This is a genomic window from Pseudomonas sp. 32A, from assembly GCF_052682255.1.
This window is the reverse complement of the sequence record NZ_JBQYLY010000001.1, coordinates 1,372,836-1,429,191: the sequence shown is the minus strand read 5'-3', so window position 1 is coordinate 1,429,191 and position 56,356 is coordinate 1,372,836. Positions and strand designations below refer to the sequence as shown.

The 56,356-nt window shown below is 60.5% G+C and carries 54 protein-coding genes (1 of these 54 running past the window's edge); 21 read left to right on the top strand and 33 right to left on the bottom strand.

What is annotated here, in order from left to right; genetic code table 11:
* Positions 1-135: 135 nt before the first annotated feature.
* Complete coding sequence (aqpZ, locus tag ACUN0G_RS06545) at positions 136-834, top strand: aquaporin Z (RefSeq protein WP_445572949.1); 699 nt, start codon at positions 136-138, stop codon at positions 832-834.
* A gap of 54 nt (positions 835-888) precedes the next feature.
* On the opposite strand, the gene ACUN0G_RS06540 is transcribed toward aqpZ, so the two are convergent.
* From ACUN0G_RS06540 to aceK, 9 genes are all read right to left on the bottom strand, one after another.
* Positions 889-1,137 carry a BrnA antitoxin family protein gene (locus tag ACUN0G_RS06540; protein WP_003210705.1) on the bottom strand — a complete coding sequence of 83 codons (249 nt, stop codon included), beginning with the start codon at positions 1,135-1,137 and terminating at the stop codon, positions 889-891.
* The gene (locus ACUN0G_RS06535) at positions 1,115-1,393 is read right to left on the bottom strand and encodes a BrnT family toxin (RefSeq protein ID WP_226475034.1); all 279 of its coding nucleotides are present in this window, start codon (positions 1,391-1,393) and stop codon (positions 1,115-1,117) included. The genes ACUN0G_RS06540 and ACUN0G_RS06535 overlap by 23 nt, the downstream gene beginning before the upstream one ends.
* A 79-nt stretch (positions 1,394-1,472) precedes the next feature.
* Positions 1,473-2,597 (bottom strand): GNAT family N-acetyltransferase, encoded by a 1,125-nt coding sequence (locus ACUN0G_RS06530; RefSeq protein WP_445572948.1) that lies wholly within the window; start codon positions 2,595-2,597, stop codon positions 1,473-1,475.
* A gap of 229 nt (positions 2,598-2,826) precedes the next feature.
* The gene (locus ACUN0G_RS06525) at positions 2,827-4,161 is read right to left on the bottom strand and encodes an OprO/OprP family phosphate-selective porin (protein WP_258344243.1); all 1,335 of its coding nucleotides are present in this window, start codon (positions 4,159-4,161) and stop codon (positions 2,827-2,829) included.
* 339 nt (positions 4,162-4,500) lie between these two features.
* Complete coding sequence (locus ACUN0G_RS06520) at positions 4,501-4,734, bottom strand: anti-sigma factor family protein (RefSeq protein WP_258344241.1); 234 nt, start codon at positions 4,732-4,734, stop codon at positions 4,501-4,503.
* The gene (locus ACUN0G_RS06515; RefSeq protein WP_177122847.1) at positions 4,728-5,342 is read right to left on the bottom strand and encodes an RNA polymerase sigma factor; all 615 of its coding nucleotides are present in this window, start codon (positions 5,340-5,342) and stop codon (positions 4,728-4,730) included. Before ACUN0G_RS06515 ends, ACUN0G_RS06520 begins: the two co-directional genes overlap by 7 nt.
* A gap of 25 nt (positions 5,343-5,367) precedes the next feature.
* Entirely contained in the window at positions 5,368-6,489 is a 1,122-nt protein-coding gene (locus tag ACUN0G_RS06510) for a beta-ketoacyl-ACP synthase III (protein WP_445572947.1), read from the bottom strand.
* Positions 6,490-6,844: 355 nt separating this feature from the next.
* Complete coding sequence (hrpA, locus tag ACUN0G_RS06505) at positions 6,845-10,756, bottom strand: ATP-dependent RNA helicase HrpA (protein WP_445572946.1); 3,912 nt, start codon at positions 10,754-10,756, stop codon at positions 6,845-6,847.
* Between the two features lie 70 nt (positions 10,757-10,826).
* Entirely contained in the window at positions 10,827-12,548 is a 1,722-nt protein-coding gene (aceK, locus tag ACUN0G_RS06500; protein WP_218263647.1) for a bifunctional isocitrate dehydrogenase kinase/phosphatase, read from the bottom strand.
* Between the two features lie 411 nt (positions 12,549-12,959).
* On the opposite strand from aceK, the gene ACUN0G_RS06495 reads away from it, so the two are divergent.
* Together ACUN0G_RS06495 and ACUN0G_RS06490 are read left to right on the top strand one after the other, a co-directional pair.
* A complete protein-coding gene (locus ACUN0G_RS06495) occupies positions 12,960-14,585 on the top strand; it encodes a methyl-accepting chemotaxis protein (RefSeq protein ID WP_445572945.1) in 1,626 nt (541 codons plus the stop codon).
* A 72-nt stretch (positions 14,586-14,657) separates the two neighbouring features.
* Positions 14,658-15,554 carry a DMT family transporter gene (locus tag ACUN0G_RS06490; RefSeq protein ID WP_445572944.1) on the top strand — a complete coding sequence of 299 codons (897 nt, stop codon included), beginning with the start codon at positions 14,658-14,660 and terminating at the stop codon, positions 15,552-15,554.
* Positions 15,555-15,584: 30 nt separating this feature from the next.
* On the opposite strand, the gene ACUN0G_RS06485 is transcribed toward ACUN0G_RS06490, so the two are convergent.
* Positions 15,585-16,445 (bottom strand): DMT family transporter, encoded by an 861-nt coding sequence (locus ACUN0G_RS06485; RefSeq protein ID WP_445572943.1) that lies wholly within the window; start codon positions 16,443-16,445, stop codon positions 15,585-15,587.
* A 548-nt stretch (positions 16,446-16,993) separates the two neighbouring features.
* On the opposite strand from ACUN0G_RS06485, the gene ACUN0G_RS06480 reads away from it, so the two are divergent.
* Complete coding sequence (locus ACUN0G_RS06480; protein WP_148666979.1) at positions 16,994-17,173, top strand: hypothetical protein; 180 nt, start codon at positions 16,994-16,996, stop codon at positions 17,171-17,173.
* A gap of 43 nt (positions 17,174-17,216) precedes the next feature.
* Here the strand turns inward: ACUN0G_RS06480 and ACUN0G_RS06475 are convergent, their stop codons facing one another.
* Complete coding sequence (locus ACUN0G_RS06475) at positions 17,217-18,155, bottom strand: aspartyl/asparaginyl beta-hydroxylase domain-containing protein (protein ID WP_445572942.1); 939 nt, start codon at positions 18,153-18,155, stop codon at positions 17,217-17,219.
* A 186-nt stretch (positions 18,156-18,341) separates the two neighbouring features.
* The gene (gene cysK, locus ACUN0G_RS06470; protein ID WP_421525028.1) at positions 18,342-19,316 is read right to left on the bottom strand and encodes a cysteine synthase A; all 975 of its coding nucleotides are present in this window, start codon (positions 19,314-19,316) and stop codon (positions 18,342-18,344) included.
* A 123-nt stretch (positions 19,317-19,439) separates the two neighbouring features.
* Between cysK and ACUN0G_RS06465 the strand changes: the two genes are divergently transcribed.
* The 3 genes from ACUN0G_RS06465 to ACUN0G_RS06455 all read left to right on the top strand — a co-directional run bounded on the left by ACUN0G_RS06465 (position 19,440) and on the right by ACUN0G_RS06455 (position 22,788).
* Positions 19,440-20,516, top strand: coding sequence for a DUF748 domain-containing protein (locus ACUN0G_RS06465; RefSeq protein ID WP_258344232.1), 1,077 nt, complete (start codon positions 19,440-19,442; stop codon positions 20,514-20,516).
* Positions 20,517-20,752: 236 nt separating this feature from the next.
* Positions 20,753-21,598: an AAA family ATPase gene (locus tag ACUN0G_RS06460; protein WP_003210690.1), complete on the top strand. Its 846-nt coding sequence runs from the start codon at positions 20,753-20,755 to the stop codon at positions 21,596-21,598.
* An 11-nt stretch (positions 21,599-21,609) separates the two neighbouring features.
* Positions 21,610-22,788, top strand: a complete 1,179-nt coding sequence (locus ACUN0G_RS06455; RefSeq protein WP_003210689.1) for a vWA domain-containing protein — start codon at positions 21,610-21,612, stop codon at positions 22,786-22,788.
* Between the two features lie 136 nt (positions 22,789-22,924).
* Here ACUN0G_RS06455 and ACUN0G_RS06450 read toward each other — a convergent pair whose 3' ends face one another.
* From ACUN0G_RS06450 to ACUN0G_RS06440, 3 genes are read right to left on the bottom strand one after another with little or no spacing between them, the layout of a single operon-like run.
* Positions 22,925-23,848, bottom strand: a complete 924-nt coding sequence (locus tag ACUN0G_RS06450; protein WP_445572941.1) for a 5-oxoprolinase subunit C family protein — start codon at positions 23,846-23,848, stop codon at positions 22,925-22,927.
* Positions 23,845-24,549 carry a 5-oxoprolinase subunit PxpB gene (gene pxpB / locus ACUN0G_RS06445; RefSeq protein ID WP_445572940.1) on the bottom strand — a complete coding sequence of 235 codons (705 nt, stop codon included), beginning with the start codon at positions 24,547-24,549 and terminating at the stop codon, positions 23,845-23,847. The genes ACUN0G_RS06450 and pxpB overlap by 4 nt, the downstream gene beginning before the upstream one ends.
* Positions 24,546-25,289: a 5-oxoprolinase subunit PxpA gene (locus ACUN0G_RS06440; protein WP_017479176.1), complete on the bottom strand. Its 744-nt coding sequence runs from the start codon at positions 25,287-25,289 to the stop codon at positions 24,546-24,548. Before ACUN0G_RS06440 ends, pxpB begins: the two co-directional genes overlap by 4 nt.
* 176 nt (positions 25,290-25,465) lie before the next feature.
* On the opposite strand from ACUN0G_RS06440, the gene ACUN0G_RS06435 reads away from it, so the two are divergent.
* Positions 25,466-26,404, top strand: a complete 939-nt coding sequence (locus ACUN0G_RS06435) for a LysR family transcriptional regulator (RefSeq protein ID WP_421525033.1) — start codon at positions 25,466-25,468, stop codon at positions 26,402-26,404.
* Between the two features lie 110 nt (positions 26,405-26,514).
* On the opposite strand, the gene ACUN0G_RS06430 is transcribed toward ACUN0G_RS06435, so the two are convergent.
* Genes ACUN0G_RS06430 through ACUN0G_RS06420 form a run of 3 tightly spaced genes read right to left on the bottom strand, consistent with a single transcriptional unit; the run spans position 26,515 to position 28,352 of the window.
* Positions 26,515-27,057, bottom strand: coding sequence for a DUF2937 family protein (locus ACUN0G_RS06430; protein WP_445572939.1), 543 nt, complete (start codon positions 27,055-27,057; stop codon positions 26,515-26,517).
* Positions 27,058-27,068: 11 nt separating this feature from the next.
* Positions 27,069-27,845: a class II glutamine amidotransferase gene (locus ACUN0G_RS06425; RefSeq protein ID WP_258344225.1), complete on the bottom strand. Its 777-nt coding sequence runs from the start codon at positions 27,843-27,845 to the stop codon at positions 27,069-27,071.
* A gap of 30 nt (positions 27,846-27,875) precedes the next feature.
* Complete coding sequence (locus tag ACUN0G_RS06420) at positions 27,876-28,352, bottom strand: MFS transporter (RefSeq protein WP_421525929.1); 477 nt, start codon at positions 28,350-28,352, stop codon at positions 27,876-27,878.
* Between the two features lie 90 nt (positions 28,353-28,442).
* On the opposite strand from ACUN0G_RS06420, the gene ACUN0G_RS06415 reads away from it, so the two are divergent.
* Both ACUN0G_RS06415 and ACUN0G_RS06410 read left to right on the top strand, forming a co-directional pair.
* The gene (locus ACUN0G_RS06415; protein WP_445572938.1) at positions 28,443-30,497 is read left to right on the top strand and encodes a S9 family peptidase; all 2,055 of its coding nucleotides are present in this window, start codon (positions 28,443-28,445) and stop codon (positions 30,495-30,497) included.
* A gap of 82 nt (positions 30,498-30,579) precedes the next feature.
* The gene (locus ACUN0G_RS06410) at positions 30,580-31,053 is read left to right on the top strand and encodes a cyclic nucleotide-binding domain-containing protein (protein ID WP_421552381.1); all 474 of its coding nucleotides are present in this window, start codon (positions 30,580-30,582) and stop codon (positions 31,051-31,053) included.
* Here the strand turns inward: ACUN0G_RS06410 and ACUN0G_RS06405 are convergent.
* Positions 31,050-31,337, bottom strand: coding sequence for a hypothetical protein (locus ACUN0G_RS06405; RefSeq protein WP_017479183.1), 288 nt, complete (start codon positions 31,335-31,337; stop codon positions 31,050-31,052). The two genes, ACUN0G_RS06410 and ACUN0G_RS06405, sit on opposite strands and share 4 nt — an antisense overlap.
* 78 nt (positions 31,338-31,415) lie before the next feature.
* Here ACUN0G_RS06405 and ACUN0G_RS06400 point away from each other — a divergent pair, with 78 nt between their 5' ends.
* Entirely contained in the window at positions 31,416-32,102 is a 687-nt protein-coding gene (locus tag ACUN0G_RS06400) for a spermidine synthase (protein WP_445572937.1), read from the top strand.
* A gap of 50 nt (positions 32,103-32,152) precedes the next feature.
* Here ACUN0G_RS06400 and ACUN0G_RS06395 read toward each other — a convergent pair whose 3' ends face one another.
* Entirely contained in the window at positions 32,153-33,067 is a 915-nt protein-coding gene (locus ACUN0G_RS06395; protein WP_445572936.1) for a ParB/Srx family N-terminal domain-containing protein, read from the bottom strand.
* Between the two features lie 150 nt (positions 33,068-33,217).
* On the opposite strand from ACUN0G_RS06395, the gene ACUN0G_RS06390 reads away from it, so the two are divergent.
* From ACUN0G_RS06390 to ACUN0G_RS06380, 3 genes are all read left to right on the top strand, one after another.
* Complete coding sequence (locus tag ACUN0G_RS06390; RefSeq protein WP_003210675.1) at positions 33,218-33,592, top strand: YajD family HNH nuclease; 375 nt, start codon at positions 33,218-33,220, stop codon at positions 33,590-33,592.
* A 219-nt stretch (positions 33,593-33,811) separates the two neighbouring features.
* Entirely contained in the window at positions 33,812-34,279 is a 468-nt protein-coding gene (locus tag ACUN0G_RS06385) for an RNA methyltransferase (protein WP_003210674.1), read from the top strand.
* Between the two features lie 69 nt (positions 34,280-34,348).
* On the top strand, positions 34,349-34,699 hold the full coding sequence (locus tag ACUN0G_RS06380) for a YgaP family membrane protein (RefSeq protein ID WP_258344219.1): 351 nt from the start codon (positions 34,349-34,351) through the stop codon (positions 34,697-34,699).
* A 106-nt stretch (positions 34,700-34,805) separates the two neighbouring features.
* Here ACUN0G_RS06380 and ACUN0G_RS06375 read toward each other — a convergent pair whose 3' ends face one another.
* Positions 34,806-36,041 (bottom strand): hypothetical protein, encoded by a 1,236-nt coding sequence (locus ACUN0G_RS06375; protein ID WP_445572935.1) that lies wholly within the window; start codon positions 36,039-36,041, stop codon positions 34,806-34,808.
* 12 nt (positions 36,042-36,053) lie between these two features.
* Entirely contained in the window at positions 36,054-36,503 is a 450-nt protein-coding gene (locus tag ACUN0G_RS06370; RefSeq protein WP_010176530.1) for a YcgN family cysteine cluster protein, read from the bottom strand.
* 153 nt (positions 36,504-36,656) lie between these two features.
* Between ACUN0G_RS06370 and ACUN0G_RS06365 the strand changes: the two genes are divergently transcribed.
* Positions 36,657-37,256, top strand: a complete 600-nt coding sequence (locus ACUN0G_RS06365; RefSeq protein WP_421552385.1) for a nitroreductase family protein — start codon at positions 36,657-36,659, stop codon at positions 37,254-37,256.
* An 80-nt stretch (positions 37,257-37,336) separates the two neighbouring features.
* On the opposite strand, the gene ACUN0G_RS06360 is transcribed toward ACUN0G_RS06365, so the two are convergent.
* The 6 genes from ACUN0G_RS06360 to ACUN0G_RS06335 form a co-directional block, all read right to left on the bottom strand.
* On the bottom strand, positions 37,337-40,810 hold the full coding sequence (locus ACUN0G_RS06360) for an OspG family effector kinase (protein ID WP_445572934.1): 3,474 nt from the start codon (positions 40,808-40,810) through the stop codon (positions 37,337-37,339).
* Positions 40,811-40,932: 122 nt separating this feature from the next.
* Positions 40,933-41,865, bottom strand: coding sequence for a D-2-hydroxyacid dehydrogenase (locus ACUN0G_RS06355; protein WP_445572933.1), 933 nt, complete (start codon positions 41,863-41,865; stop codon positions 40,933-40,935).
* A 115-nt stretch (positions 41,866-41,980) separates the two neighbouring features.
* Positions 41,981-42,274, bottom strand: coding sequence for a YcgL domain-containing protein (locus ACUN0G_RS06350; RefSeq protein WP_003210667.1), 294 nt, complete (start codon positions 42,272-42,274; stop codon positions 41,981-41,983).
* The gene (gene rnd, locus ACUN0G_RS06345) at positions 42,271-43,404 is read right to left on the bottom strand and encodes a ribonuclease D (protein WP_063032544.1); all 1,134 of its coding nucleotides are present in this window, start codon (positions 43,402-43,404) and stop codon (positions 42,271-42,273) included. The genes ACUN0G_RS06350 and rnd overlap by 4 nt, the downstream gene beginning before the upstream one ends.
* A gap of 122 nt (positions 43,405-43,526) precedes the next feature.
* Positions 43,527-44,177: a class I SAM-dependent methyltransferase gene (locus ACUN0G_RS06340; protein WP_445572932.1), complete on the bottom strand. Its 651-nt coding sequence runs from the start codon at positions 44,175-44,177 to the stop codon at positions 43,527-43,529.
* A gap of 144 nt (positions 44,178-44,321) precedes the next feature.
* Positions 44,322-45,695: a glutamine synthetase family protein gene (locus ACUN0G_RS06335; protein WP_445572931.1), complete on the bottom strand. Its 1,374-nt coding sequence runs from the start codon at positions 45,693-45,695 to the stop codon at positions 44,322-44,324.
* 387 nt (positions 45,696-46,082) lie between these two features.
* Between ACUN0G_RS06335 and ACUN0G_RS06330 the strand changes: the two genes are divergently transcribed.
* A complete protein-coding gene (locus ACUN0G_RS06330; RefSeq protein ID WP_421552389.1) occupies positions 46,083-46,859 on the top strand; it encodes a transporter substrate-binding domain-containing protein in 777 nt (258 codons plus the stop codon).
* On the opposite strand, the gene cynR is transcribed toward ACUN0G_RS06330, so the two are convergent.
* A complete protein-coding gene (gene cynR, locus ACUN0G_RS06325; RefSeq protein WP_445572930.1) occupies positions 46,834-47,700 on the bottom strand; it encodes a transcriptional regulator CynR in 867 nt (288 codons plus the stop codon). The genes ACUN0G_RS06330 and cynR overlap by 26 nt on opposite strands.
* A gap of 112 nt (positions 47,701-47,812) precedes the next feature.
* On the opposite strand from cynR, the gene ACUN0G_RS06320 reads away from it, so the two are divergent.
* The 3 genes from ACUN0G_RS06320 to ACUN0G_RS06310 are packed head-to-tail and all read left to right on the top strand — an operon-like array spanning position 47,813 to position 49,849.
* On the top strand, positions 47,813-48,454 hold the full coding sequence (locus ACUN0G_RS06320) for a carbonic anhydrase (protein WP_063032552.1): 642 nt from the start codon (positions 47,813-47,815) through the stop codon (positions 48,452-48,454).
* 29 nt (positions 48,455-48,483) lie between these two features.
* A complete protein-coding gene (gene cynS, locus ACUN0G_RS06315) occupies positions 48,484-48,954 on the top strand; it encodes a cyanase (protein ID WP_003210659.1) in 471 nt (156 codons plus the stop codon).
* Positions 48,955-49,009: 55 nt separating this feature from the next.
* Complete coding sequence (locus ACUN0G_RS06310) at positions 49,010-49,849, top strand: cache domain-containing protein (RefSeq protein WP_445572929.1); 840 nt, start codon at positions 49,010-49,012, stop codon at positions 49,847-49,849.
* 820 nt (positions 49,850-50,669) lie between these two features.
* Here the strand turns inward: ACUN0G_RS06310 and ACUN0G_RS06305 are convergent.
* Both ACUN0G_RS06305 and pobA read right to left on the bottom strand, forming a co-directional pair.
* Positions 50,670-52,181, bottom strand: a complete 1,512-nt coding sequence (locus ACUN0G_RS06305) for an MDR family MFS transporter (RefSeq protein WP_445572928.1) — start codon at positions 52,179-52,181, stop codon at positions 50,670-50,672.
* Positions 52,182-52,254: 73 nt separating this feature from the next.
* Positions 52,255-53,439: a 4-hydroxybenzoate 3-monooxygenase gene (gene pobA / locus ACUN0G_RS06300; RefSeq protein WP_445575525.1), complete on the bottom strand. Its 1,185-nt coding sequence runs from the start codon at positions 53,437-53,439 to the stop codon at positions 52,255-52,257.
* A gap of 189 nt (positions 53,440-53,628) precedes the next feature.
* On the opposite strand from pobA, the gene ACUN0G_RS06295 reads away from it, so the two are divergent.
* Entirely contained in the window at positions 53,629-54,525 is an 897-nt protein-coding gene (locus ACUN0G_RS06295; RefSeq protein ID WP_445572927.1) for a helix-turn-helix domain-containing protein, read from the top strand.
* Here ACUN0G_RS06295 and ACUN0G_RS06290 read toward each other — a convergent pair.
* Together ACUN0G_RS06290 and ACUN0G_RS06285 are read right to left on the bottom strand one after the other, a co-directional pair.
* Positions 54,509-54,685 carry a hypothetical protein gene (locus tag ACUN0G_RS06290; RefSeq protein ID WP_445572926.1) on the bottom strand — a complete coding sequence of 59 codons (177 nt, stop codon included), beginning with the start codon at positions 54,683-54,685 and terminating at the stop codon, positions 54,509-54,511. The genes ACUN0G_RS06295 and ACUN0G_RS06290 overlap by 17 nt on opposite strands.
* Before the next feature lie 100 nt (positions 54,686-54,785).
* A complete protein-coding gene (locus ACUN0G_RS06285) occupies positions 54,786-55,691 on the bottom strand; it encodes a LysR family transcriptional regulator (RefSeq protein ID WP_421524645.1) in 906 nt (301 codons plus the stop codon).
* Between the two features lie 104 nt (positions 55,692-55,795).
* On the opposite strand from ACUN0G_RS06285, the gene ACUN0G_RS06280 reads away from it, so the two are divergent.
* Positions 55,796-56,356: the 5' portion of an MBL fold metallo-hydrolase gene (locus ACUN0G_RS06280; protein ID WP_445572925.1), read on the top strand. The gene runs 312 nt beyond the window's last position; 561 of the gene's 873 nt are visible here — the first part of the coding sequence; it begins with the start codon at positions 55,796-55,798; the stop codon falls past the right edge of the window.

The window sequence follows — 56,356 nt, the reverse complement described above, 5'->3', positions numbered from 1 at the left end:
TTTTCTCTATCCCGCTGGTCTTGCGACACAATCCTGCTGTACTCCAATCAGGCCCCAGGAGGGCCCTGATTTAAGGCAGCAGGGAAGCGTCAAAGACCCGTTAATCAGATAGAGCAATCTACTAAGGATGTGTTCATGTCACTGTTCAAGCGTTCCGTTACGGAAGGACTGGGTACGTTTTGGCTGGTGTTGGGTGGCTGCGGCAGTGCGGTACTGGCCGCATCGTCGCCTGTCGGGATCGGTGTGCTCGGTGTGGCCCTGGCGTTCGGGCTCACGGTGCTGACCATGGCATTCGCCATCGGGCACATCAGTGGGTGCCACCTGAACCCTGCGGTGTCCGTGGGGCTGGTAGTGGGCGGAAGGTTTCCGGCCAGGGAGTTACCGGCGTACATCATCTCCCAGGTCATCGGCGGCATCGTCGCCGCTGCGTTGTTGTACTTCATAGCCAGCGGCAAGCCAGGGTTCGAACTGGCCTCAGGCCTGGCCAGCAACGGCTACGGCGAGCACTCACCCGGTGGTTATTCAATGGCAGCGGGGTTTGTGTGCGAGCTGGTGATGACGGCCATGTTCGTGCTGATCATCCTAGGCGCCACCGACCGCCGTGTGCCGGCAGGTTTCGCGCCGATCGCCATCGGCCTCGCGTTGACACTGATCCACCTGATCTCGATCCCGGTCACCAACACCTCGGTCAACCCGGCCCGCAGTACCGGCCCGGCGCTGATTGTCGGCGGCTGGGCGCTCCAGCAGTTGTGGATGTTCTGGCTGGCGCCGATCCTCGGTGCAGTGATCGGCGGCATTACCTATCGATGGCTCGGCACGGAAAAACCCGCCTGAGCCAAACGGGTTCAGCCCTGCCGGTAAGGCAGGGCTGCCCTCGCCAGTGCTCTATCAGCCTTGATGTGCCTGCATATACTGGCGCAGCAACTGATTGATGCGCGTCTGATAGCCAGTCCCTTGCCCCTTGAACCACTCAAGAACGTCAGCATCCAGACGGATAGTAACTGCCTGCTTGACCGGCACACGCAATTCGGCACGACGGAAGAAGTCTTCTCCCAACTCGGGGATGTCGCTGGTATCAATCTCCCGATCGTCCATCTTAGCCAGGCGCTCCCAGTCAGTTTTCGATGCTTTCGACATAGTATTTGGCCTCCTGTTTGGTTGCTTTTCGGGCGGAAATAATGCGAATTACGTCACCCCGCCTCTCGGTGTATACAACTACACCTACCAGTAATTTTATCCAGCCAATGCTGACCCAGCGTTCTTCGTCATAATCCGTTCGAGTATCACGTTGTGACAATATTGGATGTTGAAAAATATCCGATACGTCGTTGAAGTCTATGCCGTGCTTGCGGATGTTTACTTGGTTTTTGGATTCATCCCACTCAAAACGCATGATGCATCCTGTATTTACTTTTGTACATACACTATAGCGAAATGCTCCCGCCCTCGGCACCTGTCAACCGACCAGTGGTTCAGCCCTGCCGATAAGGCAGGGCTGCTCTCGCCTCCTCGGCATATGCCAGGATCCCCACGCTTTCGCGCTCCAGGAAATCCGCCACGGCGGTCTTCAATCCCGGGTGTCGCAGGTAATGCCAGGAACGCGTGATCACCGGCTCAAACCCGCGAATCAGCTTGTGCTCGCCCTGGGCGCCCGCGTCAAAGCGCTGCAGGCCATGGGCAATCGCGTAATCCATGCCTTGATAGAAGCAAGTCTCGAAATGCAGCCGGTCGAACTCGGCCAGGCAGCCCCAGTAACGCCCATAAAAGCTGTCGCCACCGATCAGGCTGAAGGCCATGGCCACCGGCCGTGAACCTTGCTTGGCCAGCACCACGCGAATCGCCTCGGGCATGCGCTCGGCCAGCAGGCTGAAAAAATTCCGGGTCAGGTACGGCGATTGTCGGCGTATGGCGTAGGTGTTGGCGTAACAGGCGTAGACAAAATCCCACTGCGCCTCGCTCAATTCATGGCCTTGCAGCCACTCGAACTCGATGCCCTGCCCCGCCACTTGCTCACGCTCCTTGCGCATCTGTTTTCGCTTGCGCGAACTCAGGGCGTCGAGGAAATCCTGAAAGTCACGGTAACCCCGGTTTTGCCAATGAAACTGGCAGCCCAGACGTTGCAGCCACCCCGGCTGTTGGGCCAGGGCGGTGTCGGCCAGGGCGTCGGTAAAGTTGATATGGGCGCTGGAAAGGCCTTCGATTTCCAGGTAGCCGGGCAGGCTTTTAAGCAGTTCGAAACCGTCCTCGGCGCTGGCAGCCAATAGACGCGGGCCGCTGACCGGACTGAACGGCACGGCCGTCAACAGTTTCGGATAGTAATCAATGCCGGCACGCTCGCAGGCGTCAGCCCAGCCGTGGTCGAACACGTATTCGCCATAGGAATGCCATTTGCGATAGCTGGGCAACGCGGCGATCAGCCGGCCACCTTCATAGTGCAGCAAATGCTCCGGCTGCCAGCCAGAGTGCGGGCCGATGCTGGCGCTGTCTTCCAGAGCACTGAGGAACGCATGGCGCAGAAACGGCTGGTCAGCGGGGACCAACCCATTCCATTCATCGGGCGCAATCTCGGACAGGTTATTCAAACGTTGTAACGGCATCCCATTCCCCGACGGTCACGGCGTTGTGTAGGAGCGAGCTTGCTCGCGATGGTCGTTAACGATAACGCGACCATTCTGACAGAACGCGGTGATCTCTGGTTCTTCGCGAGCAAGCTCGCGCCTACAGGACTCGGCGCAAAAAAAAGCCCCGCCAAACGGCGGGGCAAACCAAATGAGGAGCGCTTTGACGGATGAAGAAAAAGCGCTTTGGAGCGGTGTTGCAGGTTGCTTAGAACACGTACTGCACGCGGGCCACGATGGCGTCGCCGCTGTCGTCGCCATTGGCGTTCTGGATCTTGTCAGTGCTGACCTTGAGGTAGTTGGCAGAGACCCTCACCGCTTCGTTGGCGTACCAGTTGACACCGATGGTGTTCAGGCTTGCCTTGGCGTCACCCACTTCACGGGTCGCGCTGTTACGCACCACGTTTTTGTCGTCAACGCTGATGTTGTCGTAGCGATAGAACACTTCCCACGCGCCGAACTGCTTGTTCTGCGGCTTGATGGTGTCGAACTTGGCGCCGTCGAGTTTGTAGACCCGGGACTCGCCGGTCAGCGTGTAGGCCACCTGGCCGTAGAAACCCGTGGCCTTCACGTCCTGATAAGCGCTGCTGTCGGCCTTCATCTTGCGGTTCAGGTATTCGGCCTGCAGGGACAGCGGGCCACGAGCGAAGGCAAATTCACCGCCAAAAACCGTGTCGGTGTCGTAGGCGTCGTTCGCGGTCAGGTTGCCGGAGTCCAGCCCTACACCGCCGCCGAAGGTCGCACGGTTGCCGTTGGCCCCGGCATCGTTGCCGCCGTTGGTGGCAACGCCACGAGCGTCCAGGCGAGGACGGATTCGCGAGTCGAACGAAGTGTCCTTCAGGTCACGCACCGCCACGTCCACACCCAGGTGCAAGACGTTGCCGCTGTCGTGCATCGGCGCAAACACGGCACGGCCGTTGAACTGCTTCACGCCTTTGCCGTTCTTGTCGTTGATGTCCTTGGAAGAAACGCTGGAGGACAGGTAGGCCATGTCAGCCACCACGGCGCTGACCTGCAGGCCCATGCCGTTTTCGTGGGAGTTGATCCAGTCGGCGACTTCATAACCGAGGTTACGCTCGATGGCGGTCACCCATTTGGAACTGGTGGCTTTTTCCAGGCCGAAGTCCTGGTCGAAACGACCAGCGCGGATCACCACTGGCTTGAAGCCTACGTACGAGAAGGACGCTTCGTCGAAGTAGCCATCATCGGCATTGCCGGAGTTGTGGGAAAAGTCGTAGTTGATCTGGTATTTCCAGTCCTTGTACACCGTGCCGCCCAATTCGAGGTAGGCGCGTCGGAAGTACGTGGCGTCAGCCGAGTTGCCGTTCTTGGTGTAAAAGCCATCAAACGTACCGTAATCGGCCTGCAAACGACCACCCAGCTTGAAGCTGAAATTCTGGTCGGTGGTTGCAACCTCAAGGCCGCCCTTGGTTTTGACAACGATATCGGCGCCGTCAGTTGTGACAGTACCGGCGAAAGCCTGGGCGGTGACAGCCAGGGCCAAGGCGCTGGCCGCGAAACCGGCGAAGTGCTTACGGATCATCGAAGAATTCCCCTAATTGATGGTCTTGTGCATTGGTAAAACACGCGGTTTAGAGCCGCTGGTGTTGGGGGGCGATCTTGGCGAGGGGATATTTCAGCCGGGTTGCTGGAACATAAAGATTTTGTTACTCGGGAACTTTTTAATAGCTATTCGAAATAAGCCGAAGCCCACGTAAATCAAGGCTCCAGCCCATAAAACTGGTGAAAATGCCAGATGTTGCAAAATGTAAAAAGCCTCATTAAAAATGAATAATTTTTCATGTTGATTATTTTTTGAGCAAAAAAAAGCCCGCATCATTTATCGATGCGGGCTTGGTTTTTGTGTGAAAAGTGACGGGTATTACGGGTCGCGGGAACGCTCGGCGGCCAGACGCTCGGCCAACGCATCAACATCGGCGATGGGCGGCTCGGGCAGGATTTTCAGCGTTGCCTGCATCAAGCGCATCTGCCGGATAAAGCGCCGGCAGTTGGCGCAGAACATCAGGTGATGACGCACCAGCAGACGCTCGCGAAAGGTCAGTTGCCCATCGAGATAGTCACTGGAACGCGCCACTTGTTCTTTACAGGTCAACATTCGCCGGTTTCCTCAAAATGCTCCACCGTGGCGAAGACTTTAAGCCGTGCTCGATGCAGCAGCACACGAACATTGGAGAGCGATAGTGTCAGAAGATTACAAATCTCCTCCAACTCCAGCCCCTGACGTTCGCGCAGCAGCAGTACGCTGCTTTGCAGTTCGGAAAGACTGGCCAGCGTGTGCTCCAGGCAATTACGCAGTTCGTCTTCGGTAAGCAGCGCTTCGGGAGTGTCCTGATGCCAGGCAAACGGCGCGACGGCCCAGTGGCCATCGTCGGGCACGAAGCGATCATCGCCGATGGTGCCGTGGGGTGACGGCAGGTCATCGAGCAGCACTTCCCGGCGGTTCTGCTTGTAACGGCCTTTTGCCGAGTTGGCCGTGATGGTCAGCAGCCAGGTCTTGAGGCTGGAGCGCCCCTCGAACTTCGCCAGGTTGCGCACCACCGACAGCCAGGCGTCCTGGACCACCTCATCGGCATGGCGCTGGCCAACGATGGCATAGGCCACGGCACGCATCGCGCTCTGGTAGGTGGTGACCAACTCCTTGTAGGCCCGCTGCTCACCCTTGAGCAATCGTTCAAGCAGGTGCGCGTCGTCCGCTGCTGCCATTCAAGACCTCGATTTCAAAACATGATCAGCGTCTGCGCAGAATCACGCTACCAATCGAATACCCGGCGCCAAACGAGCTGAGCACGGCCACAGCGCCCTTGGGCAAGTCGTCCTGGTAGGTGTGAAACGCAATCACCGACCCCGCGGAGCTGGTGTTGGCGTAAGTATCGAGGATCACCGGCGCTTCTTCCACTGAAGCCTCACGGCCCAGCAGTTTCTTGACGATCAGGTGGTTCATGCTGAGGTTGGCCTGGTGCAGCCAGAAGCGCTTCACATCGCCGACATTCAGCTGGTTTTCCGAGAGGTGCGTGCCGATCAACTCGGCGACCATCGGGCAGACATCACGGAAGACTTTGCGGCCTTCTTGCACGAACAGCTTGTCTGGGGCACCGATGCCCTCTTCCGCCGCGCGGTTGAGGAAACCGAAGTTGTTGCGGATGTTGTTGGAGAACTTGGTCAGCAGCTTGGTGCTCACCACGTCGAACTGATGCTCGGAAGTGGCCAGGTCGGCCCGCTCGAGAATCACGGCGGTGGCCGCATCGCCAAAGATGAAATGGCTGTCGCGGTCACGGAAGTTCAGGTGGCCGGTGCAGATCTCCGGATTGACCATCAGGATCGCCCGGGCCTGGCCCAGCTGGATGCTGTTGGCGGCGTTCTGGATGCCGAAGGTCGCCGAGGAACAGGCCACGTTCATGTCAAAGCCGAAACCCTGGATGCCCAGCGCTTCCTGGACTTCAATGGCAATCGCCGGGTACGCCCGCTGCAGGTTGGAACAGGCGACGATCACACCGTCGATGTCGGCGGCGGTCTTGCCGGCGCGCTGCAAGGCTTGCTCGGCAGCACCCACGGCCATCTGGCAGAGGATCGACCACTCGTCGTTGGAGCGCTCCGGCAGGCGTGGCGCCATGCGCTGCGGGTCGAGAATGCCGGCCTTGTCCATGACAAAGCGGCTCTTGATGCCCGAGGCCTTTTCGATGAAGGCGGCGCTGGATTCGGTCAGTGCCTCGACGTCGCCGCGTTCGATGGCGGCGGCGTTATCCAGGTTGAACTGTTGCACGTAAGCATTGAAAGACTGCACCAGCTCTTCGTTGGAAATGCTGTTGGCCGGGGTGTACAGGCCTGTGCCGCTGATGACGACGTTATGCACGGTCGTTCCTCTAAATCTGTTCAGGCAGAAGGGTATTGGTACCGTCGTACCAAACCGTAAGTAGTTTTATGCCGCCCAGCGGCCTTCAAACTGGAAACGCTTTATTCCATCGCGCCATGGCTGCACCAGCCCAATTCGACGATCCCGGCATTTATAACCGCGAAGTTTGCCACAACATCGGAAACTTGGCGCCTATCCCGCACAAACACCTTCCCTGTGGCGAGCGAGCTTGCTCGCGCTGGGTCGCGAAGCGGCCCTAATAAAGTTACCCGGGTGTTTCAGAAAGACCTTATAGGGCTGCTTCGCAGCCCAGCGCGAGCAAGCTCGCTCGCCACAGTTGCTTGACGCACGTCGGTCACGCTTCGACCAGGCTCCATTGCTTGCCCAGACGCTTGTCGGAAATCGGCACCTTGGTGCCCAACTGCTGCGCAAACAGCGACACCCGGTATTCCTCCAGCCACCAGCGATACAGCTCCAGCTGAGGGTCGCGCTTGCCTTCCTGGGCGTGCTTGTTCAAGCGATTCTGATACTGACTCCACAGGCCACCCAGCTCGGTGCTCCAGACCCGATCCTTCTGCACCTGGCTCGGCAGCTTCTCCAGGCGCAACTCGATGGCCTTGAGGAAACGCGGCAGCTCCTTGAACCATTGCGCCGGGGTTTCCCGCACAAAACCGGGATACACCAGGTTGCTCAATTGCTGCTTGATGTCATTGAGAGCCACGGCCTGGGCCAGGTCAATCTTGCCTTTGAAGCGTTTTTGCAGGCCATGCCACAGTTTCAGGATGTCGAGGGTCAAGCGCGCCTGGCGCTCGGCATGTTCGGTCCAACTGCCACGCTTGCGCTCGGCCAAGGCGGCCAGGCCGGCACCGTCACGCGGCAGGCTGGCTTCGCCTTCCAGCACGCAGCTGTCGAGGCTGGCCAACAGAATGTCTTCCACCAAGGCTTCGATACGCCCCAGCTCGCGGTACATCAGGCCCAACTCGGTCAGGCCGGGCAACTTGCCCCGCAGGAATTTTGCCGGCTCGGCCAATTGTTGCAGCAGCAAACGTTGCAAGGCCCGACGGTGCTGGAACTCCGCCTCGGCGGCGGTGGAGAAGCGCCCTTCCTTGACCGTACCGTTTTCTTCCACCAATGCCGGATACACCGTCATCGACAGCCCCGCGATGTTTTGCTGGGTTTTCTCGGCCACCGCCGCAAAGACCTTGGCCTCTACCGGCTGTTGGCTTTTCGCGGTCTGCGGTACGGCCAACGCGGCTTGACTGGCTTCAGCGAAACGTGCGGTCAGCTCGGCCAGGTCGCGGCCTTCACCGAGGAACTTGCCTTGGCCGTCGACCACTTCAAGGTTCATCTTCAGGTGGTTTTCCACCTGTTGCGCGGCCTCGGCCCAGGCTTCATCGCTGACCCGTGCCCCGGTCATGCGCAACAATTCGCGCCCCAGCGCCTGGGGCAACGAGCCTTGGCCAAATTCGATGCGTTGCAGGGCTGCCTTGACGAAATCCGGCACCGGCACGAAATTCTTGCGCAGGGCCTTGGGCAAGTTACGCACCAAGGCAATGCACTTGGCCTCGATCACACCCGGCACCAGCCATTCCAGGCGCTCGGGCGGCAAGGCCGGCAACAGCGGCGCCGGCACGCGCAAGGTCACGCCATCCCGGGGATGGTTGGGCTCGAAGTGATAACTCAAGGCCAGGGCCAGGTCGCCCAGGTGCAAGGTGTCCGGGTAATGGGCGGCAGTGACTTCACTGGCCTCGCGGGCCAGCACGTCTTCTTCGCGCATGATCAGCAGTTGCGGGTCTTTCTGGCTGTTGACCTTGTACCAACTGTCGAAGGTCGCAGTCTGGTGGATCTCGGCGGGCAGGCGCGCATCGTAGAAGGCGTACAGGGTTTCCTCGTCCGCCAGGATATCGCGCCGGCGGGCCTTGGCTTCCAGCTCGTCGAGCTGTTCCAGCAGTTGCTGGTTGGCGGTCAGGCAGCGGGCCCGGGACTGAATCTCGCCGCGCACCAGGCCTTCACGGATAAACAGCTCGCGGGACGTCACCGGATCAATCGGCCCGTAATGCACTGGCCGGCGCCCGACGATGATCAACCCGAACAACGTGATCTGCTCAAACGCCACCACTTGGCCGCGCTTCTTCTCCCAATGGGGTTCGAAGTGGTTTTTCTTGATCAGGTGCCCAGCCAATGGCTCGATCCAGTCGGCGTCGATCTTGGCCACCATCCGTGCATACAGCTTGGTGGTTTCCACCAGTTCGGCGGTCATCAGCCACTGCGGGCGCTTCTTGCCGATGCCCGAGGAAGGGTGAATCCAGAAACGCCGCTGACGCGCGCCGAGGTAATCGCCGTCTTCAGTCTTCTGGCCGATCTGACTCAGCAGGCCGGACAGCACCGCCTTGTGCAGTTTCGGGAAATCCGCCGGCTCCTTGTTAACGGTCAACTGCATGTCGCGGCAGATCAGGCTCAACTGGCGGTGGGAATCACGCCACTCCCGCAGGCGCAGGTAATTCAGGAAGTTCTTGCGGCACCAGTTACGCAACGGGCTGGCGGTCAATTCCTGGCGCTGTTCTTCAAAACCACGCCACAGATTCACCAACCCGGCGAAGTCCGAATCCGCGTCCTTCCACTGTGCGTGAGCCTGGTCGGCGGCTTGCTGGCGTTCCGGCGGACGCTCGCGCGGGTCCTGGATCGACATGGCACTGGCGACGATCAGCACTTCCTGCAAGCTGCCAAGCTTGGCCGCCTCCAGCAACATGCGGCCCATGCGTGGGTCCACCGGCAGACGCGCCAACTGGCGGCCCATCGGTGTCAGTTGGCTGTTGCGGTCAACGGCGGACAACTCTTGCAGCAGGTTGAAACCATCGCTGATGGCCTTGCCATCCGGCGGCTCGATAAACGGGAAATCGGTGATCTCGCCCAGGCGCAGATGCAGCATCTGCAGGATCACGGCCGCGAGGTTGGTGCGCAGGATTTCCGGGTCGGTAAATTCCGGACGCCCGATAAAGTCTTCTTCGCTGAACAGGCGCACGCAAATGCCCGGCTCCACCCGCCCGCAGCGGCCTTTGCGCTGGTTGGCGCTGGCCTGGGAAATCGCCTCGATCGGCAAGCGCTGGACCTTGGCACGGTAGCTGTAGCGGCTGATGCGCGCAGTGCCGCTGTCGATCACATAACGAATGCCCGGCACGGTCAGCGAGGTTTCCGCGACGTTGGTCGCCAGCACCACGCGTCGGCCCGGGTGGGACTGGAAAATCCGCTGTTGCTCGGCCGGTGACAGGCGCGCATACAGCGGCAGAATTTCAGTGTGCTTGAGCTGGGCCTTGCGCAGCATATCGGCGGCGTCGCGAATCTCGCGCTCGCCGGGCAGGAACACCAGCACATCGCCGGGGCTCTTGCGTTCGCTGCGTTCAAAGGCGGCGATCTCATCAAGGGTGGCGAGAATCGCCTGGTCGACGGTCAGGTCGTCCTCGACGCGGTTGCCCTCCTCGTCCTGCTCCAGGGTCAACGGGCGGTACCAGGTTTCCACCGGGAAGGTGCGGCCCGACACCTCGACAATCGGCGCATCGTCGAAGTGCTTGGAAAAGCGCTCCAGGTCGATGGTCGCCGACGTAATGATGACCTTGAGGTCCGGACGACGTGGCAACAGGGTTTTCAGGTAGCCCAGCAGGAAGTCGATGTTCAGGCTGCGCTCGTGGGCTTCGTCGACGATGATCGTGTCGTAGCGTTCGAGGTAGCGGTCGTTCTGGGTTTCGGCCAGCAGGATGCCGTCGGTCATCAGCTTGATCAGGGTGTTGGAATCACTCTGATCTTCAAACCGCACCTGGTAACCCACCAGGGATCCCAATGGCGTCGCCAATTCTTCCGCAACCCGGCTGGCCACGCTGCGCGCTGCAATCCGCCGCGGCTGGGTATGGCCGATCAGGCCGTATTGGCCGCGGCCGATTTCCAGGCAGATTTTCGGCAACTGGGTGGTTTTACCCGAGCCGGTCTCACCGGCAATGATCAGCACCTGATGCTTGAGCAGCGCTTCCTTGATTTCGTCGCGCTTGGCGGCGATCGGCAGGCTGTCGTCATAGCGAATCACCGGCAGGCTGGCACGCCGCGCCGTCACCTGGGCGCAGGAGGCCTGCATCCGCGTCACCCACTGCGCAAGTTTTTCCTCATCGGGTTTCTTGCGCAGCTCAAGCAGCTGCCGCCGCAAGCGGTGGCGGTCGGCGAGCATGGCGTGATCGAGGTTTTTCAGCAGTTGGTCGATAGCGGGCGCTTGGTCAGTCATCAGGTACGCAAAGGTCGTCTATGTAGGCAGGGGGCGGATTGTCGCAGAAAAGCGCCGCCAAGCGCTCCCCTCATTCGTTGTCCAGGCCCTTGCGACGGTAGGGAAACACGTCAATCACCTTGCCGGCGCGAATCGCATCTTGCAGGCCTTTCCAGTAGTCGGCGTTGTACAACTCGCCGTGCAGTTCGTCGAACAGCCGGCGCTGGCCGGCATCGGCAAACAGGAACGGCGGGAATTCCTCCGGGAACACATCCAGCGGGCCGATGGAATACCAGGGCTCGGAGGCCATTTCATCTTCCGGGGTGCGCGGCGCCGGAATGTGGCGAAAGTTGGCTTCGGTCAGGAAACAGATTTCGTCATAGTCGTAGAACACCACGCGACCATGGCGGGTGACGCCAAAATTCTTCAGCAACATATCGCCGGGGAAAATATTCGCCGCCGCCAGTTGCTTGATCGCCAGGCCGTAGTCTTCCAGCGCTTCGCGCACCTGGGCTTCGTTGGCGTTCTCCAGATAGAGGTTGAGCGGGGTCATGCGCCGCTCGGTCCAGCAGTGGCGGATCAGTACCGTATCGCCTTCCACTTCGACGGTGCCGGCGGCGACTTCAAGCAATTCGGCCAGGCATTCGGGCTCAAACTTGCTCAGCGGAAAACGGAAGTCGGCGAACTCCTGGGTGTCAGCCATGCGCCCGACTCGGTCGACACTTTTCACCAGCCGGTACTTCTCGATCACCGTGGCGCGGTTGACGTTTTTCGACGGTGAAAAGCGGTCCTTGATGATCTTGAACACGGTGTTGAAGCCCGGCAGGGTAAACACACTCATGACCATGCCGCGCACGCCCGGGGCCATGATGAACTGGTCGTCGGTAGTGGCGAGGTGGTTGATCAGCGCCCGATAGAACTCGGATTTTCCGTGTTTGTAGAAGCCGATGGAGGTGTACAACTCGGCGATGTGCTTGCCCGGCAGGATGCGCTTGAGGAAGCCGATAAACTCCGCCGGCACCGGCACGTCCACCATGAAATAGGAGCGGGTGAACGAGAAGATGATCGACACGTCGGCTTCGTCGGTGATCAGTGCGTCGATCTGGATGCCGCGCCCTTCCCGATGCAGCAGCGGGATCACCAGCGGCCACTGTTCGTCGCGGGTGTAGATGCGCCCTACGAGGTACGCGCCTTTGTTGCGGTACAGCACCGAGGAGAATAGTTCGACGTTGAGGTCCGGGTCTTTGCAGACCCAGTCCGGCAGGTTTTCGCGCAATTGCGCTTCCAGGCGGCGCAGGTCGGCGGGCAAGTCGGCGTAGGGTTCACTGAAACGGTAGTCGGCGAAAATCTGTTCCAGCATGCCTGCCAGCTTGCCGCCCGGCTTGTAGGTGCGGGTCTGCGCCGCCCGGGCGCGGCGCAGGCTCGGCCGCGTGGTGTGAATGAACATGCAGCCGTCGCTGATCAGGTCGTGACTGAACAGCCCGCAAAACGTCGAGTTGTACCAGGTCTCGGACAGCTCATCGTCAAACCGCAGGTCGATCAGGCTGATGTAGGCGCTTTTCACCAGCGGCCAGGCGGCAATGTCGAGTAACACGGCTTCATCGAAGGCCGCCCGCAGCCGCGCCGTGACTTCGCTGACCTTGTCTTCGTACAGGTTGATGCGCGCCGCCGAGGCCGCCTGCCCTTGCTGCCACTGTGCCTTTTCGAAACGCTCCCGGGCGCCATCGGTGATCTGGCGGAAGTGCTCGCGGTAGTCGTCGAAGCCGTCGAGGATCATCTGCGCAATGTCGAGGGCGGGCGTTTGCTGCGGCATTTGGGAAACCTCTGCGGGCATTTGGAGTGAGCTGAGCTTAGCCAGTGTGCAGGAACAGGAGAAGGGACATTTTTCGTTCAGCCTTGTACAGGTTTGTTCATTTTGTACATTTACTTTCAATTTTATTAAGCCGACCATTCGGTCAATAAAAAACCTCGAAGTCAGTTCAGCCAAGTTAAACGTTTCATCTGAAGGCCTCTAACCACGGGCCTCCCCCGGGAGCCCCCTGGAAAACCCGAGTATTTGCTCTAGCACGCTGGACCTCACTTCCCTTTAGAGCATTGGATCCAACGTAAGGGAAACCCTTATTACCTTCATGATGGCTCTTTGCTATATAGCGCGCCCTCTCCCACCTAACAAGGTCAGAAGACCGGTCCGGGAACAGGTTCTAATCGACCAAGGAGCATTGAGATGTCATTGAGGAATATGGGGATCGGCCTGCGCGCCAGTCTGAGTTTTGGGGTGTTGGCCAGCCTGTTGATCGTGGTCGGCCTGTTTGGTTTAGGCCAGATGGCCAAGCTGCGGGAAAGCGCGCTGATCATCGAAGAGTCGTGGATGCCGAGTATTGAAAACATTCACGACAGCGCCGCCTATGTCGCCAGCATCCGCCTGGAAGCGTTGCGCTTGCTCACCACCGATGACTCCCGGGTGCGCGACAACAGCAAAAACCTGATCACCCGCCAGCGTGGCGACCTTGAAGAACTGCTGAAGCGTCACGAAACCTTGCTGAGCAACGAGCAAGAACGCGACCTGCTCAAGCAGTTGAAAGCCAACGTTGCGACCTACATGACGATCGTCGCCCAGATGATTCAACTGGTCGACCAAGACCAGCAGCAAAACGCCATGGACCTGCTCAACAGCCGGCTGGCGCCCCAAGGCATGGTCCTCAATAAAAGCCTGGAAGACATGATCACCTTCAATCAAAAAGGTGTGGAAGACGCCGCAGAGTCGGCAGCCCAGATGTACACCAGCGCCCAATGGGTGGTCGGCAGCATCATCGTCACCGCCCTGATGGCAACGTTACTGCTGGCCTGGCTGCTGACCCGCAGCATCACCGCGCCCATTGGCCAGGCACTGACGGTGGCCCGCACCATCGCCTCCGGCGACCTGAGCCGGCCGATCGTTGTGGAAGGCAAAGACGAGCCGGCGCAATTGCTCAGCGCATTGGCCACCATGCAGACCAATCTGCAGGACACCATCCGTGGCATCAGCGAATCGTCGCAGCAGTTGGCCTCGGCGGCCGAAGAGATGAGTTCGGTGATGGAACAGAGCACCCGCGGCCTGCAGGCGCAGAACGATGAAATCGAACAGGCTGCCACCGCGGTGACGCAGATGAGCGCAGCAGTAGACGAAGTGGCGGGCAATGCGGTGTCCAGCGCCGAAGCGTCCAAGGCCTCCGACGAAGACAGCAAGCACGGCCACTACCAGATCAGCGAGACCATCAGCTCGATCCAGAACCTGGTGGACGAGGTGCTCGGCGCCTCTACCAAGGCCGAAGGCCTGGCGGTGCAGGCCCAGGACATCAGCAAAGTACTGGAAGTGATTCGCGGGATTGCCGGTCAGACCAACCTGCTGGCGCTCAACGCGGCGATTGAGGCAGCCCGCGCAGGCGAGGCCGGTCGCGGCTTTGCCGTGGTGGCGGACGAAGTGCGCTCCCTGGCGCAACGCACCCAGGACTCCACCGAAGAAATCGAGCAGATGATCAACGGTATCCAGCAAGGCACCCAGGACACCGTCGGTGCCTTGAACAGCAGCGCTGAACACGCCGGCCAGACCTTGCAGCGGGCCAACAGCGCCGGCAGTGCGCTGGAGAAAATCACCGCAGCGATCTCGCAGATCAGCCAGCGCAACCTGGTGATCGCGAGCGCCGCCGAGCAGCAGGCACTGGTGGCCCGAGAGGTGGACCGCAGCCTGGTGAACATCCGGGACCTGTCGACGCAAACCGCCGCCGGTGCCACCCAGACCTCGGCGGCCAGCCAGGAACTGTCGCGGTTGGCGGTGGACCTCAATGGCTTGGTGACGCGCTTCGTGCTGTAAAACATGTATTAGCGATTGTGTCAGACAGGTCCGTGGGCAACACTTCCGCCCTTATCAAACAGGAGTTGTTCCGTGAGACCTGTCGACACCCTGCACCTGTTGGTGCTGGCCGCTATCTGGGGCGCGAGTTTTTTGTTCATGCGAATTATCGCGCCGGAAATCGGCACCATTCCTACGGCATTTTTCCGGGTGTCGATTGCCGCCACCGGCCTGCTGGTGATCCTCGCCATGATGCGGGTGAGCTGGGATTTCCAAGGCAAGTTCAAGACGGTGCTGTTGCTGGGCGTGATCAACTCCGGCATTCCCGCGACCATGTATTCGGTGGCGGCCCAGGTGCTGCCGGCCGGTTACTCGGCGATCTTCAATGCCACGACGCCGCTGATGGGCGTGCTGATTGGCGGGCTGTTTTTCAGTGAGCGCCTGACGCCGTCGAAAATTGCCGGAGTGTGCCTGGGGCTGTTCGGCGTTGGCATCCTGACCCGCGCCGGGCCGGTGGCCTTCGATCTGGAACTGCTGATGGGTGCGCTGGCGTGCCTGTTGGCGACCACCTGCTATGGTTTTGCCGGCTTTTTGGCACGGCGCTGGCTCGATCAAAGGGGCGGGCTGGACAGTCGTCTCGCAGCCTTGGGCAGCATGCTCGGGGCCACGCTGTTCCTGCTGCCGCTGTTTGCCTGGAGTGCCATCAGCCATCCACCGGCCAGTTGGGGTGGCTGGCCTGTGTGGTTGTCGTTGCTGGGGTTGGGGCTGGTATGTACGGCGTTTGCCTACATCCTGTACTTCCGCTTGCTGACCTCCATCGGCCCGGTGAAGTCGATGACCGTGACCTTCATGATTCCGCCGTTCGGGGTGTTGTGGGGGGCGTTGCTGCTGGATGAGCCGCTGTCCATGGCGCATCTGTATGGCGGGCTGTTGATTGCGGGGGCATTGTGGCTGGTGCTTCGGCCAGGGAAATTGGCCGGGAAGCTGTAGGAGCGTTTCGGCTCCTACAGCTGGGGTTGTTCAGCTCTTACGGAACACAAAAGCCAATCCGACAATGATCAGGCCCATCCCCAGCAAGCTCAGGATTGCCAGCTTGTTGCCGAAGATCAGGTAATCCATCACCGCCGTCACCGCGGGCACCAGATAGAACAAGCTGGTGACATTCACCAGGTTGCCCCGAGCGATCAGCCGGTACAGCAACAGCGTCGCCAGCAGCGACACCACCAAGCCCATCCACAGCACCGGCACGAAAAAGCCGCTGCTGTGCTCAAAGTGGAACGGCTGGAACGGCACAAACACCGAGCACAACAACAAGCCTGCGAAGTACTGCACCGGCAGGGTGCCCAGCGGGTTATCGGTGATGCGCTTCTGCATGATCGAGCCGAAGGTCATGCTGGCCAGGGCCAACAGGCCAAAGAGTATGCCTGCCAGGGACATCCCGGACATGCCGATGCCCTGGTACACCACCATGATCAACCCCGCCAACCCCAGCGCCAGGCCGAACATCCGGCTCCAGGAGCGCTGACGCTCCATCAACACCACGGTCAGGATCGGTTGCACGCCCATGATGGTAGCCATCATGCCGGGCGTGACTTTGAGGTCCAGGGCCAGAAGGTAAAAAATCTGGTAAGCCCCCAACAGCACCAGCCCGGTGGCCGCCGCGTAAAGCATCGGCTTGCCGGAACGCGGCAACTTCAGCTTGAGGATCGGGACCAGTATCACCAACCCCGCCAGGGCTATGGCAAAACGGATCAGCAAAAACGCAAAGGGCGAAGCGTGGGCCAGGCCCCATTTGGAGAAAATCGCCCCGCTGCTCCACAGCAAGACAAGCAGGCTCGTCGAGGCCGCCGCGGCCACGGATTGTTTCGAAAGAACAGACATGGATACCACCTGTAATCAGGCAAAAAGCCAATTCAGCAAAAGCTGAAATTCAGTAGTTTTTTTCAGGCGGGCACAGGGGAACAGCCATCAGCTGATCAGCCCGAAATGCCAACACCCGGCGGTGATACGACTGCGTACACCGGCGTGCTACTGACAGGTGGGGGGTAGTGACTGATCTGCACAGGCTGCTGGTTCCCGCACGGCACGACCGCAGCGTTGACCGCTGAATCGACTACCGCTATGCGCAAGGAAGCTGGCATGTGCTGATCTTTTTTGGGGGGATGGACAAGGTGTCTGAAAACACCTGCGGCCGACTATAACCAGCTGGGGACATGCTTTGCAATGACTTCGCCAAAAGGCCAGTAAGGACAGCTTGGGTCAACACCACTAGCCTTGGGAAAAACCAATCCGCTCCGAATCCGGGGGGCTTTTAACTCATGATGACCAATGCCAAAAAAACGCGATTCTCTGCGCTATCAGTTATACCGCTCAAAGGCGGGCTTAGCATCGTAACCATGCTCAATTAATGATCAACAGTGGAGGCTAATATGGGAGCAGCTCCTAAAAACTCCGTCACCCAGAAATCATCATCGAAGCTGATAAAAGAGCTTGGAGCACCAGCACTAGCAGTCACCGCCAATCAGCGCCGTTTTCTCAGTGCAGCCATGACGACCAGCGTTGATGAGCCCAGCCTTTTAGCGGGCAACCCCAACAAATCAAAAGCATAAAAAAACCGCTCACTCGAGCGGTTTTTTTATGCCTGCAAAAGCCTTAACCAAACAACCAATACCCCAACGCCGTCAGCACCAACACTGCCAGCACCGGCCGCAGGATGCGATAAGCCTTCGGATGCTTGCGCTTCCACTGCTTGACCACACCGCTGAAGCTGTCGCTGAAGCGCTTGCTCCAGGCATACGCCTGGTTGATCCCGCCAACGCGTTCGTCATCCAGGTTCTGCGGCGCGGTAGCGCGGCCCAGTTGGGCGCTGACCCAACGGTTGATGCGCGTCATCAGGCGGCTGCTCAGCGGGCGTTCGATGTCGCAGAACAGGATCACCCGGGTGTGTTCGGTTTCGTTCTTCACCCAGTGCACGTAGGTCTCGTCGAACATCACGTCTTCACCGTCACGCCAGGCATACACCTGGCCGTCGACGAAAATACGGCAGTCGTCGGAGTTCGGCGTGGACAGCCCCAGGTGGTAACGCAGGGAACCGGCAAACGGGTCACGGTGCGGGTTGAGGTGGCTGCCACCCGGCAACAGGGCAAACATCGCGCCCTTGACGTTGGGAATGCTGCTGACCAGGGCCACGGTTTTCGGGCACAGCAGTTCAGCCGACGGCAACGGTTTGTCGTACCACTTCAGGTAGAAACGCTTCCATCCCTTCTTGAAGAACGAGCCGAAACCGGCATCGTTGTTCTTCTCGGCGGCGCGGATATAGCCCTCGTCGAACAGATGCATGGCCTCTTCGCGAATCACTTCCCAGTTGTCCTTGAGCACGTCCAGCTCCGGAAACTTGCTGCGGTCCAGGTACGGCTTGGACGGCACGGCGGAGAAGATGTACATCAAGGCGTTATACGGGGCGAACAGCGCCGAATGGTTGACGAACTGACGCAACATCGGCAAGCGGGCCTTGCCACGCAAATGCACGTACAGCGTGCTGCCGATAAACAGCAGCAACACCGACAGTTTGGCGGCCAAAGAAAAGGTCATGCAGCAACTCCTGGAAATAGGCGTCTGGCCATTAGCCTCCCGTTATCGGGAAACCAGACGTAGCAGCCGGCCATGATAAACACTCCGGGCCTCGGGAAAAACCCGCGCACTCCAACAATCAGCATTTAGCGGTGCGCGATAACGGGCCAATTATGCATAAGGGCCGCGCCATCGCGCTGATTTGAATCAAGCCTGGTTTTCCTGATCGGTAAACAAATCGGCGAACAACATGCTCGACAGGTAGCGTTCGCCGGAGTCCGGCAGCACCACGACGATGGTCTTGCCCTGCATTTCCGGCTTCTCCGCCAGGCGCACCGCCACGGCCATTGCTGCGCCACAGGAGATACCGCAGAGAATCCCCTCCTCCTGCATCAGGCGCAAGGCCATGGCCTTGGACTCTTCATCGCTGACCAGTTCGACCCGGTCGACCATCGACAGGTCGAGGTTTTTCGGCACAAAACCGGCGCCAATGCCCTGGATCTTGTGAGGGCTGGGCTTGATCTCTTCACCGGCCAGCGCCTGGGTAATCACTGGCGAGCTGATGGGCTCCACCGCCACCGACAAGATAGGCTTGCCCTGGATGTTCTTGATATAGCGCGACACCCCGGTGATGGTGCCGCCGGTGCCCACGCCTGCCACCAATACGTCCACGGCGCCATCCGTGTCATTCCAGATTTCCGGACCGGTGGTTTTCTCGTGGATCGCCGGGTTCGCCGGGTTTTCGAACTGGGCCGGCATAAAATACTTGGCCGGGTCGCTGGCGAGGATTTCGCCGGCTTTTTCGATCGCGCCCTTCATGCCCTTGGCCGGCTCGGTCAACACCAGTTCGGCGCCGAGGGCCTTGAGCACCTTGCGGCGCTCGATGCTCATGGAAGCGGGCATGGTCAGCAACAACTTGTAACCACGAGCGGCGGCAACAAACGCCAGGCCGATGCCGGTATTGCCGGAAGTCGGCTCGACAATGGTCATGCCCGGCTTGAGTTTGCCGCTGCCTTCGGCGTCCCAGATCATGTTTGCGCCAATCCGGCACTTCACCGAATACCCCGGGTTACGCCCTTCGATCTTGGCCAGAATAGTCACGCCACGCGGGGCAATGCGGTTGATCTGAATCAGGGGCGTGTTACCGATGGAGTGCGCGTTGTCTGCAAAAATGCGGCTCATAACGGGTCCTTTAGGCAATTTCAGGAAGGCCCCAAGGGTATGCCTCGTGTTGCGAAGCGTCCAGTCAAGCGAACGTCCAGCGGCCGTAGGAGTCAATCGCCTACACGGATGGAGAAAATCCCTATGAAACGTCGCTACAGTTGGCCGCTCTGGACCCTTGCGGGAATCGTGGTACTGCTGGTCGTCCTGGATATCGCCCTGCCCTATCTGGTGCGCAACTACCTGAATGACAAACTCGCCGACATGGGCGATTACCGCGGCCAGGTCACCGATGTCGACCTGGCACTGTGGCGCGGCGCCTATCGGATCAACGGCTTGCAGATCGTCAAGGTCGACGGCAAGGTGCCGGTACCGTTCGTCAAGGCGCCGGTGATCGACCTGTCGGTGAGCTGGCATTCACTGTGGTACGACCACGCAGTGGTGGCCGAGGCACAGTTCATCAAGCCGGAGCTGAACTTCGTCGACGGTGGCACCAACAAGCAGGCATCCCAGACCGGTCAGGGCACCGACTGGCGGGCCCAACTGAGCAAACTGTTGCCGATTACCCTGAACGAGGTGCGCATCGACGACGGAAAGATCGCCTTCCATAACTTCAGCTCTAAACCTCCGGTCAATATGTACGCGACCCAGGTCAACGCCAGCTTCTACAACCTGACCAACGTGGTGGACGTCAAAGGCCAGCGCGACGCACGTTTCGACGGCAAGGCGCTGTTTTTGGGCCAGGCGCCGCTGGAAGCCACGGCGACGTTCGACCCCTTGAGCAATTTCGAAAACTTCGAATTCCGTTTCCGGGCCCGGGATATCGAGCTCAAGCGCATGAATGACTTCGCCTCGGCCTACGGCAAGTTCGACTTCAGTGCCGGCAACGGCGACCTGGTGGTGGAAGCCCAGGCAGAAAAAGGCCAATTGACCGGCTACATCAAGCCCCTGCTACGCAACGTCGAGGTGTTCAACTGGCAACAGGATGTGGAGAACAAGGACAAGGGCATCTTCCGCTCGATCTGGGAGGCGGTGGTCGGCGTCAGCGAAACCGTGCTGAAGAACCAGCGTAAAAACCAGTTCGCCACCCGCGTGGAGCTGAGCGGCAACGTGCACCAGCAAGATATCAGCGCGTTCCAGGCGTTTTTGCAGATTTTGCGTAATGGTTTCGTCCAGGCCTTCAACGCCCGCTACGAACAGCCCAAGCCCAGCGCAGACTGAAACACTGGCCCCAGCAGGAGCGAGCTTGCTCGGGAAAAGCCCCAAGGCGCCGCGTTTATTCAGAAAACACGCGTCATCGTTGACGTTTTTCGCGAGCAAGCGCGCTCCTACAATTCAGAGACTGAATAGCCCGTCTGCGTTCACAGTCGCCGGGGCTGCGCGGTATAGTCGGGCCAAGCTGATTACCCGCCCGCTTCGGTCCCGGACCGTTCGGCGTCACGTTCGAGGATTGATAGATGAAGTTCGAAGGCACCCAGGCCTACGTAGCCACCGATGACCTGAAACTGGCCGTTAACGCCGCCATCACGCTGGAGCGGCCACTGCTGGTCAAGGGCGAACCGGGCACCGGCAAGACCATGCTCGCCGAGCAACTGGCCGAATCCTTTGGCGCCAAGCTGATCACCTGGCACATCAAGTCCACCACCAAGGCCCATCAGGGCCTGTACGAGTACGACGCGGTCAGCCGCCTGCGGGACTCGCAGCTGGGCGTGGACAAGGTCCACGACGTACGCAACTACCTGAAAAAGGGCAAGCTCTGGGAAGCCTTTGAGTCCGAGGAGCGGGTCATCCTGCTGATCGACGAAATCGACAAGGCCGACATCGAATTCCCCAACGACCTGCTGCAAGAACTCGACAAGATGGAGTTCTACGTCTACGAAATCGACGAGACCATCAAGGCCAAGAAGCGCCCGATCATCATCATTACCTCCAACAACGAAAAAGAGCTGCCGGACGCCTTCCTGCGCCGCTGCTTCTTCCACTACATCGCCTTCCCGGACCGCACCACCCTGCAAAAGATCGTCGACGTGCACTACCCGGACATCAAGAAAGACCTGGTCAGCGAAGCCCTCGATGTGTTCTTCGACGTGCGCAAGGTACCGGGCCTGAAGAAAAAACCGTCCACCTCCGAACTGGTGGACTGGCTCAAGTTGCTGATGGCCGACAATATCGGCGAAGCGGTACTGCGCGAGCGCGACCCCACCAAAGCCATCCCGCCCCTGGCCGGTGCCTTGGTGAAGAACGAGCAGGACGTGCAGTTGCTGGAGCGCCTGGCGTTCATGAGCCGTCGCGGTAACCGATAAGGGCGATTGCCATGCTGCTCAACCTGTTCAATGAAATGCGTGCAGCCAAGGTGCCGGTGTCGGTGCGTGAGCTGCTGGACCTGATCAACGCGCTGAAACAGCGCGTGACCTTCGCCGACATGGACGAGTTTTACTACTTGGCCCGCGCGATCCTGGTGAAGGACGAACGGCATTTCGACAAGTTCGATCGTGCCTTCGGCGCCTACTTCAATGGCCTGGAAAAACTCGACGATCACCTGCAGGCACTGATCCCCGAAGACTGGCTGCGCAAGGAATTCGAACGTTCGCTGACCGACGAAGAGCGTGCGCAGATCCAGTCCCTCGGCGGCCTCGACAAGCTCATCGAGGAATTCAAGAAACGCCTCGAAGAACAGAAGGAACGCCATGCCGGCGGCAACAAATGGATCGGCACCGGCGGCACCAGCCCGTTCGGCTCCGGCGGTTTCAACCCCGAAGGCATACGCGTGGGGGATGCCGGCAAGCGCCAGGGCAAGGCGGTCAAGGTCTGGGACCAGCGCGAGTACAAGAACCTCGATGATTCCGTGGAACTGGGCACCCGCAACATCAAGATCGCCCTGCGCCGCCTGCGCAAGTTCGCACGCCAGGGTGCGGCGGAAGAACTGGACATCGACGGCACCATCGACCATACGGCGCGGGATGCCGGGTTGCTGAATATCCAGATGCGCCCGGAGCGGCGTAACACCATCAAACTGCTGTTGCTGTTCGACATCGGCGGCTCGATGGATGCCCATGTGAAGACCTGCGAAGAGCTGTTCTCCGCGTGCAAGACCGAGTTCAAGCACCTGGAGTATTTCTACTTCCACAACTTCATTTATGAATCGGTGTGGAAGAACAACATGCGCCGGGGTTCGGAACGCACCTCGACCCAGGATCTGCTGCACAAATACGGCGCCGACTACAAAGTGATCTTTATCGGCGATGCGGCCATGGCGCCGTATGAAATCACTCAGGCCGGCGGCAGCGTCGAGCACTGGAATGAAGAGCCAGGCTATGTGTGGATGCAGCGGTTCATGGAGAAGTACAAGAAGCTGATCTGGATTAATCCGTACCCGAAAGACACCTGGGGCTATACGGCGTCCACCGGGATTGTCCGGGACTTGATCGAGGACCAGATGTTTCCGTTGACGTTGCGTGGGCTTGAGGAAGGGATGCGCTTTTTGTCGAAGTAACCTGTTCCCCAGACAACCACCATCAAATGTGGGAGCGGGCTTGCTCGCGAAGGCGGTGTATCAGCCAATATATTCGGTGACTGACACTGCGCTTTCGCGAGCAAGCCCGCTCCCACATTTTGTCCTGCGGCGGTCTTCAGTTTCTGGCAAGGTGCTGCAAATACTCCACCTGCTGCCGATGCGCCGTCTCCTGCACCACCGGCGCCAACCTCACCTTCTCCCCCGGCAAACACTGCGCCAGCCGTGCCAGCGCCAATGGCGTCAACGCCCCCAGTCGCGGATAACCGCCAATGGTCTGCCGGTCATTGAGCAACACAATCGGCTGCCCGTCCGGTGGCACCTGGATCGCCCCCAGCGGGATACCTTCCGAGATCAGCGACGGCCCCTGATACTCCAGCGGCGTGCCCAGCAAGCGCATGCCCATGCGGTCGGCGCGGCTGTCGAGGGTCCATTCGCTGTTGAATACATCAAACAGACTCTGCCCGCCGAACTGGCCGATCTGCGCCCCCAGGATCACCTCCAGTGGCGCCTTCGAATCCAGTTTCGGCAATTGCCCTGTGGACAACTCCCGCATCGCACCGCCCACGCCTGAATAGGTCAACTGCGCGCCTTCAATCAGCGCTCGGCCAAAGCCATCCAGCCCGCCCAGCTCTTCACGCGCCACGGTGGCGCAACTGCCCAGCACCTGCGGCGCATCAAACCCGCCCGGCGCTGCCAGGTAAGCCCGCGCACCACTGAACGGCTGGGTAAACCGCAAACGCTGGCCTTTTTGCAGAATAAAGGTGCGCCCCGGGCTGATCGCGCGCTCATCGACATAAGCGCCCAGGTCTGCCCCGGCCAATGCCAGCAGGCAGTAATCCTCGGCCTGCACGGTGAAGCCACCCAAGGTGATTTCCACCACCGGCGCATCCAGGGCATTGCCCAGCAACCAATTGGCCCACGACATCGACACCCAATCCAGCGCGCCGCCCTGGGTCACGCCTAAGTGCCTTACGCCAAAACGTCCAGCGTCCTGCAGCAAGCACAGCGGGGTGCTGGCCTCGATCAACAAGCGGCTCATGCCTGGGCCTCCAACGGTGTGTCATCGCCACTCAGGTTGATGAATTCGCTATGGCTCACCGCTTCGTAACGCACAGTGTCCCCCGGCTGCATCAGGCTGTAGCCGTCGCGTTCGCGATCAAACAACTTGGCCGGCGTGCGGCCGATCAGGTTCCAGCCGCCCGGCGATACCACCGGATAGGCGGCCGTCTGCCGCTCAGCGATCCCCACGCTGCCCGCCGCCACCCGCTTGCGCGGCGTATTGAGTCGAGGTGCGGCGAGCAGTTCGTCCACCAGCCCCATAAAGGCAAACCCCGGGGCAAAGCCCAAGGCGAATACCTGATATTCGTGCTGGCTGTGGCGGCGGATCACTTCCTCCACCGCAAGGCCACTGCGCTGCGCGAGTAACGGCAGCTCGGGGCCGACACTCAAGTCATACCAGACCGGCAACACATGGCATTGCCCGCTGCCCTTGGGCTCCGGCTGCAGTGCTTTAAGCGCCTGATCGATCAGCTCCCGCGCCTGGGCCGGGCTCAGCGCCATCAGGTCGTAATGCACCATGAGGGTCGTGTAGGACGGCACCAGGTCCACCAGCGCCGGGCCGAAACCTTCCCGCAAACGGCGGGTGGCGGCGAGCATCCAGGGCATGTTGTCTTCGGCGATCACATCAAACAGGCGCACCATCAGGCAGTCGATGGCTACGACTTCAATCCGTGGCTTCATGCTGGGGTCAACGCCTCACGGATGCGCTGCACGGCGGCCACCGAGCTGGCATTATCGCCATGCACACACAAGGTATTGGCCTGCAGGTGCAACGGGCTGCCGTCGCTGGCGACCAGGTGTTCACCCCGGGCGATGATCAAGGCTTGCTGGATGATCTTTTCAGGATCGTGGTGCACCGCCCCCGGCAACTGGCGGGAGACCAGATGGCCAGCGCTGTCATAGGCACGATCGGCGAAGGCTTCAAACCACAGGGTCACGCCATATTCGTCGCCCAACGCCTGGGCAGCGCTGTTGTCGCGGGTGGCCATCAGCATCAACGGCAGGCTGGCGTCGTAGGCCGCCACGGCCTGGATCACCGCACGCAATTGCGCCGGCTTGGCCATCATGTCGTTGTACATCGCACCGTGAGGTTTAACGTAGCTGACCCGCCCACCCTGGGCCCGGCAAATACCGTCGAGGGCGCCGATCTGGTAGTGCAACAGGTCCTGGATTTCCTGCGGGGTGTAGGCCATGGAGCGGCGGCCGAAACCCTGCAGGTCCTGGTACGCCGGGTGCGCGCCCACCTGCACGCCGTGCTCGAAGGCCAGGCTGACGGTCTTGCGCATGATGCTCGGGTCGCCAGCGTGGAAACCGCAGGCAACGTTGGCGCAATCAATGAACGGCATGACCTCGGCGTCCAGACCCAAGGTCCAGTTGCCAAAGCTTTCACCGATGTCGCAGTTCAATAGCAGGCGGCTCACGGTAGGGCTCCTGTAGGCTTTGTTTTTTTGTAGTGTGGGATCTTTTACCAAGATCTCGCAACGATGTTGTCCTGAGCCCCAACGACGCTTATCGTGAGACAGCTCGATTTTTGGCGTTTGCGACACGCTGCGTCCAACTAATAAAAACCGATCCATGCATAAGAAAAGTTGATCCCATGAATTTGAAGTTCCTCGAAACCTTCGTCTGGGTGGCCAAGCTCAAGAGCTTTCGTCTCACGGCAGAGAAGCTGTTCACCACCCAGGCCTCGATCTCCAGCCGCATCGCCGTGCTGGAAAGCGAACTGGGGGTGAAGCTGTTCCTGCGCGACTCCCGGGGGGTGAGCTTGACGCCAGAAGGCTTGAAGGTGCTCGATTATGCCGAGCAGATGATGGCGACCATGCAAGGGCTCAAGCAGTCCCTGGAAACCACCAGCAGCAAGGTCGGGCGCATCCGCATCGGGGTGATGGACACGGTGATCCACACCTGGCTGAGCGCGCTGGTGGCAGAACTGACGGACCACTTTCCGCGGGTGGAAATCGAGTTGGTCGCCGATACCGCGCTGAACCTCAGCGATCAGCTGCAAAAAGGCTTTCTCGACCTGATCCTGCAAACCGACCTGCTGCGCCAGGAAACCGTGCGCAGCCTGGAACTGGCCAGCCATCCCATGGGCTGGATCGTCGCCAGCCACTCGATCTACAACCGCGACTACGCGTCCCTCGCCGAACTGGCCCAGGAGCGCATCATCACCTACTCGAAAAACTCCTGTCCGCACCAGGACGTGCTCAGCCTGATGCAGGCGAACGGCGTAGCCGCGCCACGAATGAGCTGTGTGAACTCGGTGTCGGCGATCACCCGCCTGCTGCGGGACGGGTTCGGGATTGGTGCATTTCCGCCCGTATTGGTCAGCGAAGAGTTGGCACGAGGAGAATTGACCATGCTGCCCATGGAGCAACGACCGCCGAACTTGCAGGTGGTGGTGTCGTGGCGAGTGGGTGTGGAGTTGGTGGAGGAGATTGTGGCGCTGTGCCAGAGCGTGGTGGGGCGGTATGCGCAGAAGGTCGGCGAGGGTTTGATGGTGCTGAGCAAACCCATGCCACTGAAGGAACCGATTTAAAACTGTGGGAGCGGGCTTGCTCGCGAATGCGGTGCGTCAGTGACATATAGGTTGGCTGGTACACCGCATTCGCGAGCAAGCCCGCTCCCACAATTTGACCGCGTCAGCCTTTAAAGCCCCTTGAGGTCCCGCTCTTCAATCGGCCGGCTCTGGCGCAGGCGCTTGCCGCCCAACACCACCCAGTCGATCAGGCGGAACAGGCATTCCAGGCCAAACGACAACAGCATCGCGCCGCCCAGGCCCCAGCCCATGGCTTCCGGGGTCAGCAAGAGCATGTAGCTGTAGCCGTTCCAGGTTTCCTGGCGAATCGCCGGGTCGGCGGCCACAGCCACTTGCAGCGCGCGGATGTACCACGGGCCTTGCATCGCCTGGAACTGCTTATCCAACGCCACCTGGCGGTCGAGCAACGTGCCCAGGCTATCGGCATCGCTGCGAAACACCGGGTCGTCACTGGCACGGTAATGGGCCACCAGCGCCTGCAAGTCACCGTTGAAGAACTGCTGCGCCGTGGCATCGAAGCCACGCAGGCCGGTCTGGGCCTCGATCAGGTGGGCTTCGACGCGCTTGGCGTAGTCGCTGATGAACCCCGGCACCTGCACACCAACCAACAGACCCACGGCAAACAACACCAGTCGCAAATAGCTGAGCAACATATTCGACGTCCTTATTCCGTTTTGCCTTGGCTGACACATTCGCCGCGTCGCCACAGGCTCCACTGGCCCGGTTCGTAGCGGGTCCAGGTCTCGTTTTCGGTCAGGGGTTCGGTGGCAATCACCGTCACCACATCATTAGGCGTGGTTTCGGCCTGAAAATCGACGATCACGTCGACATCTTTCAACCGCGCGGGGCCAAATGGCGCACGCCGGGTGATCTGTGCCAGTTTGGTCGAGCAATAGCAGAACAGCCAGTCACCGTCGCTGAGCAGGCAATTGAACACGCCCTTGCTGCGGTAGTCGCTGCAGGCGGCAATCAGGTCCGGCAGCACCTGTTCGATGTCTACCGGCTCCGGAAACGCTTCGCGGACACGGTTGAGCAAATCGCAGAACGCCGCTTCGCTGTCGGTATCGCCCACCGGCCGGTAGAACGTGGCGCGGGGGTTGAAGTCCGCCAGTTGACCGTTATGGGCGAAGCACCAGTTACGGCCCCACAGTTCACGCACGAACGGGTGGGTATTGGACAGGCACACCTTGCCCACATTGGCCTGGCGGATATGGCCAATCACCACTTCACTCTTGATGGGATAACGCTGCACCAGCAGCGCGACTTCCGATTCGCTGCTGGCCGCCGGGTCCTGGAACAACCGCAGGCCGCGACCTTCGTAGAAGGCGATGCCCCAACCGTCGCGGTGGGGGCCGGTCCGTCCGCCGCGCTGCATCAGCCCGGTAAAGCTGAACACGATATCGGTCGGTACGTTGGCACTCATGCCCAATAATTCACACATGCCAGGCTTCTCGATACAGGGCGTACAACGTTAAAGGCGCGGTTCTACCCGCATACCGCTGACAGGAGCCGGGCGACCGTAGCGCTCATCGGCGAAGGGTTCGTCGTCCTCCGGCTCGGCGGCAGCAGCTGCCGCAGCGGCGGCCTTCTGCTCACGGCGGGCCCTGGAGGCACGCTCGATGGGCCAGCGGATCAGCACAAACACCAGATACACGCCAAACGCGATCATGGAATACATGAACAGATCGGAAATCGCCCGCCAGGCGTTGTTGCCGACCTTGAGCACCAGGTCCAGGGCCGTGATGGCCACGGCCGGGGCGAACTGGGTCTTCACCGGGTCGACAATGGTCGGGCTGAACAGCAGCACCGCCATCAGCAACCGCAGCGGCTCGCGCAGCCAGCGCCACATCCAGCGGGTCATGGCAAACCACACCAGCAGGCAACCCAGGGCTGCGAAGGCGTAGAGGCCCCAAGCGATCAGATAGTCGTTCTCGGTCATGGTGTCCATGGCAAGGTAGGCAAACAGGCCGCTATGATAACGGCTTTTCAGTGCCGAGGCTGCAATGCCGTCGGCCAACCGCCAGACAGAGAGTGATCCATGCCCCCATCGACCCACATCACTGCCGCCCCGATCGCCCGCAAGGCCCCAGGCACCGACCCGTACGCCTGGCTGCAAGTGCGTGACAGCGCCGAGGTGCTCGATTACCTCAAGGCGGAAAATGCCTGGCAAGAAGCACAATTGTCCGACCAACAGGCACTGCGCGAAACCCTGTTCGAAGAGATCAAGGGCCGCATCCTCGAAACCGACCTGTCCCTGCCCTCGCCTTGGGGCCCGTACCTGTACTACACCCGCACCACCGCCGGTGACGAATATGCCCGCCACTACCGCTGCCCGCGCCCGGCGGATGACAGCCAACAGGTCGACGAAAGCGCGGAAGAGCTGCTGCTGGACCCGAACGTACTGGCCAATGGCGGCTTTTTCTCCCTCGGCGCCTTCAGCATCAGCCCCGATCACCAGCGCCTGGCCTACAGCCTGGACACCAACGGCGAAGAGATTTACACCCTCTACGTGAAGGAATTGGCCACCGGCAAGGTCAGCGAACTGGAGTTCGAAGACTGCGACGGCAGCATGACCTGGGCCAACGACAGCCTGACCCTGTTCTTCACTGAACTGGACGACACCCACCGCCCGCACAAACTGTATCGCTATCGCCTGGACGGCACCGCCGCCGAAGAAGTGTTCCACGAGCCCGACGGCCGTTTCTTCCTGCACTGCTACCGCTCAAGTTCCGAGCGCCAGTTGCTGCTGGCCCTGGGCAGCAAGACCACCAGCGAAATCTGGGCCCTGGATGCCGAGCAGCCGCAGCAGGCGTTTACCTGCATGGCACCACGGGTAGAAGGCCATGAATATGACGTCGACCACGGCAAGCTGGATGACCAGTGGACCTGGTTTATCCGCAGCAACCGCGACGGCATCAACTTCGCCCTGCTCCAGGCCGCCGACACCGGCAGCGTGCCGACCCAGGACGACTGGCAGAACCTGATCCCCCACGATGACGCAGTGATGCTGGATGGCGTGAGCCTCAACGCCCGGGCCATGACCCTGAGCCTGCGCATCGGTGGTTTGCCGATCATCGAAGTGCACCCACAAGGGCAGGCCGCTTATCGGGTGGAATTACCGGACGCGGCCTACAGCCTCTATGTGCAGAACAGTTTGGAATTTGTCAGCGACAAGATCCGCCTGCGTTATGAAGCCTTGAACCGCCCGGCCCAGGTCCGTCAGCTGGAACTGGCCAGCGGCGCACAGCAGGTGCTCAAGGAAACCCCGGTGCTGGGTGTGTTCAACGCCGACGACTACGTCAGCCAACGGTTGTGGGCGACGTCGGCCGATGGCACTCAGGTGCCGATCAGCCTTGTCGTCCGCCGCGACCAGTTGGGTAAGCCGACGCCGCTGTATCTGTATGGCTACGGCGCCTATGGCCAGAGCCTCGACCCGTGGTTCTCCCACGCACGCTTGAGCCTGCTGGACCGTGGCGTGGCTTTCGCCATTGCCCATGTGCGCGGCGGCGGCGAACTGGGCGAAGCCTGGTACCGCGCCGGCAAGCAGGAGCACAAGCAAAATACCTTCAGCGACTTTATCGCCTGCGCCGAACATTTGATCGCCCAGGGCCTGACCACCTCCAAACAACTGGCTATCAGCGGCGGCAGCGCCGGCGGCCTGTTGATCGGCGCGGTGCTCAATCAACGCCCGGAGCTGTTCCAGGCGGCGATTGCCGAAGTGCCGTTCGTCGACGTACTCAACACCATGCTCGACCCTGAATTGCCGCTGACCATCACCGAGTACGACGAATGGGGCAACCCTGAAGAGCCGGAGGTGTATGAGCGGATCAAGGCTTACGCGCCGTACGAAAACGTCAGCGCCCAGGCCTACCCGGCCATGCTGGTGATCGCCGGCTACAACGACAGCCGCGTGCAATATTGGGAAGCGGCCAAGTGGGTGGCCAAGCTGCGGGACACCAAGACCGACGACAACCTGTTGCTGCTCAAGACCGAACTGGGCGCAGGCCATGGCGGCATGAGTGGGCGTTATCAGGGATTACGTGACGTAGCACTCGAATATGCATTTGTTTTCAAGGCGCTGGGGCTGATTTAAGGAACTCCGCCTGGCGGGCGGGTCTGAACACCTGACCGCCGGGCGCGCCCTGCACGATTTATGGACAAAGACTGTAAGCCTCATGCCAGAACCGACCTTACTCAATAACGAAATCCGCGACATGCTGATGGATTGCGGCCTCTTCGACCCGTTGCTGCCGGAAGACTTCCACGTAGCGGCGGGCTATTTCAATATCAGCACCATCGCCCGTGATGAAGTGATATTCCTCGAGGGCGACGCCGGCACCTTCATGTGCATCATCCACTCAGGCCAGGTGGCGGTGCAGAAGACCAACCATGAAGGCCAGCGGGTGAACATCGCCACCTTGCGCAGTGGCCGGGCCTTCGGCGAGATGGCCGTGCTGGATGGCGAGCGCCGGTCCGCCAGCTGTGTGGCAGCCAGCGATTGCGTGCTGTTGAACCTGGGCAAGGATTCCCTGGAAAAAATGCTCAACGAGGCACCGAAAATCGCGGCCAAGATCATTCGTGCCATTGCTATCGCCCTGTCCAGGCGCCTGCGCATGGCGGACGGGCAATTGCTGTCCCAGCAGTTTTAACCGCCTGGGGTCTTGGGCTTGATGTCGTTCTGCTGCAAGCCCGGGATCGTCTGGTCCTTGGGCGGCGTGGGCAGCACGATAGGCGCCAACAACGGTTCACCACTGCCGGCCGCCTTTGGCGTCGCCGGTGGCGTGACTTGCGGGTACGGTGTGGGCGTTGCAGTACCCGGCGAACCCGCTGTGGGCGCGGGGGTAATCGGTACGGTTTGCGACTCCTGAGCCTGGGCCACACCGCCAAGGGCGAGCGCGCTCCACACAATGACCGTTAGAATGCTGCACTTCATCGATGGCTCCATGGCCTGACCGTAAAGTCGTAAGGCTACTCCCAACCGCGCAAGAATGCCCTTCCCAATGAGATTTCCATGAAACGTTTCGTTCTGCTGGACACCACTCCGATCCCCGACAACGGCGGTGCCTTGTGCCTGTTCGAATACGGTGAGGATTTTGTCATCAAGATTCAGGGCGGTGACGGTGGCCAGTTGATGAACACGCGCATGCACGGTTCCGAGGATGCGCTGGCAGAGATTCCGTGCCGCAAAGTCGCCGGTCGGCCCGGCTCCAAGGTATTGATTGGCGGCCTGGGCATGGGCTTTACCCTCGCGGCGGCGCTCAAGCATTTGGGCAAGACTGCCGAAGTGGTGGTCGCCGAGCTGGTGCCCGGCGTAGTGGAATGGAATCGCGGGCCGCTGGGAGAAAAGTCCGGCCGCCCGCTGCTGGACCCGCGCACCGTGATCCGCCTGGAAGACGTGGCCAAGGTGCTGCAGGCCGAGCCCCAGGGGTTTGACGCGATCATGCTGGACGTGGACAACGGCCCCGAAGGCCTGACGCAAAAAGCCAACAGCTGGCTGTATTCCGCTGGCGGCCTCAGCGCCTGCGCCAAGGCCCTGCGGCCCAAGGGCGTACTGGCCGTGTGGTCGGCCAGCGCCGACAAGCAGTTCAGCGACAAGCTGCGCAAGGCCGGCTTCAAGGCCGAGGAAGTGCAGGTGTTCGCCCATGGCAACAAGGGCACGCGGCATACCATCTGGATTGCCGAGAAGCTCAAGGGCTGAAACGGCCGCCTGACAGAGGCGGCACGAGGCCGCCCCTGCCCAATCGTCAACTACTTGCCTCTACTGTCGATAACGTAGGGCACTTTCTTTTCGAACGTATTGTTTAGCTCTTTGCGATTAAGCGTGGTGAAACCGCCCAGTTGCCCGGCACTGAAACCGCTGTCCCCTACCGGCACATCGGGCGCCAGGCTGACCATGCGCGTAGCTAACGCCTCGATAGCTTTTTCATACCCGCCTCGCTTGTTCAGGTTGAAAGCATTCAGATCAATCTGCGTGCGTAACCAGCCGCCCCAATAAAACTCCAGGAATTCCGGCACCACCGCACCGGAGGTCGGTTTGCCGTAGGAAGCCTTGCGGGAGAAATACACCAGGCTGCGGAACCTATCGTCGCCGAGGCTCTTGAAACCCAAGTGCGCCGGAATCTGCTCAGGGGTGATGGCTTTGCCCTGGCCGTCCTTGAGCCAGACCTTGCGGTCCTGCTCCATGCGCTTCCAGAACGTAGCCAGGTCCGGGCTATCGCTGAAGTTATCAGTAACCCGCACCCACATTTTCAGTTTGGCGCCGGCCCCTGGCTGCTCCCACAACGTGCTGAACGAATGGTGGCCGTCAGTGAGGTACAACTGGCCAGCGGGGCCGACCACCACGGTTTTCATGTCCGCCAGGTGAGTACCCACCGGGTCTTTGCAGGTAAAGCTGCCTGGTTTATGCAGGTCGGCATCTTTAGGCACCTTGCCGGCTTCGCCCTGGCCATTGGTTTCACAGTATTCGTCGAACACCTTCTTGGGGGATTCGGCAAACACCCCCAGCTTGTAATGGATCTGATCAAAGCCGATCACCGCCTGGGTCGGATGGAGCTGCTCCAGTGCCACATCAATCACCTGGCCCGGCTGGGGCGTGGAAAACGCCTGGGTTTGAACGCTGACGGCGAATAACAGCAACGCCCACCATCCTGTATGCATCCGCATGAGTACCGCTCCTTATGAATTCAGTTCACCGATACTACAAACAATCCCCCAACACCTGCTTGTACTGCCGCTGAAAAAGCCAGAGGTTTATTGCCCCGCAAGCAGCTAGAATCAACGCTATCCGTGATCCACTAAAAGACAGGAGCCATGATGAGCTCGACCAACCCGCCCTCCCACACCGCCAAGCTGGACCGCATCCTCGCCGATGCCCAGCGCGACCGGGAAATGGGCTACCGCGACAAAGCCCTGAAGATGTACCCCCACGTGTGCGGCCGCTGCGCCCGTGAATTCGCCGGCAAGCGCCTGAGCGAACTGACCGTGCACCACCGCAACCACAACCATGACGACAACCCCCAAGACGGCTCCAACTGGGAGTTGCTGTGCCTGTATTGCCACGACAACGAACACTCGCGCTATACCGACCAGCAGTATTTCGGCGAAGGCTCCACCAGCAGCCCGACGATTGCCAAGGCGACGCACAACCCGTTTGCGGCGTTGGCCGGGTTGATGAAGAAAGACGACTGAAGCGATGTAATGAACGACCTGCTGTGGCGAGGGAGCTTGCTCCCGCTGGAGTGCGAAGCGCTCCCAAAAAACCTGGGGCCGCTACGCAGCCCAGCGGGAGCAAGCTCCCTCGCCACAGCAAGCTCCCTCGCCACAGTGTTGCAACACGTGCCGTTCAAACTGACCGCCTTTCGAGCAATCCCCGTATAATCGCCGCTTTTCTCGAAGGCACCCTTTCCCGTGGGCAATAAACGCTACAGTTGCATCGGTCTGTACAACCCCAAATCCCCCGAAAACGTTGGTTCGGTGATGCGCGCCGCCGGCTGCTACGGCGTGGCCTCGGTGTTCTACACCGGCAAGCGCTATGAGCGGGCCCGGGACTTTATTACCGACACCAAGAAGGTCCACCACGACATTCCGCTGATCGGTATCGACGACCTGAAAAAGATCCTGCCCCTGGGCTGCATCCCCGTCGCCGTCGAGCTGGTGGAAGGCGCCCGCCCTCTCCCCGAGTACACCCACCCCGACCGTGCACTGTATATCTTCGGCCCGGAAGACGGCTCCCTCGACAAGGAGATTCGCGACTGGTGTGAAGACGTGATCTACATCCCGACCACCGGTTGCATGAACCTCGCCGCCACCGTCAACGTAGTGCTTTACGACCGTCTGGCCAAGGGCAACAACACCCGTTCGGGCCCCAAATACTGATTTTTTGGGAACATCCGCGGCCTGTGTGCAGTCAGCTGCATATCAATCAGCCCTTGTTGGAGACAGATCATGAGCGACAGCAAAACCCTGCGACCCGTTATCCGGTCCACGCCGTTCGAGCGCCAGCCCACGCAAAACGTCCAGGGCTGGGAACGCATCGGCTCCCTGGCCGGCGGTGTGGTGATGATGGGCAAAGGCCTGCGCCGTGGCGGCTTTTTCGGTTTGATCCAGGTAGCGATTGGCGGCGTGGCGCTGGCACGCGGGATCAGCGGGCATAGCTCGGCGAAAGAGTTGTTGGAGCGCAGCCGCCAGGAAATGAACAGCGTGCGGACCAAGATCGAACGCGCCGGTGAGGAACTGAAAAACCTCAAGACCAAGGCGGAAGTGGCGGCTGAAAACGCCAGCAAAACTGTGGGTTAACCCCGATCAAATGTGGGAGCGGGCTTGCTCGCGAAAGCGCAGTGTCAGTCACTGAATGTGTTTCTGATACAGCGCTTTCGCGAGCAAGCCCGCTCCCACCTTGGTTTCAGTGCAGCAGTTTGGTATCGAGTACTACCGACGACTCGCCGATGATGCTTTCCCCCAGCTGCACGAATTCCTTTGTGCTGATGCTGTTCAAGCGCATCACCGCCTGGGTCAAATCATCCAGCGAACGCTTGTTGTGGGTTTTCACACGAATCTCGCGGTCCAGCTCCTGCAACAGCACCACCGCCCGTGACACCGTCTCGCCGTTGGCGTGCTCGACCCGCAGGGTGGTTACGTCCTTGCCTTCCTTGGCCAGCCGGGCCTGTATGGCGGCGTAACGATCGTCACTGATGCCGCCAGCACGGCGCATCAGTTCGATGGCGTAATACTGCGCCAAGCCTTCGCTGATCCAATCGCTGCCCTGCTGGTCGTTGAAGCGACCGATGGCCTGCACCACTTCACGGATCAATGGGCTGCTGCCGTTTTCGCTGACCAGCGGCGTACGGCTGTTGAGGTAGATCGAGTCCCGCGCCGAGTATGCACCGTGGCGCATCGGGTCACTGGCGCCCACCACCAGGAGTTTCGCCGGGTGCCGCGGGAATGCCGCTTGCACTTGCGGCCAGACAAACGTCAGCAAGGTCAGCACATCCATGCGATGCATGCCCTGCCCTTTGGGCGACGCCACGGTGATTTCGGTTTCCCCCAGGCGCATCCTGCGGCTGCCCAACGTACCTGCGAGCATCCAGCCGGTGGGCCGGTCAAACAGGCGGGACACGTTATCAATGCGGAATTTGTTCTTGCCGATGCGCGGCCAGGACGTCTCGACGCTCTTCCAGCCGGCAGGCAGTTCAAACACCAGGCGCGACACCAGTTCAACGCCGTCCTGCTGATCCAGGCGCGCGGTGGGCACCAGGTCTTCGCCACGAAACAGCGCCCAGCTCGGGGTCATGCGTGCTTCGTAAACGCCCTTCTTGCGGGCATGGGTCAGGCGAACACGGTAGGTCAGGCTGGCCTTGTCGGCACTGGGTTGCCACAGGCCACGGCTGGCGCCCGACGTATTGCCCGGCAACACTTGCCACTGGCCATCGGCCTTGAAGTCGCTGTAGTCGCCGTCGCGGCCCAGGTCGAAGTTGAGGCTGCGCACCGCCGAGCCCTGGGACAGGCTCACGCGTACCTCTGCCTGATCAGTTTGGGGCAGCAGCTTGACGTGGTAGTCCAGGTCGACTTTCTTCGCCCAAGCCGACGTACTCAATGCCAACAACAGCAGGCTTGCCGCCAGCCTGGCTCCAACCGTCATACACACTCCTTTTCAGCCTGCGCGAAAAATCAGGTAATCCTCCCAGTCGTCCTCGGGCACGCTGCCTTCGCTGAGCATGCGCCCGGACTGGGAAATGCGTTCCTGGTGCACGGCGTCGCGATCGCCGCAGACCAGGTGGTGCCACAACGGCAAGTCCTTGCGCTCACTCACCAGCCGGTAACCACACGTGGGGGGCAGCCATTTGAACTGGTCGGCCTGGCCCGGAGTGAGCTGGATGCAATCGGGCACCGAGTCGCGACGGTTGGGGTAATCGGTGCACTGGCAGGTTTTCAGGTCCAGCAGTTTGCAGGCGATACGCGTGTAGTAGACGCTGTTGTCGTCTTCATCCTCGAGCTTTTGCAGGCAGCACAGGCCGCAGCCATCGCACAACGACTCCCACTCATCCTGGTCGAGTTGTTCGAGGGTTTTGCGGATCCAGAAAGGTTCGACTTTGGCGGCCATGGCTCTACATCAATATCGGTATGTTAAAAGGCCGCCAGTCTAGTGCCCATGGCTCCCGGGGCCAAGCGCTTACGACTGTCGGTAGAACAAGACTTGTCAGCCACCCGGCGGCGAAGTAGTTTTGAACACCGGTTTTTCATCAGGATCAGCCCAATGAGCAGCAACCCTCGCGTCGCCGACTACCCGATCCACCCACAATTTACCGACCGCTGGTCGCCGCGCGCCTTCACCGGCGAAAGCATCCCGGTGGACACCCTGTTGAGCTTCTTCGAAGCCGCGCGCTGGTCACCTTCGGCGTACAACTCGCAGCCGTGGCGGTTTCTCTACGCCCGTCGTGACACGCCGAACTGGGAGCGTTTCCTGGGCCTGCTGAACGAATTCAACCGTGGCTGGGCGCAGCATGCCTCGGCCCTGGTGATCGTCGCGTCGAAGACGACCTTCACCGTCCCCGGCGCCACCGAAGAAACCCCGGCGCTGTGGCACACCTTTGACACCGGCTCGGCGTGGGGCCACCTGGCGCTGCAAGCCAGCCTCAGCGGCTGGCACACCCACGGCATGGCCGGCTTCGACCAGGAACTGACCCGCAAGGAACTGAAGATTCCTGAAGGTTACGCCCTGCACGCTGCGGTGGCGATTGGCAAGCTCGGCGACAAATCGACCCTGGCCGACTACCTGCAAGCCCGGGAAACCCCGAGCCCGCGTCGTCCATTGAACGAGCTGGTGTCCGAAGGCGACTTCAATCACCAGGACTGAGCACGCTCTGACAGCCGTTGATGGTCACTTCAAAACCCTGCTGCTGCGATCACAGCAGGGTACACCCACCACAAGTTTAGCTACGCCTTGGCGATCAGCGCGTAATAGGCCCTGCGCAGCTCGTCTCTATCACGCTTGTACAAACTGGCGAGAAACGGTGTCATGTCTTCAAGCCCGTTTGCGTTCAAGTCCACTGGATAAATTTTATTATCCTTCGCCGAATACAGGAAATTTCTCAGTTGCAGATCGTTGTGGTAAAGATTTTTCTGTTCCATGAGCCGAAATGCGTCATCCAGTAAAAGCCGCGCCTCTGGGGGCAAACTTCCCCTCGCCAGGGTATTAACATCCACTCCGTCCAGTTTGCCCATCTTCAAATAACGACGACCATTCTCAAATATCGTCGTTGCAAAGCCGTCACCGTAATAGCTGTTCAGGCACAGGGTCTCGTTATCGACAACGTCGTCGGCAGCCGTCATGGATGAAGGGCCATAGTCCTTATAAACACTTTTCCCGTCGAGACTTTCGTAGATCGTCCCCTCACCGCCTCCGCCAATTTTCGAGCCCAGGTCTGATGCCACCGAAGGCGGGGTGCCGCCGCGGGCACCCAGGCGCTGCCATTGATCCCCCTGAAGGTGCTGCACCAGCAGCGGCGTTTGCCGGTTATTGTGATAAATCCGTGCCTGCACGGCACCGTCGGCGGTGCGAGTCACTTGGCGCACTTCGTAGACCGCCGTGTTGCCGGCGGTATCGGTATGGCGGATATGAGACACGTGACCGTCTGCCGCCGTATAGATCCCCTGACTGTTGCGCGCAAGCCCGGCAATTTTCGATTCAGCCACGCTGTAGTCGTCAAACAACCGGTTGTTCAGGGCGCCGCCCGACTCGGCAGGCGTCGTGATAATCGCGCCATCCATCGCACTCGTTTTTGCGGTGAAACCTTCAAGAGGGCTGCCGTACGGCCGCACCCTGTCCACATCAAACGCATACCATCGACCGTTCTGGAGTACCGCACCTCCATCAACGTTTTGCCCGGCGACCTTGAAACTACCCGTCGCCGCTGCGTCATAGTGTTTGCTGGCCGCTTTCAACAGGTCGTAGCTGCCGCTCGCGCCCTTGAGCTTGTTGACCACCTCTGAACCCGTCGCGCGTACAAAGCTGGCGCCTTTGCCCAGCAGCCGGGCACTGCCAGCGACCAGATCGCTGAAGCCATCCAACGGGTTGAATGCCTGAATGGCAGCCACACCGATGACTTTTGCCACTTGAATGGCCTTGGCGGCAGCGCCGGCGACCTTGGCCCCAGCCTTCGTCACCTTCGCCGCCACACCCGCGCCCGCCGTGACGAAACCAAAGACATCCAGCGCCAGGTCACTGGCACCTTCCAGGTGGTTGCCCTTGGAAAAGTTCGCAATGGCTGACCTAAGCGGAATCAGGTCGAGAAAAAAGTTGGTGACGTTCCACTCGGTTGCCATTTGTTTATCGAACGAGGTCACGCCCCGGGCATAACCCCTGATGTCATCACTATCAAGATCGAGGTGCTCAACAAAAGCGTCGGCGATGTGCTGCGTTCGCGTACTGGAAAAACTGACGGGTGGCGTCGATAAGCCCTCCTGGTTTTTCGGTCCAAAGGCAGCCTCACTCACGGTCTTGGGTTTAAAGGGCTCCGTCTTGAACATTTTGTTGGCTTGCCGCTCCCGCTTTGTTGTTAATTCAGAGGCAGGCACGGCCTTGATTACACCTGCTTTCAAGTCAATTTCATAAACGGTGTCGCTATTTCTTCCGGTCGCCTTGACCCACAACTTATTGTCCGCCCCCCCTTTTTTTTTGGAGGTGAAGTCGAGGCCAAGTTCATAGGTGTTTTTCTGAAAAAACTCGAGTTTTCCAAACTCCAGATTTTCTCTGTCGGCCAATGGAAGTGTTGCGACAAGGTGCTTGACGGCGCTGCGAACCCCTTGCTTGCGAGAGGTGATCGCTTGTTCGAACTGTTCGTTGAAGACTTTGTTCACGCTGAACTCAAGGCTCTTGCCTTTGATCGCCTCGGCAATGTGCGGGTCCCTGGTGTCCCATGTGTATTGGCCAAGTCCGCTCATGGCGATGTCCAACAACGAGTAAAGCCCGGCGGGTGCCCGGTTCGGATCGTAAAGCGGTTGGGCTGAGGGTTGTTTCGATTCAACGACCTTCAGTCGTTTATCTTCAAAGGGTACGTGCTCGCCAAACCGCTCTTTCAGGTGGGCCAGCGCAATGTCCTTACGGCTCGGAATATCGGCTTCCAATAAGCCGGTAGCGGCAAGCGTCGACTTCAGTTGTGCGTTGAATGCCGTCCTTGCACGGTCTATCTCGACGTCGCTGTAACTATCACTGGGCTGCCGAGTGACAATCCCGTTGGCCACGGCCCAGTCCACCAGTGCCGCCTTCTGTGCGTGTTCGGCGGCCGCTCGATTCGTCACGATCGCGTTTTCAGCGCTGGACATGACCTGGGCAAAGGTCATGTGCGCCACCTTCCCGGGGAACTGTGCTTCTATGGCCGCGGCTGCGACCGCGAGGCTTACCCAGGCCGGGCTGCCGTAAGTCACGCGGTCGGGAATGTCCTTGATCAAAAACTCGGGCGCCTTTCGTGTCAGTAACAAATAGGCGCCGGCCTTGGCCATCTCGGGACTGGTCTTGTGATTTTCGTGCAGGTAAGTGCTCAGGCGCTCGAGCACTGTCGAAGCCGGCCTGCCCCAGTGGGCGTGTTGCGCGAGGTCGAAACCTGCCACACGGTTTCGGTGCGGCGCCGTAATGGACTCGGGATCCAGCAGCAGGTGGATTGCGCTCAGTGCGTATTCGTTCACGCTGGCGTCGGTGGCGACGCCCCCGAGCTGATCCCGGATGGCTTGCCCCAGTGCCTGCCCGCGGGTGGAGCTGACGAGGGTTTCGAGTGCCTTGGCAGGATCAGTCAATGCCTCGCCCGACAACGGCTGGTTCGCGTTCAGATATTCCAGTACACCCACGCTTGCGCCGATGTGCGGTGCATTGGGGTTCTGGCTGCCATGGTCGGTAGCCGCCGCCAGCACCCTGCGCTGTTCACCGGCGCTCATGGGAACAGGCCAGGACAACCCGCCGCCAAAATTGCCGAGCGGATGCTCCAGTGCCCTGTCACTCACCGCATGGGCATGACCGGTCAGTTGAAAATGATTGGTGGGCAACCCCAAGCCGATACTTCTGAGAAAGGCCTCTACCGTCGCCGCTTTACCCGCCTGGATCGGGTAGGACGAGTCGGGGTGTATTTGCATCGGTGTCGTTTGCAGCGCAGCCAGCACCGCTTGAGGGCTGGCATTCACGCCAAGGCGGCTGGCGATTGCGTTGAGCTTCTGGCCCAGTGTCCGCAGATTCTCGCGGTCGCCCAACGCCGCGGTGAGACCGGATTGCCGGGGAACTGGGGCGCGGGCTTGCGTGTTGAAATCGGTCGCGGCACCCAGAGCAGAGGGCAATAGAGGGACCGCCGCCGGCTCGGTAGAAAGCAGGGAAAGTTGCGGAGTGACCCGTGGAGGGAGAGACACAGTGCCAGCATTCAACATGAGAATGTACCCATCTAAAGAGGGGTACGAGACTCACATACGACCTGTAAAACCGACACCTGATTAGTGTTTGCAGAAATTTGTAAGCGCCCGACAACATGCGTTGCCGGGCCGTCGCGCTATCAGTAACCGCGCTCGAAACTCACTTCACCGCGCAATGCTTCCTGCGCCTGGTACGCCCGCAAATTCTCGACAAACAACCGCACCATCATCCCCGGCGAAGTCGGCGCCGAGCTGTGCCCGGTCAGCAGCAACCCCCAGGCGGTCCAGAACGGATGGCGCTGGGGCAATGGCTCCTGACGGCAAACGTCAATCACCGCCCCGGCCAGATGGCCTTCTTTCAACGCTTCCACCAGGTCCGCATCGACCACCGCCACACCGCGCCCGACGTTGATAAACAACCCGGTCGGCTTGAATTGCTTGAACAGCGCAGCATTGTACAAATCATGGGTGTTCGGTGTGTTGGGCAGCAGGTTGACCACGTAGTCCACCTCGCCCACCAGGCGCGGCAACTGTTCCAGACCGGCGACTTCGATAAACGGCGCCTGCTCACGGGCTTCGCTGGCGATGCCATACAACTCAACACCAAACGGCAGCAGGAATTGCGCGACGCTACGGCCGATATCACCGGTACCGACGATCAGCACCTTGCGCCCCGCCAGGCTCTGACCCATGCGGTTATCCCACTTGCGCTCGACCTGGCTGACCAGGCGTGCCAGCACTTCACGCTCATGACCGAGCATGTAGGTCAGCACGTATTCGGCCATCACCTGGCCAAAAATGCCTACGGCGCGGGTCAGGCGATAATCCCGGGGCAGGCCTTCGGCCAGCAGCGGCGTGATGCCCGCCCAGGTCGACTGCAACCATTGTGGCTGATGGCCCTGGCGCAACAAGGTGGCCAGGAGGTCCGGCTGGCCCAGCCACACCGGGCAGTCGGCCGCCAGGCGCGACAATTCAGCGGAGTCGCCGCTGGTCATGACCTCAAGGTCCGGCGCCGCTTCGCGCAGCAGCCGGGCGTACAGCGGGTGATCGTGTTCAGCAATCAGAACGCGCATGGTTCAAACCTTTCAAAAACACTGCAGGCGGCCGCCGGCGCAGTTCACTGTCCGTTGCGGCCACCGCCAAAAATTGAATTCCATAGATGATGTGCCCCGGACGGGCACTGACCGATCACATCGGGTCATTACGTCGCAGCAGCTCTTCGGGCAAGTGTTCGATGTACTCGTCCTCGGCCGGCGGCATTTGCAGGTGGTAACCCTGCTTTTCGAGGTTCTCCAGAACCACGGTGATGTCCTCGCGGGACAGCTTGCGCTCCGGGCTCAGCACCAGGTCAAAGGCGTGGTGCGGCTTGCCGAAAGCGGCCAGCAGACTTTCCGGCACGCGCTCCAGTGCATCGCTTTTCAGCACATAGAGGTACATCTCGTTTCGTTTGAGGCTGCGATAGATGGAGCAGATACGTTTCAAGGCTGTTCTCCGGCAGTGGCCAGGCTGTCCAGCAGCGCCTGGCCCATCAATTCGCGGCGCCAGCCACGCAGCGAATCTGGCAATTGGTATGGCCCCTCGGGGTAGCCGCTCTTGACCAGGGCTTCGAGGGTTTTCTTGCGCAGCATCAGTTCCGGCGCCATGTCCAGGCGTTCAGCCTCGGCCTGGCCCAGGGCGCGCAGTTGCTTGATCAGCGTGGCGGCGTCCACCGGCAATGGCTCGGCAACCGCCGGTGGCCACTGGTCCATGGGCACGCTGCCGGCACGCTTGATCAGGCCCAGCAGGAACTCGCCGTCCTGGCGCACGGTGCGTGGGTGCATGTCTTCGATCTTGCCCAGCGCGGCGAGGTTATCCGGCTGGGATTTGGCCAGGGGCCATAACGAGTGTTCACGAATGATCCGGTTACGCGGCAAGTCCCGGGCACGGGCTTGCTGCTCGCGCCAGGCGCACAGCTCGCGCAGTACCGCGAGCTGGGCACGGGACAGTTTCCAGGCCAGCTTGGCATCGCGGTAGACCTCGTACGGGTCGACTTCGCGGCGCAGGTTGGCCACCAACTCGGCACCGTCTTCCAGGACCCAGGCGTATTTGTCGTCGGAAAGCTTCGGGCGCAGGCGTGTGTAGACTTCCGCCAGGTGCACCGCGTCTTCGGCGGCGTAGCTGATTTGCGTCTCGGACAATGGCCGCTGCAGCCAGTCCGAACGGGTTTCACCCTTGGGCAGGTCGATATCGAGGACAGCTTGCACCAACCGCGAATAGCCCATGGAAAAACCGAGGTTCAAATACGCCGCCGCCAGTTGGGTGTCGAACAACGGCACCGGCAAGCTGCCGGTCAGGCGCAGCAACACTTCCAGGTCTTCGCTGCAGGCGTGCACCACCTTGATCACCGCCGGGTTTTCCAGCAAGGCGGCCAAGGGTTGCCAATTGTCGATGGTCAGGGGGTCGATCAGATAAGCGCGAACGCCATCACCGATCTGGATCAGCCCGGCAATGGGATAAAAGGTGTCGACCCGCATGAATTCGGTGTCGAGGGCGACGAATGGCAACTGCTGCCATTCGGCGCAGTGCTGGCCGAGGCTATCGTTGTCGCAGATCCAGTGAATATCGATGGCCACACGGCTCTCCCTTGAAGAATGGCGCGCAGTATATATCGCGAAAGGGAGTTGCGAGCATTCGCAGTACAGCATCCGCCATGAAAACTCTTACAGGAGTTGAAGAATAGTCCGACAGCCGGTACTTATCCTCTCTTGCGCAGGACATAGACCCGCCACAGGGTCGAACCGGGCAGAAATTCCTGTTGAGTGAGGACCTTGAAACCAGCCTGGCGAAACTCCGCTTCCACCTGCGTTCGATGGCTGGCAACTGCCGCCAATGGGGGCTGCACAGCCCGGTAGCCGCTGTCACTGTTGACCGAGACGATCACCGTGTCGCGACTCACCCGGTGAAATTCACCGAGCAGGGCCAGGCGCCCTTCAGCCGTCGGCACATGACGAAACAACTCCATGCAAAAAATGCAGTCCACCGCGTTGGCCGACAGGCCGATGGAAAACGCCGAGCCCTGGAAAGTCTTGATCCGCTTGAGCAAGGCAGGCCCGTGGTGAGTCCGGGCGTGATCAAGCATGTCCTGGGAGTTGTCCGACGCGAGGATCACCCGATTGCTGTGCTCGGCCAGTACCGGCCAAAAGCGCCCCGTGCCGCACGCCAGGTCAAGAATCAACCCCGGCTCGCCGGCGATTTTCAGCGCACGGCGCACCACCTGCTCATCGCGCCAAAACCCCAGACGCCGCAGCAAACCCGGAGGGCGCGTGTCGGCGCAGACCCGGGCATGCTCCTGGCCTGCGCGTTCGGCAAATTCAATCTCGATGGAAGACGGCGGTTGCGACGGCATCACTCGACTCTGTTAATGGACCAGACATTCGCAGCTTAACCACTGACTCGTGAAAAAAAGGTCGAAGGATTGTTCACCGTTCATGCCGAACCAGTATCCGGCGCACAGCCTGTCCGTTAACTGTCTGTGATCAGGGCTTCATCTTCAGGCCTGATGCAAATACCAGCGCCAGTCCTGTTCGCCCACTTCGCCCATGAACTGGCGGTACTCGGCCCGCTTGACCGCCAGGTACACGCCGAGGAATTCGCCGCCAAACGCTTCCCGTGCCCAGGCCGAACCTTCGAGTGCGCGCAACGTGGTCAGCCAATCGGTGGGCAACAACTCCTTGGCTTGGGCGTAACCGTTGCCTTCCACCGGCGCGCCGGGGTCGCGTTGTTCGCGGATACCCCGGTGAATACCCGCCAGAATCGCCGCCGCTGCGAGGTACGGATTGGCGTCGGCGCCGCAGATACGGTGTTCGATATGCCGGGAAAATGCCGGCCCGCCGGGCACTCGCAGTGTAACGGTGCGGTTGTCCACGCCCCAGGTGGCGGCCAGCGGCGCGTAGCTGTTGGTCTGGAAGCGCCGATAAGAGTTGGCGTTCGGGCAGAACATCAGCAACGAGTCGAACAAGGTGCTGAGCATGCCGCCCACCGCATGGCGCAACAGCGGCGTACCGTCGGGGGCGTCGCTGGCAAACAGGTTATTGCCGTCGCGGTCCGCCAGGCTGACGTGCATGTGCATGCCGGTGCCAGCCAGGTCATCAAACGGCTTGGCCATGAAGCACGCGGTCATCCCGTGTTTGTGGGCCACGCCCTTGACCAGCCGTTTGTAACGCACCGCCTCGTCCATGGCTTGCAGGGCATCGCTGCGATGTTCCAGGGTGATTTCCACCTGGCCCGGGGCGTATTCGGAAATCGCCGTGCGCGCCGGGATACCCTGGAGTTTGCAGGCGCTGTAGAGGTCGGCGAGAAACGGTTCGATCTGTTCCAGCTCCCGCAGGCCGTAGACCTGGGTCGAGCGCGGTCGGCCGCCATCGACATCCCGCGCCGGTTGCGGGCGGCCGTTGCTGTCGGGTTTCTGGTCGAGCAAATAAAACTCCAGCTCCGCCGCCATCACCGGGTAATAGCCGTCGGCCTTGAGGTCGTCGATTACCTTGGCCAGCAAGTGCCGGGGATCGGCCACGGTGGCGGGCATGCCTTCGGTAGGGTGCATGCTGACTTGCACCGCCGCCGTCGGAATCAGCCGCCAGGGCATGCGCTGCAAACTGCCGCTGACCGGGTAGGCGCGGCAGTCGATATCGCCGACTTCCCAGACCAGCCCGGAGTTCTCTACGTCGTCGCCATTGATGGTCAGGCCGAGGATGGTACTCGGCAGCGGCCGGCCACTTTCATACACCGCCAGCAGTTCATCACGGTGCAACAGCTTGCCCCGGGGCACGCCGTTGTTGTCGACGATGAACAACTCGAACATCTCGATATCCGGGTTCTGTTCAAGAAAGGATTGGGCTTCGTGCAGGGTGGCAAAGGGCGTGCTCATGGGCATTCTCATACGTTCGCGTCAGGCAGGCGCACAGGCGCTGCCGGGCAGATGCGCGGGGCATCCATGGGGCAAAATCAACGTAGGAGAAAGGTGTCCGGTGGGCGTGCGTGGCGGCAGTGCCACAGCGCCCAGAAGGCGAGCTCGGAGGGAAGCGCATCAGCGGTGATCCGACGACGGTCCGGACGGCTGGACGCAGTAGCGCCTGGCGATGTCTCAGGGTGTGTGTCGGGGGAACCGTCCATGCGCAAATCACAATGAAGAGATGCCGGGCAGCCTCACACGCGAGGTTAAGCCGTTAAATCCAGTCTTGACGGAGTTTGGTTGTGCCGTGGCTAAACATTTGCAAATAATGGCGCCCCTGCTCATGCCCAAGGACCCGACCGCATGAAAGCTTTGCTGACCCTTTCCCTGCTGGCCGGCCTGTCCGCCCAGGCCCTGGCCGACAGCCCCGTGTCGCGCCTGGATGAAGTGCTGCAACGCGGTGAAATGACCGTCTGCACCACCGGCGACTACAAGCCCTATACCTATCTGCGCCCGGACGGCGGCTATGAAGGCATCGACATCGCCATGGCCCAATCCCTGGCCAAGAGCCTTGGGGTGCAGGTGAAGTGGGTGCCGACCACCTGGAAAACCCTGATGCCGGACTTCCTGGCCCAGCGCTGTGATATTGCGGTGGGCGGTATTTCGGTGTCCCTCGAGCGGCAGAAGAAGGCATTTTTCAGCCAGCCATTGGGCGTCGACGGCAAAATCCCGCTGGTGCGCTGCGCCGATGTGCAGCGCTATCAGACGGTGGAGCAGATCAACCAGCCGCAGGTTCGGGTGATCGAGCCTTCGGGCGGTACCAATGAAGTGTTCGCACGGGCGCACTTGGGTAAGGCACAGCTGACGTTGTTCCCGGACAACGTGACGATCTTCGAAGAGCTGCTGGCCAACAAGGCCGACGTGATGATCACCGACGCCAGCGAGGCGCGGTATCAACAAAAACTCAAGCCGGGGCTGTGTGCAGTGAACCCCGAGCGCTACATGCAATACAGCGAGAAAGCCTTTTTACTGCCTCGCGATGATGTGGCCTGGAAGAGTTATGTGGACCAGTGGCTGCACTTGAGCACGGTGACCGGCGTGTACGACGGCATCATCAATCAGTGGTTGGCTGCGCCCTGACCAGCTCGACAAACGCCCTGCACGCGGCGCTGCGATAGCCTCCCTTGCGACTGAGCAACGCCGCCGTGCGTTGCGGCAACGGCGGGCTTAGCGGCACCGCCTGCAAACCCGGCTGCACCTGGGCAATCGCGCTGGGCAGGATGGTCGCCAAGCGGGTGTTCCGTACGATTTCGATAATCGCGCTGATGGAATTGGCCTCCATGGCAATCAGCGGTTTCACCGCCTGACTGCGAAAATACTCGTCGATATAGCGGCGCGTGGCGAAGCCTGAGTTCAGCAACACCAGCGGTTGCTCAAGCCACGACTGTTGGCCGATATCGGCATGGCCAGCACTCACCACCACACTCAACGCCTCGACAAACACCCCTTCACACTCGATATCCGGCAGATGCTCGCCGGTAAACCCGATGCCGATATCCAGTAAATCCTCCGTCAGCGCTGCCTCCATGCGGTCCTGGGTCAGCTCCTCGACGCTCACCGTTATGCCCGGGTACAAACCGTTAAAACGCGCCAGCAACGGCCCGATCAGGTAAGCGGTAAACGTCGGCGTCATGGCCAGGCGCAGACTGCCACGGCTCAGGTCCTGCACGTCATGCATGGCGCGGGTGCCGGCCTGCAAATCCTGCAACGCCAGGCGCGCAAACCGCACATAGGCCTCACCCGCGTCGGTGAGGCTGACGCTTCTACCGGAGCGATCCAGCAGCGGTGCGCCCAAGGTTTCTTCCAGTTGCTTGATCTGCTGCGACAAGGTCGGTTGCGACACATGCAGTGCCTCGGCGGCCCGGGTGAAATTGCGGTGCTCGGCGACGGCCAACAGGTAGCGGATATGACGCAGCAACATGGGTGGCGCTCCAACTATAGGCATGACTTATAGAAACCATAATAAGCCGGTCTTGGACGCTATAGCTGAAAACTTCCATCCTTGCCCCATCAGCGACGCAAGGAGAACCACCATGCAAGACCTCATCGACGGCTTCCGCAAGTTCCAGGGTGAAGCCTTCACCCAACGCAGCGATCTGTTCAAACACCTGGCGACCACACAGAACCCCGGCACGCTGTTCGTGTCCTGTTCCGACAGCCGCGTAGTCCCGGAGCTGTTGACCCAGCAGGAACCCGGGGATCTGTTTGTGATCCGCAATGCCGGCAACATCGTGCCGTCCTACGGGCCAGAGCCCGGCGGCGTGTCGGCCACCGTCGAATACGCGGTAGCCGTTCTCGGCGTCAGCGATATCGTGATCTGCGGCCACTCCGACTGCGGCGCCATGACCGCCATTTCCACCTGCAAATGCCTCGACCACCTGCCTGCCGTGGCCAACTGGCTGCGCCACGCCGAGTCGGCCAAGGTGATCAACGCCGCCCGCACTCACGCCTCCGATGCCGACCGGCTGAACTCGCTGGTGCGGGAAAACGTGGTCGCCCAGTTGGCTAATCTCAAGACCCACCCTTCCGTAGCCCTGGCCCTGGAGCAAGGCCGGCTGAGCCTGCACGGCTGGGTCTACGATATTGAAAGCGGCGGCATCGACGCCCTGGATGGCCGCAGCGGGCGCTTCGTGTCCCTGCTCGACCACCCGACCACCCGCGCCCACGCGGCTTGAACCTTATTCAACCCCAAGAGGAAATCATCATGTTGCAATCCCAATTCGCCCAATCCCCACGCCTGGCCCTGGCCGACACCGTCATCGACATCAAGGCGCGCAAGAACCTGTCGTGGCAGGACCTCACCGACGGCACCGGCCTGAGCCTGGCGTTCGTCACCGCCGCCCTGCTCGGCCAGCACCCACTGCCGAAAGACGCTGCCGATGTGGTCTGCGACAAGCTCGGCCTCGACCAGGACGCCAGCCGCCTGCTGCAAACCGTGCCCCTGCGTGGCAGCTTCCCCGGCGGTGTGCCGACGGACCCGACCATGTATCGCTTCTATGAAATGCTGCAGGTCTACGGTTCGACCCTCAAGGCCCTGGTGCACGAGCAGTTTGGCGACGGCATCATCAGCGCGATCAACTTCAAGCTGGACATCAAGAAGGTGGAAGACCCGGACGGCGGCTCCCGCGCGGTGATCACCCTGGATGGCAAATACCTGCCGACCAAACCGTTCTGATTTGCCGGTAAACCGTCTACGCTCTTGGCACACCAACAAGAACGAGGGACGGGTAATGAAGGCAATGCTCCGAGCCACCTGGCTGCTGCTGTTGTGTGTTGGCCAGGTGCACGCCGCCACCGCTGAGGAGGCGGATGCCCAAGCGGCCAAGGCCTTGCTGGAAAAGGCCTTGGCGTATTACCAGACGAAGGGTGACAAGGCTTTTGCGGCGTTCAGCCGCCAAGGTGAATTCGTCGATCAGGACCGCTATGTATTCGTGGTCAACACCAAGGGCGTGCTGCTGGCAAGTGGCGGGCCCTCTTCTGCGTTGATCGGGCGCAACGTTTCCGAGGTACTGGGGCCGGATTTGAACAAGTCGTTCAAGGACGCGCTGGCGGTGCCGGAGGGCAGTGGTATTCAGCAGGCCGATTACCGTTGGCAGAATTGGAATGACGGTAAGGTTGAGCGCAAGCATGTGTATTACCAGCGTGTTGGGCAGCGGATTCTGGCCGTAGGTTATTACTTGCCACGGGCGACCCCGGAGCACGCCAGGGCGCTGCGTAATAAAGCGGTCAAGGCACTGGAGAAGGACCCGGTCGGGACGCTCAAGGCGATCAACGCCATGCAGGGCGGCTTTCTACAGGACGATTTGTATGTGTTTGTGGTTGACCTCGACACCCGGCGCTACGTGGCTCATGGCACGACTCCGCGGTTGGTGAATACGGATTTCAGCAAGATCAAGGATCCCGACGGGAAGCCAGTGGGTGAGCCGATCCTGGCGGTCATGGCCGAGCAGGATCAGGGGGAATACACGTACCGCTGGAAAAACCCGGTGACCGGGAAGGTTGAGAACAAGCATGCGTATTTGCGCAAAACCGGACATTTCATGGTGGCTGTGGGGTATTACAGTCCTTGATGGGTGAATATCCGTTGCTGCGGTAACGGCTGCTTATGGTTCCGCTCTTACAGCGGCTCACTTTTGAAGAGCGCAAAAGTAAGCAAAACGCTCTTGCCCCACCACTCGGCACCTCGCCTAGGCTCGGTGTGCCCTCACTCCGGCTTTGGACCGTGGGCCGCCGTCATGGGCCATCCTTGGCCCAGGACGGCTAACCTGGCGTCCTGCCAGGTTACCCACGCTCCAAAGCCTGCGTTCGGCCAGCGTGGTTTAACGGGGCGCCTAAGATCAAGATCAAAAGCAAGATCAAGAACACAGCGGCCTACAGGCCGGCTTGAGTGTGGTGAAGCAAAAGCCAAATCAAAAGCTAGAGTGGGCACGGTCCGAATGTGGGAGCTGGCTTGCCTGCGATAGCATCAACTGGGTCTGCCTGAAAAACCAAGTTGTCTGCATCGCAGGCAAGCCAGCTCCCACAGAAAAGCAGCGCCACCCCGCCCGTAGCAGCTGTCGAGCGCCAGCGAGGCTGCGTGCTTTTGATCTTGATCTGCGGGCCCCATTAACCACGATGGCCGCAAGTAGGCACGGTGGAGCGGGTAAATCGGCAGGGAAGCCGATTTAGCCGCGCCGGGCCATGGATGGCCCGTCGCGGCGGCCCGCGGAACCGGGCCGGAGTGCGGGCATGCCGAGCCTAAGCGAGGCACCGAGTGGTGGGGCAAAGACCTTTTGGTTACTTTTGGGGCGTTTGCCAAAAGTGACCCGCTGTAAGAGCGGAACCATAAGCCGCCGTTACCGCAGCAACGGATATGTACACAAAACAAAACAAAACAAAACAAACCCAATACTACCGGGCCTTATCTTCCCGCCCCCGCAACACCCGATTAGGCATGGCAATCGCAGCCGCCAACCCCAACAACGACACCCCGGCACTGACCATCAGCAAATGCCTGAAGGTAATCAACAACTCCCCCCGCAAAGCATCCTGCGCCGGCCCAGGCGCCGCATTCAAACCATCCAGCAACACATTCCCGGAACTCCCCTCAGCCACCAACGCCCCACTGGCCAAGTGCGCAAAACTGGAATCCTGCAACAACGCCAGCAACAGCGCCGACATACACGCCACCCCGACCGCCCCGCCCAGGGAACGGAACAGATTGGTGGTGCTGGTAGCCACCCCAATATCCCGCTGTTCCACCGAATTTTGCGTGCCCACCAGCGAAGTCGGAAACTGCATCCCGGCGGCAATCCCACACAGCAACATAAACAAACTGGTCACTGCCACAGCCTGCGGCGCACTGAGGGCCATGCCGAGAATCGCGATCGGACTCAGGAAAGCGCCAATCAGAATCATCGGCTTATAGCGCCCAGTCACCGAGGTCATACGCCCGGCGAAGTACGCCCCCATCGGCAAGCCCATCGCCAGTGGCAGCAAGTGCAAAGCGGCGCTGTCGGCACCAGAACCGGTCACGGTCTGGTAACGCAGCGGCATCAACACCGTGAGGGAAATCGCCTGGAAACTGGTAAAGAAAATCGTGCACCAACACAACACCGCACTGCGGTTGGCGAACAAGTGCATCGGCAACAACGGCTCCCGCGCCCGACGCTCGTGCCACACAAACACCGTCAACGCCACCAACGCGCAAACCAGCAAGCCCAGCACTTCATCGTCGCGCCAATGATGACCCTGGCCAATTTCGGTGATGCCCAGCAACAGCGCCGTCAAACCGACGATCATCAGCACAGTGCCGAGATAGTCGATCACTGGCTTGCGCTGCGGCACCGGCAGCCCCACCAGCGTGCGATGGGCCACCCACCAGGCGCCCGCGCCCAATGGCAGGTTGATCAGGAACACCCAGCGCCACGACAGGTATTCGGTCATGTAACCACCCAACACCGGGCCGGCGACGCTCGCCACCGCGTACATGCTGCTGAAGTAACCCTGGTAACGCCCACGCTCACGGGGCGGAATGATGTCGCCGATAATCGCCTGGCTGACCGAAATCATCCCGCCGGCACCGATGCCCTGGAGGATCCGCGCCAGCACCAGCTGCTCCATGCTCTGGGCCATGCCGCAGAACAGCGATGCAAGGGTGAACAGGCCCATACCGATCAGCATCATCGGCCGGCGCCCGTACAGGTCGCCGAGCTTGCCGTAGATCGGCACCGCCACGGTCATCGCCACCATGTAGCCGGAGATCACCCAGGCCAGCAGGTTGACGTCATGGAACTGGGCGGAAATCGCCGGCATGGACACAGCAACGATGGTCTGGTCCAGGGCCCCGAGAAAGATCGCCATCATCAAGGCGACAAGGACACTGCGAACAGCAGGTGTGGCGGGCTGATTGAGGTTGGTCACGGCAGAACCTGCGAGCAAGGCCCGCGGGAAAAGGAAGCCCGCAGGAATGCTCGTCAGTGTACTAGATAGCTGGCTATTCGATAGCCTCGTAAGGAAGCCCGACGTAATTTTCTGCAATGGTTTTACGACCGGCTTCGGAGTCGACGAAGTATTCCAGTTCGCTCTGGGCGATGCGCTGGCTGAAGCCGTCCGCCTCCGGGAATTGGTGCAACATCGAGGTCATCCACCAGGAAAACCGTTCGGCCTTCCAGATCCGCCGCAGGCAAATCTGTGAGTATTTCTCCAGTAATTCCACCCTGCCCTCGCGGTACACCTTGAGCAAAATATTGAACAAGGTGCTGACATCGCTGGCCGCCAGGTTCAAGCCCTTGGCGCCGGTGGGCGGCACGATGTGGGCGGCGTCGCCCAGCAGGAACAGGCGACCGTATTGCATCGGCTCCACCACAAAGCTGCGCAGGGGTGCGATGCTCTTTTCGATGGACGGGCCCGTCACCAGTTGCTCGATCAACGACGTAGGCAGCCGGGTTTTCAGTTCATCCCAGAAGCGCTCATCGGACCAGTCGTCAACCGACTCATCGGCCGGCACTTGCAGGTAATAGCGGCTGCGGGTGGGTGAGCGCATGCTGCACAGGGCAAAACCGCGCTCGTGCTTGGCGTACACCAGTTCATCGTGGATCGGCGGGGTGTCGGCGAGAATGCCAAGCCAGCCGAACGGATACACCCGTTCAAAGACTTTCAACGCTTCAGCGGGAATCGACTGACGCGCCACACCGTGAAAACCGTCACAGCCGGCGATGTAATCGCAGTCCAGCCGATACTGTTCACCTTCATGCTCGAAGCTCAGCCACGGCTCTGCGCTTTTCAGATCATGAGGCTGAACGTTGCTGGCTTGGTAAAACGTGCTGGCGCCGCTGGCCTGACGAGCGGCCATCAGGTCGCGGGTGACTTCGGTCTGGCCGTAGATCATCACCGTCTTGCCGCCGGTCAGCGCCTTGAGGTCGATGTGGGTCAGTTGCCCATTCAGTGCAAGCTCAAAGCCATCATGGACCAGGCCTTCGGCATCCATCCGCGCACTGACGCCGGCCTGGCGCAACAGGTCGACCATGCCTTGCTCCAGCACCCCGGCACGGATGCGCCCTTGCACGTAATCCGGGGTCTGGCGCTCTAGAATCAGGGTTTCAATCCCGGCCTCGTGCAACAGTTGGCCGAGCAGCAGTCCCGAAGGACCGGCGCCGATGATGGCGACTTGGGTTTTCAGCGTTTTCATTATTTTTATGGCCCGCAAGCTTCACCCGAACGTATTCGGTGAAAGAGTTGTCATTGATGTTGTTGCTGGCATTTTTCACTTGAGTGCCCGGCATAAGAAGGTGAAAACTGAGCCCAAAGCTGCGCTTTTTGCCAATTGGGGCGATTACCGCACAATTATCCCGAAGTATCGGATGAAGCCATGACCAAAACTGCCAGTGCCGCGATTCCAGTGTTCAAACTCTACGGTGAGAGCCAGCAATGGCCGACCCCGGATTTGTTGCACTGTGAAACCATCTCCCGGCGCAGCCGTGAGTACCAGTGGGAAATCCAGCCCCACCGGCACGCGGACCTGTGCCAATTGCTCTACGTGCACAAGGGCCAGGCGCAGCTGGAAATTGAAGGCCAGCGCAGCACCTTGAGCGAAGCGACGCTGCAGGTGCTGCCGCCGTTGTGTGTGCATGGCTTTCGGTTTTCCGAAGACGTCGAAGGTTTTGTGGTGACCCTGGCCGCGCCGCTGATGGCGCACCTGCAGGGGCAACTGGGCGCGGCGCTGGATGGCCTGAATGCCCTGGGCAGCTACCCTGCCGGCAACGACAGTGACTACCTCAACAGCCTGTTTGCGCGGTTGCAGGACGAGTACGCCAGCGATCAACCGGCACGGGACATGATGATGCATGCGCTGGTCAGTGTGCTGCTGGTGTGGATCAGCCGACAGGCCATCCAGCGCCGGCATCCACGGGCGCCCCGGGGCCGCGAATACTTCCGCCGGTTCACCCAGTTGGTGGAACAGCATTACCGCGAACACCCGAAAATCGAAGACCTGGCCCACAAGCTCGGGATCTCGGTCTCACACCTGAACGGTACATGTCGGGAATTGGGCGGGCAGCCCGCGCTGCAGATCATGCACGACCGCCAATTGCTGGAAGCCAAGCGCCTGCTGACCTACACCAGCATGACCATCAATGAGATGTCGGAAGTGCTGGGTTTTTCCGACCCGACCAACTTCTCGCGACTGTTTCGTCGGCGCGTCGGGTTCTCCCCGAAAGCGTTTCGGGAGCAGTTGAAAGCCGACCAGGACGCTAGCGCAGCGAACTGAAGGCAGCCATGTGGCCAACGCATTGACCGTGATTGCAGCTGGAGGCGAAGCTCGGCTGCATGCGGGTCTGTTCGACGCGGTAGGCGGCAGTGCCATAGAGCGCTGTGGCGGCGACGCACAGGGTGAAAATCATCAGGTACTTTCTTGTTTTGATCGACATGATGCTGACCTCTGACCGGATCAAGAAGGTGCTTTGATAAGCATAGGTCAACTGAGGCAAGTCGCCATTATCGGGCGACATTCAACCTGTTTATGTCGGCTCAGAGACCGACGTCCCACACCGGCTCCTCCGGAAACCTCAACACCAGAAAATCCAGCAGGCTGCGCAGCGCCGACGGCATGTGCTTGCGCGAGGCGTACACCGCGTAGATGTTCATCTGCTGCGGCTCGGCGTCGGGCAACAAGCGGATCAACTCACCCCTGCGGATGTAGTCGCCGGCCTGATAACTCGGCAGCCGCGACACCCCGGCCCCCGCCAGCGTCACCCGTAATAAAGTGCTGGCCTCATTCGCACTGATATTGCCCTGCACCGGCACCGACACCGGCTCGCCGTTTTCCACGAAGTGCCACAGGCTTTTGCCGAAGTAGGAGTGGGTCAGGCAATTGTGCCGGGCCAGGTCTTGTACCTGCCGGGGCTGCGGATGCTCCAGCAGGTAAGCGGGCGATGCGCAGATCACCGAACGGCACAGCGTGAGGCGACGGGCGATCAGGTTGGGATCCAGTTCAAAGCTGGTGCGGATCGCCAGGTCGATGCGTTCGTCCACCAGGTTCACCGTGCGATCGAGCATCTGCATGTCGATGCTGACCAGCGGGTAGCGCTTGACGTATTCAGCCATGGCATCGGCCAACTGCGCCTGGCCGAAGGAGGTGCTGACGCTCAGGCGCAGCAGGCCACGGGGTGCTTCGTCCGGTTCGCTGACGGCGGCCTGCATGTCGCTGCACAACTCCAGCATCTGTCGGCAACGGGGCAAGGTTTCGCTGCCGGCGGCGGTCAGGCTGAGTTTGCGGGTGGTGCGGTGCATCAGCCGCGCGCCGACCCAGTCTTCCAGCTCCGCCAGGTAGCGCGATACCACCGGGCGTGATAAGTCCAGATGATCGGCCGCTGCGGATTGGCTGCCCAAGTCCACCACGGCCACAAACACCCGCATTGCTTGAAGACGATCCATGATTTGCCCGCTTTTAGAAACAAACTATGTCCAAGCATCGCATTTTTTGTAGCGTTTGGTGCAACTAAGCTCTGTCCACACCTTACCGATGACTGGAGCAGCACATGTTTGGATTCTCCCCGCTCAAGCGCGTGGCCCTGGCCGCCGCCACCCTGGCCTTCGCCGCCCACGCCACGGCTGCCGACCTGACCCTGGATGCCTACAACCCGGGCGAGACCGCGATGATGCCGGTCACTTCGGTACTGGTCAGCGGCGACAAAGACGCGATCCTGGTGGACGCCCAATTCGGCAAGACCCAGGCCGAGCAACTGGTGCAAAAAATCCGCGCCAGCGGCAAGCGCCTGACGACCATCTACATCAGCCACGGCGACCCGGACTACTACTTCGGCCTCGACACCCTGACCGCCGCCTTCCCCCAAGCCAAAGTCGTGGCGCCGCAGCCGGTGGTGGACCATATCAAGGCCACCGTTGAACACAAACTGGCGTTCTGGGGCCCGAAACTGGGGGCCGACAAGCCTGCCAAAGCGGTTATCCCGCAGGTACTTGAAGGTCACAGCCTGACCCTCGAAGGCAAGCAACTGGAAGTGATCGGCCTGGACGGCGCACAACCGGACCGCACCTTTGTGTGGATCCCGTCGATCAAGGCAGTGGTCGGTGGTGTGGTG

Bases quoted from the DNA above. Each gene is read 5' to 3' on its own strand.
- ACUN0G_RS06395 (WP_445572936.1), bottom strand. From the start codon at position 33,067: ATGCGGATGCATACAGGATGGTGGGCGTTGCTGTTATTCGCCGTCAGC.
- ACUN0G_RS06425 (WP_258344225.1), bottom strand. From the start codon at position 27,845: ATGTGTGAATTATTGGGCATGAGTGCCAACGTACCGACCGATATCGTG.
- ACUN0G_RS06435 (WP_421525033.1), top strand. From the start codon at position 25,466: ATGAATTTGAAGTTCCTCGAAACCTTCGTCTGGGTGGCCAAGCTCAAG.
- ACUN0G_RS06410 (WP_421552381.1), top strand. From the start codon at position 30,580: ATGCCAGAACCGACCTTACTCAATAACGAAATCCGCGACATGCTGATG.
- ACUN0G_RS06430 (WP_445572939.1), bottom strand. From the start codon at position 27,057: ATGTTGCTCAGCTATTTGCGACTGGTGTTGTTTGCCGTGGGTCTGTTG.
- ACUN0G_RS06390 (WP_003210675.1), top strand. From the start codon at position 33,218: ATGAGCTCGACCAACCCGCCCTCCCACACCGCCAAGCTGGACCGCATC.
- ACUN0G_RS06400 (WP_445572937.1), top strand. From the start codon at position 31,416: ATGAAACGTTTCGTTCTGCTGGACACCACTCCGATCCCCGACAACGGC.
- aqpZ (WP_445572949.1), top strand. From the start codon at position 136: ATGTCACTGTTCAAGCGTTCCGTTACGGAAGGACTGGGTACGTTTTGG.
- ACUN0G_RS06405 (WP_017479183.1), bottom strand. From the start codon at position 31,337: ATGAAGTGCAGCATTCTAACGGTCATTGTGTGGAGCGCGCTCGCCCTT.
- ACUN0G_RS06495 (WP_445572945.1), top strand. From the start codon at position 12,960: ATGTCATTGAGGAATATGGGGATCGGCCTGCGCGCCAGTCTGAGTTTT.
- ACUN0G_RS06285 (WP_421524645.1), bottom strand. From the start codon at position 55,691: ATGGATCGTCTTCAAGCAATGCGGGTGTTTGTGGCCGTGGTGGACTTG.
- ACUN0G_RS06355 (WP_445572933.1), bottom strand. From the start codon at position 41,865: ATGCGCGTTCTGATTGCTGAACACGATCACCCGCTGTACGCCCGGCTG.
- ACUN0G_RS06455 (WP_003210689.1), top strand. From the start codon at position 21,610: ATGCTGCTCAACCTGTTCAATGAAATGCGTGCAGCCAAGGTGCCGGTG.
- ACUN0G_RS06480 (WP_148666979.1), top strand. From the start codon at position 16,994: ATGGGAGCAGCTCCTAAAAACTCCGTCACCCAGAAATCATCATCGAAG.
- ACUN0G_RS06415 (WP_445572938.1), top strand. From the start codon at position 28,443: ATGCCCCCATCGACCCACATCACTGCCGCCCCGATCGCCCGCAAGGCC.
- ACUN0G_RS06340 (WP_445572932.1), bottom strand. From the start codon at position 44,177: ATGCCGTCGCAACCGCCGTCTTCCATCGAGATTGAATTTGCCGAACGC.
- ACUN0G_RS06420 (WP_421525929.1), bottom strand. From the start codon at position 28,352: ATGGACACCATGACCGAGAACGACTATCTGATCGCTTGGGGCCTCTAC.
- ACUN0G_RS06360 (WP_445572934.1), bottom strand. From the start codon at position 40,810: ATGTTGAATGCTGGCACTGTGTCTCTCCCTCCACGGGTCACTCCGCAA.
- cysK (WP_421525028.1), bottom strand. From the start codon at position 19,316: ATGAGCCGCATTTTTGCAGACAACGCGCACTCCATCGGTAACACGCCC.
- ACUN0G_RS06540 (WP_003210705.1), bottom strand. From the start codon at position 1,137: ATGTCGAAAGCATCGAAAACTGACTGGGAGCGCCTGGCTAAGATGGAC.
- ACUN0G_RS06310 (WP_445572929.1), top strand. From the start codon at position 49,010: ATGAAGGCAATGCTCCGAGCCACCTGGCTGCTGCTGTTGTGTGTTGGC.
- ACUN0G_RS06485 (WP_445572943.1), bottom strand. From the start codon at position 16,445: ATGTCTGTTCTTTCGAAACAATCCGTGGCCGCGGCGGCCTCGACGAGC.
- ACUN0G_RS06320 (WP_063032552.1), top strand. From the start codon at position 47,813: ATGCAAGACCTCATCGACGGCTTCCGCAAGTTCCAGGGTGAAGCCTTC.
- ACUN0G_RS06460 (WP_003210690.1), top strand. From the start codon at position 20,753: ATGAAGTTCGAAGGCACCCAGGCCTACGTAGCCACCGATGACCTGAAA.
- ACUN0G_RS06335 (WP_445572931.1), bottom strand. From the start codon at position 45,695: ATGAGCACGCCCTTTGCCACCCTGCACGAAGCCCAATCCTTTCTTGAA.
- ACUN0G_RS06515 (WP_177122847.1), bottom strand. From the start codon at position 5,342: ATGGCAGCAGCGGACGACGCGCACCTGCTTGAACGATTGCTCAAGGGT.
- cynS (WP_003210659.1), top strand. From the start codon at position 48,484: ATGTTGCAATCCCAATTCGCCCAATCCCCACGCCTGGCCCTGGCCGAC.
- ACUN0G_RS06530 (WP_445572948.1), bottom strand. From the start codon at position 2,597: ATGCCGTTACAACGTTTGAATAACCTGTCCGAGATTGCGCCCGATGAA.
- ACUN0G_RS06370 (WP_010176530.1), bottom strand. From the start codon at position 36,503: ATGGCCGCCAAAGTCGAACCTTTCTGGATCCGCAAAACCCTCGAACAA.
- ACUN0G_RS06330 (WP_421552389.1), top strand. From the start codon at position 46,083: ATGAAAGCTTTGCTGACCCTTTCCCTGCTGGCCGGCCTGTCCGCCCAG.
- ACUN0G_RS06380 (WP_258344219.1), top strand. From the start codon at position 34,349: ATGAGCGACAGCAAAACCCTGCGACCCGTTATCCGGTCCACGCCGTTC.
- ACUN0G_RS06535 (WP_226475034.1), bottom strand. From the start codon at position 1,393: ATGCGTTTTGAGTGGGATGAATCCAAAAACCAAGTAAACATCCGCAAG.
- ACUN0G_RS06525 (WP_258344243.1), bottom strand. From the start codon at position 4,161: ATGATCCGTAAGCACTTCGCCGGTTTCGCGGCCAGCGCCTTGGCCCTG.
- pxpB (WP_445572940.1), bottom strand. From the start codon at position 24,549: ATGAAGCCACGGATTGAAGTCGTAGCCATCGACTGCCTGATGGTGCGC.
- ACUN0G_RS06295 (WP_445572927.1), top strand. From the start codon at position 53,629: ATGACCAAAACTGCCAGTGCCGCGATTCCAGTGTTCAAACTCTACGGT.
- ACUN0G_RS06450 (WP_445572941.1), bottom strand. From the start codon at position 23,848: ATGAGCCGCTTGTTGATCGAGGCCAGCACCCCGCTGTGCTTGCTGCAG.
- ACUN0G_RS06375 (WP_445572935.1), bottom strand. From the start codon at position 36,041: ATGACGGTTGGAGCCAGGCTGGCGGCAAGCCTGCTGTTGTTGGCATTG.
- cynR (WP_445572930.1), bottom strand. From the start codon at position 47,700: ATGTTGCTGCGTCATATCCGCTACCTGTTGGCCGTCGCCGAGCACCGC.
- ACUN0G_RS06475 (WP_445572942.1), bottom strand. From the start codon at position 18,155: ATGACCTTTTCTTTGGCCGCCAAACTGTCGGTGTTGCTGCTGTTTATC.
- aceK (WP_218263647.1), bottom strand. From the start codon at position 12,548: ATGCCGCAGCAAACGCCCGCCCTCGACATTGCGCAGATGATCCTCGAC.
- ACUN0G_RS06465 (WP_258344232.1), top strand. From the start codon at position 19,440: ATGAAACGTCGCTACAGTTGGCCGCTCTGGACCCTTGCGGGAATCGTG.
- ACUN0G_RS06365 (WP_421552385.1), top strand. From the start codon at position 36,657: ATGAGCAGCAACCCTCGCGTCGCCGACTACCCGATCCACCCACAATTT.
- ACUN0G_RS06520 (WP_258344241.1), bottom strand. From the start codon at position 4,734: ATGTTGACCTGTAAAGAACAAGTGGCGCGTTCCAGTGACTATCTCGAT.
- ACUN0G_RS06290 (WP_445572926.1), bottom strand. From the start codon at position 54,685: ATGTCGATCAAAACAAGAAAGTACCTGATGATTTTCACCCTGTGCGTC.
- hrpA (WP_445572946.1), bottom strand. From the start codon at position 10,756: ATGACTGACCAAGCGCCCGCTATCGACCAACTGCTGAAAAACCTCGAT.